This window comes from Polaromonas sp. YR568, assembly GCF_943369675.1.
Lineage (GTDB): Bacteria > Pseudomonadota > Gammaproteobacteria > Burkholderiales > Burkholderiaceae_C > Polaromonas.
This window is the reverse complement of sequence record NZ_CALROB020000028.1, coordinates 1-55942: the sequence shown is the minus strand read 5'-3', so window position 1 is coordinate 55942 and position 55942 is coordinate 1. Positions and strand designations below refer to the sequence as shown.

The window sequence follows — 55942 nt, the reverse complement described above, 5'->3', positions numbered from 1 at the left end:
CGCTGAGCGCGCGCGCACGTCAGGCCGGGAACTCGGCCTGCGCCCGGAGCGCAACCATGGTCGCTGGCAGGACCTGCTGACCGACGAACTGAAGCGGCCGGTGCAGGACCGTATCGACTTCGTCTCCATCGTCACGCCCAACCACGTGCACTTCCCGGTGGCTCTGGCCTTCGCCGAGGCGGGCATCCACGTGGTCTGCGACAAGCCGCTGGTGCACAGCAGCGAAGAGGCCCAGGCGCTGGAGCGCGCCGTGCAGCGCAGCGGCTGCGTCTTCGGGGTGACCTACAACTACACCGGCTATCCCATGGTGCGTGAAGCCCGCGAGCTGGTGGGCAAAGGCGTGATCGGCGAAGTGCGCAAGGTCATCGTCGAATACAACCAGGGCTGGCTTGCCACCAAACTGGAAGCGACGGGGCAGAAGCAGGCCGACTGGCGCACCGACCCCGCGCGCAGCGGCCTGGCCGGCGCCATCGGCGACATCGGCTCGCATGCCGAGAACCTGGTGGCGACCGTCACCGGGCTGGAACTGGACAGCATCTGCGCGGACCTGACCGCCTTTGTGCCCGGGCGCCGGCTGGACGACGACGGCAATGCGCTGCTGCGCTTCAGCAACGGCGCCAGGGGTGTGCTCATCGCCTCGCAGATCGAGGTGGGGTGCGAGAACGATCTGCGCCTTAGGGTGTTCGGCACGCAAGGCACGCTGACCTGGCACCAGGAAGAGCCGAACCGGCTGGTTCACTCGCCCATCGACGCGCCCGCGCGCGTGCTGACCCGCGGCTCGCCCTGGCTGGGCGAGGCCGCGCGCCGCGCCACACGCCTGCCGACCGGTCATCCCGAGGCCTTTCTCGAAGCCTTCGCGAACGTGTACCTCGGCGTGGCCGCGCACATCCGCGCGCTGCAGGCCGGCCTGGCGCCGGATCCGCTGGATGCCGACTATCCCCGCCTGGCCGACGGCGCGCGCGGCGTGCGCTTCATCGAAAAAGTGGTGGAGTCCACCGGCAGCCAGGCCAAGTGGACGCCGATGCGCTGACGCATGTTCCTCGGCATCGATCTCGGGACTTCCAGCGTCAAGGCCGTCGTGCTGGACCGCCGGCACCAGGTGCTGACCGTCGGCACGGCGCCGCTGGCGGTCGACCAGCCGCAGCCGCTGTGGCGCGAGCAGGATCCCGATGCCTGGTGGCGCGCTTGTGATGGCGCCGTCCGGGAAGCGCTGGCCGGCCTGGTGGCGGCGGGGCACAGCCCCGGCGACGTGGCGTGCATCGGCCTGACCGGCCAGATGCACGGCGCCACCCTGCTCGATGCGCAGGACCAGGTCCTGCGGCCCTGCATGCTCTGGAACGACGGGCGGTCCGCCGCGGAATGCGAGTTGCTGGAAAGCCAGGTGCCCCGCTCGCGGCAGATCACCGGCAACATGATGATGCCCGGCTTCACGGCGCCCAAGCTCTTGTGGGTGGCGCGCCATGAGCCAGCGGTGTTCGAGCGCGTGCGCCGCGTGCTCTTGCCCAAAGACTGGCTGCGCTGGCGCATGACCGGCGAATACGCCACCGACATGTCGGATGCGGCGGGCACGCTGTGGCTGGACGTTGCCAGGCGTGACTGGAGCGACGAACTGCTGGCCGCCTGCGGTCTGTCGCGCGCGCACATGTCAACGCTGCACGAAGGCCCCGAGGCCACCGGCATGCTGCGGGCCGATCTCGCGCAGCGCTGGGGCTTGCGTTCCATCCCGGTGGCCGCCGGCGCGAGCGACAACGCCGCCGGCGCGCTCGGCGCCGGTGTGTTCCGCGCCGGCGACGCCATGCTGTCGCTGGGCACCTCGGGCGTTGTCTTCGTCGCCACGCGTGAATTCGTCTCCAATCCCGCGCAAGCCGTGCACAGCTTTTGCCATGCCTTGCCGCAGGCCTGGCACCTGATGTCGGTCATGCTGTCGGCGGCCTCGTGCCTGGATTTCACCGCCTCGTTGGTCGGCGAGCCCGACGTGGAACGGCTGCTGGCCGAGGCCGAGGCGCGCGGCTTGAGACCGTCCACGCCGCTGTTCCTGCCCTACCTGAACGGGGAACGCACGCCGCACAACAACCCGCATGCCCAGGCCGTGTTCTTCGGCCTGAATGCCGGCACCGCGCGCGCCGACCTGGTCAATGCCACCCTGGAAGGCGTGTGCCACGGGCTGGCCCAGGGCATCGCGGCCTTGCAGGCCACCGGCGCCGGGTTCACGCAGGTCAGCCTGATTGGCGGCGGCTCGCGAAGCGCCTACTGGGCCCAGATGCTTGCGGACGCCACGGGGCTGGAAGTAATCCGGCGCGAGGACTCCGCCGCGGGCCCCGCCCTGGGCGCGGCCCGGCTGGCCTGGCTTTGTGTGGACAAGGCCGACGCGTGGGGCGTCCTCAAGGCGCCCGTGACATTGGACAGTTACGTACCCCGGGCCGCCGAGCAGGCGCGATGGCGAGACCGCGGGGCGCGTTTTGCATCGCTATATGCCGGTGTGGCGCCCTTGTACGGTTCGTAGCGGGGCGCCCTAAGCCGCAAGCGCATGACCGTCTCCAATTCAAGGTCCGATCTGGGGTGCGCTAACGACGTTTTCGTGAGCTACAAGCCGGGCGCCTTGATCGACGCCAGCACCCGGTCGACATCACGAGGCGACAGCTGCATCCATCTCTGCCTGGATGATAGCGAACGACTCGGACGGATTTTCTGAGCGAGAGATAGAACGCCCGACGACGAGATGGGTTGCCTCCCAACGTATGGCATCGAAGGGAGTGTTAAGTTGCAATAGGTTGTTCCCGCCAAGTCTGGGGGCTGAAGGCTTGTAGCCGAGAGCCGAGTGGGGCCTTCGGGCGTTGTAGTAACTCAGGAACGCGGGCAGCCAGGCGGTACGCTAGACAAAATACCTACTTGTCACAGCACAAAAGGCGGCTCGCCCGTCAAGATACCGTAGGTTACAGACCGAGCGGACATCAGCGGAACCTATTTGGGGCATTCATGATGGAGATTGCAGCTGCGATGGAACGCCTCTGACGGCTGTTGGCGAGAAACCAAAACGTTTCTTGAATCGGACCGAAAAACGCGAGGCTGATTCGTAGCCGACTTGATAGGCAATTTCTGAAATCGGACGGTCGGTGACTTGCAAGAGCGTCAGTGCCGTCGTCATGCGCACATCGATCAGGATGTCGTTGAAAGACTGTCCCTGATCCGCGAGCCGACGTCTGAAGGTCGCTTCGCTCAATGCGAGAGATTGCGCCAGATCTTTTGAGATCCAAGTTTTTTCCGGTGCGGCCCCGATCATGAGGCGCACTTTCCGTTGCAGATCGGAAGGCGTTTCTGGATCGAAGATCAGCCCTGAATGCGCCAGCCAAGCCAGCAGTTCCAGCATCCGGTGCTCGGCAACCACGCCTGGAATGCGGCCGGGCGTGGCAATGGCTTGGGCGGCACGTTCGAACGATTGCACGAATTCACTGCCCAAGCCTCTTAGCCCAGCGACATCCTTCAGCTTTTTGTAATTCGGAAGAGTTCGCTCTAGCTTGGAGAGGATTGAGTTTTCGCAGACGATCCAAGTGGATTCAAACTGCCCTCGTTCTGTTTCGTTTTGAACATCGCAACTCGCACCTGGCGCAACCGCCACAGCATCGCCGGGTGACAGAACGATCCTCTTACCGCCGATCTTGATGGTCTTCCTGCCACGCCTCAGCAAGATGAGCGAGGGGTGATCGGTTGTGAAGGTGTGAACGAGCAAATCGTTCCGCTGAAGAACCGATGCGGTCAGACCGACGTCTTGCCTCGACCAGACCATTCGTTGGATTTGGAGTTCGCCCTTCACGTTCTGCCTCGGCATGAATCAATTTGATCGGATCGGCACAGCGATTGATGGTATCAGCACATCCGGTGAAGGAGCCTGCATCTATTCTGAGTACGAACTTTAAACGATGAAGAAGGAGAAGATACGATGATTCTGTATGCCTCACCGCTTGCCTGCTCGGGCGCGGCCCACATGATCCTGCTTGAGCTTGGCCTACCTCATGAAATCGAATTCGTCGATATCTACGTGCAACCCCATGTCTTGATCGACGATGGATCACTATTCACTGACGTGAATCCAAAAAATTCCGTTCCGGCGCTTAGACTGGATTCCGGCGAACTGCTGACCGAGGTCGGCGTCATCCTGCAATACATTGCCGACCTGAAGCCCGACTCCAGTCTGCTCCCGAAAGCGGGCAGCCTGGCGCGCTATCGCGTGATGGAGTGGTTGAGCTACGTGGGTTCCGATGTACATAAAACCATCGGACCGTTGTTCCATCCGCATATGCCAGAGGCAGCGAAAGAGATACACAGGCAGAACCTGCACCGCAGGCTGACCTGCATTGAGCAACTGCTGGTGCATCAACCCTACGTGACAGGCGATGCTTTCACGGTAGCTGATGCCTATCTGTTCGTGATGATCGGATGGGAGCCTTATTTCAAATTCGATCTGACGCCATATCCGAACCTCGCAAAGTTCCACGGACGGGTTGCATCGAGACCGTCATATATGCGCTTTCGTCAGATCATTGCACCGGTGTTTGAGCGAGTGAAGCTTCCAATCTTTCCCAATGTGGGATTGGAGGCAATGAGAAGATAGTGCGCTTCGGGCCGATCTTGGCGGTACTGCAATCTTTTGCCTAGCCACCAAAATACCGGGGAACATACCGGGGAACAAAAAACTGAAAAAGTTTTACAGCGCAGTATTTACGGGGTTTGGCGGGGATCTTCAGCAAGCGGCCTTTTTCTTTTGGCGCATGGCTGTTTCACGCATCGACAGCTTGCCGGGATCGCATTCCATGCCCGAACGTAGCCGCATGTGAGCGAATGCTCATCCGGTTTCATCCAGCCTTCGCAGGACCACTCGCAAGGCTTTGGCAAAGCGCGGATCCGCGACGGCCCCCACGTTGAAGCGTGACCACTTCGAGCGTTGTGACGAGTCCACGCAGAACACCTTGCCCGGCGCCGAAACAATTTTTTCGCTGAGCATCTCCTGCGCCAGCTTCAATGAGTCCGGCACGCCGGGCAGCGCCGCCCACAAATAAAGCGTTTGCGGCGGTTTGGCGAAAATCTCACCGCCCACACCCTCGAACAGGCGGACCGCCTTGGCGGTGGCTTCGGTGATGCGGTCGCGCAAGCGCGCCAGGTGGCGCTGGTAATGGCCTTCGCTCAGGATGACGTCCACCGTGCGCTCGCAATATTCTGAACTGCTGACGTGGATCAATGCCTTCAGGTCGGCCAGGTCGCTGGCCAGGTCAGCGCCGCAGGCGATGAAACCCACCCGCAGCGCGGCGGAGAAGGACTTGGAGAAACTGCCGCTGTAAATCGTACGGTTGAGCTGGTCGAGCGCCGACAGGCGCGGCATGGACATGGGCTTGAAGTCGGCCAGCGGGTCGTTTTCAACCAGCAGTAAGTCATATTTTTCGGCCAATTGCAGGACACGGAACGCCTTGGCCGCGCTGATGTCCGAGCCCGTGGGGTTGTGGCCCACCGACTGCGTGAAGAACAAGCGCGGCCGGTGTGTGATGAGCAATTGCTCCAGCGCCTCGAGGTCGGGCCCGTCGGCCAGCCGGGGTACGCCGACGATGCGGGCGCTCGCCAGCTTGAGCTTGCCGAACAGCGGGTAATAGCCCGGGTCATCGGCCAGCACCGTGCCGCCGGGCGGCACAAAGTAGCGGATGACGATGTCCATGGCCTCGTTGGCGCCGTGCGTCAGCACGATTTGCCGCGCTTCGGCGCCTATGCCCAGGTCGGCCAGCTTGCGCACCAGGTGGTGGCGCAGCGGCTCATAGCCGAAGCGGCTGCCGTAGCGGAAGAGGGCGCCCAGCCCGGTGCGCACGACCTTGTGGTGAAACTTGTCCAGGCGCGCGCCGGCCAGCCACTCCACCGGCGGAAAGCCGTCACCCACGCTGAGCTGGTCGGCCTCCCACTTGAGCTGCTCGCGCATCAGCCAGACGATGTCCATCGCCCGGCCCAATGATCCGGCTTCTTCTTCCGCCGGCTTGGGCGCCGCGGCGCCCAGCACGTAATAGCCCGAACCGCGCCGCGGCTCGACGATGCCGCGCGCCACCAGCAATTCAAAGGCCGCCACCACGGTATTTTTCGCGTAACCGTGCAGCTCGGCCAGTTCGCGCAGCGACGGCAGCTTTTCGCCGGCCTTGAAGGCGCCCTCCGCGATTTGCCTTTCCAGTGATGCGGCCAGCGTGGCGGCGATGGTGGTGGGCTGCGCTGGTGATTTGGTTCTGGGCATGGAAGCTGTGATCAATCGTGTTGGATCGTGATATGGGACCGGACGCCGCTATCGCCGCCGGCGGCTGTCCGGCGCCGTTCGAGCCCGCTGTCCCGCCAAACTGTACCTTTATCTGATGGTACAGATTACCTACAGTGTCCTGACCGTACTGCTTCCCCGAGCCCGATCTTTTGCGGGCAATGCCGTGACACCAGGAAAAAAGAGACATGACTGTTGATTCCCGCCTTCCCAACTTCCGCGCCCTGAGCCCAGCCGGGCGGCTTGCGCATCTCGTGCGCGCCGCCGGCCTGACGCAAGCCGATGCGGCCCTGCTGGCCCAGCCCGGCGCGCTCGGCGTGGACCGCGCCAACGGCATGATTGAAAACGTCATCGGCACCTTCGAGTTGCCCTTTGGCGTGGCCGGGAATTTCACCGTCAACGGCAAAGACGTGCTGGTTCCCATGGTGGTGGAAGAGCCCTCTGTGGTCGCTGCGGCCTCCTTCATGGCCAAGCTGGTGCGGGAATGCGGCGGCTTTGAAACGTCGAGCAGCGAACCGCTCATGCGCGCGCAGGTTCAGGTGCTGGGCTGCACCGACCCCTATGGCGCGCGCCAGGGCTTGCTCAGGCGCCGGGCTGAAATCCTTGAAGTTGCCAACAGCCGCGACAAGGTGCTGATCGGCCTGGGCGGCGGCTGCAAGGACATCGAGGTGCATGTCTTTCCCGACACCGCGCGCGGGCCCATGGTGGTGATGCACCTGATCGTGGACGTGCGCGATGCGATGGGCGCCAACACCGTCAACACCATGGCCGAATCGGTCTCGCCGCTGGTGGAAAAAATCACCGGCGGCACGGTGCGCCTGCGCATCCTCTCCAACCTGGCCGACTTGCGCCTGGCCCGCGCCCGCCTGCGCGTCACGCCTGAGGCATTGACGACGCCGGAGCGCCCCGGCGCCGAGGTGATTGAAGGCATCCTCGATGCCTACACCTTCGCCGCCGTCGATCCCTACCGCGCCGCCACCCACAACAAGGGCATCATGAACGGCATAGACCCCGTCATCGTCGCCACCGGCAACGACTGGCGCGCGGTGGAAGCCGGCGCCCATGCCTGGGCCTGCCGCAGTGGCCAATACACCTCGCTCACCACCTGGGAAAAAGACCGCAGCGGTGCGTTGGTCGGCACGATTGAAATGCCGATGCCGGTGGGCCTGGTCGGCGGCGCGACCAAGACGCATCCGCTGGCGCAGTTGTCGCTCAAGATCATGAAGGTCGAGTCGGCGCAGGAACTTGCCGAGATCGCCGTGGCCGTGGGCCTGGCCCAGAACATGGGCGCGCTGCGCGCATTGGCCACTGAAGGCATACAGCGCGGCCACATGGCGCTGCACGCCCGCAACATCGCCCTGGTGGCCGGGGCCACGGGCGACGAGATCGACAAAATCGCCAGCCGCATGGCCGGCGAAAAAGATGTCCGTACCGACCGCGCCCTGCAACTGCTCGCAGAGATCAGGGCTTAGCCCGCGGGTCTTGTTTTTTGCTTTTTTGTTTTCCGTCCCGCTTCCCCTTGCATCAATAATCAAATCAGGAGACAAGCATCATGTTCAAACAGTGGATTCAGTCCAGAACCCTTTCCGCGCTGGCTTCGGCCCTCACGGCCGCATTTGCGCTGGCCGCCCCGGCGCACGCGCAGGACATCAAGGTCGGCTTCAACGCCGACCAGTCCGGCACGGCCGTGGCCGAACTCGGCATTGCCGCGCGCCACGGCTTTGACCTGGCGATCGAAGACATCAACAAGGCCGGCGGCGTGCTGGGCCGCAAGCTGGTGGGCGTGATCCGCGACGACACCGGCGCCCCGCCCAAGTCCATCCAGAATATGACCGAGCTCATTGACAGCGAAAAAGTGGTTGCCGTCCTCGGCCCCGCCAACTCGGGCAACGCGCTGGCCTGGCTGCACCTGCCGCAGCAAAAGAAAATCCCGGTGATCGTTCCCGTGGCCACCGCCACCGACATCACCCGCCGCTATGCCAATGAATCGCAGAACTACATCTACCGCATCTCGATGGTGGACCGCGAGCAGGTGGCGCTGCTGCTGGCCTACGCCGTCAAAGCCACCAAAAATAAAAAGATCGCCTTCATCGCCGACTCCACCGGTTTCGGCCAGCAGGGCGTGAAGGACCTGACCGAGGTGCTCGCCATGCACGGCCAGCAACCCGTGGCGGTGGAGAAGTTCGGCCCCAAGGACACCGACATGACGTCGCAGCTCGCCAAGATCCGCGACTCCGGCGCCGACACCGTCATCGTCTACGGCCTGGCCGACGCCAATGCCCAGCTGCTGCGCAGCATGGAGAAGATCAATTACTTCCCGACCACGCTGGGCACCTGGGGCAATATGAGCACGCCGCTGCTCAATATCGCGGGCAAGAAACTTTCCGAGCACATCATCTTCGCAACTTCCACCGCCGAAGACAGCAACCCGCGCGCCGTGGCCCTGGCCGCGCGTGTACGGGAGCGTTATCCGCAAATGCCGACCTTCGTGGCCGCCGCCCAGTCTTACGACTCGATGATGCTTCTGGCCGCCGCCATCAAGCAGGCCGGCACGACGGACGGCGCCAAAGTCGCCGCCACGCTGGACGCCGGTGTGCCCGACACGCAAGGCATCATCAAGCTCTACAAAAAGCCCTTCAGCAAGACCGAACACGACGCGCTGTCGGTGTCCGACTTCAACCTGGCGCGCTGGAAAGACGGCAAGGTCACGGCATACAGTGACGCCATCACCAAGGCCATGACGCCCGCGGACCTGAAGAAGTAAGCGGGTTTTCCAGCCGTCAAGCCACGGCAGCCACAATTGCCGCGGCGGCACAATCAAGGCAACTTCGCCAGGCCGGCGGCGTTGCCACAGGAGACATACCGGATGATCAACTTGCTGCAGGCACTGCTCAGCGGACTGGCGCTTGGCGGCATTTATGCCCTTGTCGCGCTGGGCTTCAGCATCACGCACACGACCACCAAAACGCTGAATTTCGGCCAGGGCGAATTCCTGGTGGCCGGTTCACTGGTCGCGGTCGGCACGCTGCTTTTGATTTCCGGCAAGAGCCAGACCGGCGTGCTGACCAGTGCCGACGTCAGCCTGCTGAATTACGGCATGGCGCTGGTGGTGTCCCTGGCCGTGCTCGGGGTGCTGGGCGTCATTCTTTATTTCACGGCGGTGCGGCCTTTCTTCGGGTCGGCCGGCATGTCGTGGGTGATGAGCACCATAGGCTTCGGCATCATCCTGCAGAACACCGCACTGGCGATCTGGGGACCGGGGTCCATGAGCATGCCTTCGCCGCTGGGCGAGTCGGTGATCCGCATCGGCGGCGCGGGGATCAGGCCGCAGGAAATATTGGTGCTGGTGGTCACTGCCGTCGTCATGCTCGCGCTGGACCACGTGCTGCGCCGCACCCGCATCGGCAAGGCGGTGCGCGCTGTGGCCGCCAACCGGCAGGCGGCGGCATTGATGGGCATCAACGTGGCGGCCATCGTGGTGCTGGCCTTTGTGGTGTCTTCGGGCCTTGCCGGGCTGGCGGGCCTGCTGATTGCGCCCATCACCACGGCCTCGGTGTTCATGGGCCTGTCGATCGCACTCAAGGCCTTTTCAGCAGCCATCGTCGGGGGGCTGACCAGCCCGCGCGGCTGCATCGCGGGCGGCTTTCTGCTCGGCTGCGTCGAAGCGCTGGTGGGCCTGTGGCGTGCCGAGATGCGCGAGATCACGATCTTTGCGCTCATCATCCTGGTGCTGGTGATCAAGCCTGAGGGCCTGTTCGGCCAAAAACCGTTCGAGAAGGTCTGACGTGAAACCGCACACCATTGGACTGGTGATCGCCGCAGTGCTGGCCGCGGCGGTGCCGGCTTTGCTCACCAACGAGTTCTACCTCAAGATCATTTTCACGGCCGGCCTGTATTACCTGGCCGCCTGCGGCCTCAACGTGCTGGTCGGCTGGAGCGGGCAAAAATCGCTGGGCCATGCCGGGCTGTTCGCGGCCGGTGCTTATACCGTTGCGCTGCTGACCACCAAGGGTGGCTGGAACCCCTGGCTGGCGCTGGCGGCCTCCGGGGTGGTTGCCGGCTTGTTCGGTGTATTGATCGCCTTGCCCTCGCTGCGCGTCAAGGGGCCGTCGCTGGCCATGGTGACCATAGGCTTCGGCATCGTGGTCGAAAAAATCGTCACCGAATGGCAGGACGTCTTCGGCGGCCAGCAGGGCATTTACGGCGTGGTGCCGCCCAGTTTTGCCGGGCACATGCTGGGGACGCGCGAATGGGCCTGGCTGGTGCTGGCCTTTGCTTTTGCCGCCCACCTGCTGCTGCGCACGCTGCTGTCGGGCAAATACGGCCGCGCGTTCCAGGCCGTGCAGGCCGCCGAAGTCGCGGCTGAAAGCGTGGGCATCAATGTCTACCGCATGAAGGTGCTGGCCTTCGTCATCAGCGCCGTCACCTGCGGGCTGGCCGGCGCCTTGCTGGCGCAGCAAAACCAGTACATCAACTCCGACTTCATCACCTTCAACCTGTCGATCTTCCTGCTGCTCATCGTGTTGTTCGGCGGGCCGTCCTGGTACGGCCCGGTGCTGGGCGCCGTGGTGTTGACCCTGCTGGACGCCTTCCTCGCGCGTTGGCCGCACCTGCAGCATTTCACTTACGGCGCCTTGCTGCTGTTTGCGCTGTACGCCATGCCGCAGGGGCTGGCGGGGGCGCTGTCGAAAGCGGTGCGCAAGCTCCGGCCCCGGAAATCCGCGGCCTCACCGCCGGCGCCCCCGCAGGGCGAATGGCAGCCGAAGTTCGCGTCCGCGCGTGACGAAGCCGGTGCCATGTTGCGTGCCCAGGGTTTGTGCAAGGCCTATGGCGGGGTGATTCCCACCAGCGATGTCAGCTTCGAGCTGCGGCCGGGCCACGTGCATGCGTTGATAGGCCCCAACGGCGCTGGCAAGACCACGCTGCTCAACATCCTGTCGGGTGTGATTCCGGCGGACAGCGGGCGCATCGAATTTTGCGGCGCAGACATCACCCGCACCGGCGCCAGCGCCGTCTGCGCGCTCGGCATAGGGCGCACCTTCCAGAACCTCAAGCTCTTCCCGCACATGAGTGTGCTCGACAACGTGCTGTCGGGGCTGCACCCGCACCTCAAGGTGGGATTCTTTGCCAGCCTGCTGGGCCTGCCCGCGGCGCGACGCGAGGAGGCCTGGGCGCGCGGCGAAGCGGTTCGCCTGCTGGAATTTGTCGGCTTGCTGCCTCGCGCCGGCGACCAAGCGGGCAGCCTGCCGTATGGCCTGCAGCGCCGGCTTGAGTTGGCGCGCGCATTGGCCACCCATCCGCGCCTCTTGCTGCTGGATGAGCCGGCGGCCGGCCTGAACCCGCAGGAAACACAGGACCTGACCCGCCTCATAGGCCGCATCCGGGACAAAGGCATGACGGTGCTGCTGATCGAGCACCACATGGACCTGGTGATGGAGGTGTCCGACCACGTTCTGGTGCTGGACTACGGCGCCAAAATCGCCGAGGGAACTCCCGCCGCCGTGCAAGGCAATCCACGCGTGATTGCCGCCTACCTTGGCGTGGAGGACGATGATGATGGCGACCTTATGCCATCCACCGCCAACCTGTAGCCTGCCTGAGCCCACCATGCTGAAGATCAATAACCTGGCCGTTCGTTACGGCGCGATTGAAGCCCTCAAAGGCGTGAGCCTGGAAGTGAAGGCCGGCGAAGTCGTCACCATCATAGGCGGCAACGGCGCCGGTAAAAGCACGCTGATGAAAGCCATCTCGGGCCTGGAGCCCGCCTTTGCGGGCGGCATCGAATTTGAAGGGCATGACATCACGCGCATGCCGGCGCATCACCGCGTGGCACTCGGCATTTCGCAGTCGCCCGAAGGCCGGCAGGTGTTCGCCGACCAGAGCGTGCGCGACAACCTGCTGCTGGGCGCTTACCTGCGCAAGGCCTCCGACCCGTCGATTGCCCTTGACGTCGAGACGCAATTCACCACCTTCCCGCGCCTGCGTGAGCGGCAGCATCAGCTGGCCGGCACGCTGAGCGGCGGCGAGCAGCAGATGCTGGCGATTGCCCGTGCCTTGATGGCGCGGCCGCGCCTGTTGCTGCTTGATGAACCCTCCCTGGGCCTGGCGCCGCTCATCGTCAAAGAGATATTCGCCGTGATCCGCGCGCTCAAGCAAAGCGGCGTGACGATACTGCTGGTGGAGCAGATGGCCAACCAGGCGCTTAAAGTGGCCGATCGTGCCTATGTGCTCAAGACCGGCGAGATCACCTCATCGGGCGGCGCCCGCGCCATGCTGGACGATCCCGCAGTCCGGGAAGCCTATCTGGGAAAACACTGAGCCGGTTATCCCGGGATACTGTGGGCTACGTTGTGGATAAGTTTGTGAACAGGACGCCAAAGCCGCGCCGCTGCTGGCTTTCGGCGTGCTGCCTGTTTTTGTCGCATCCGCAGCAAGCCGGCCATGCTATGCCGGCAGGCCGCCCGCCCATTCGACCAGCAGTTTGGTGAACTCCGCCACGGCCGGCGCGACATGGTCGGTGCGCCAGAGCACGTAGACGTCACCGTTGATGTCCGGCGCCTTGGCCGCACGGGTCCGCGCTCCTTTGGCGTCAGGCTGCGGGGTTGGCCCGAGCCGGCAAATGCCCACGGCGTCGGACCTCAGTTGCGCCATCGATGCCGGCACCAGCGCCACCCCCAGGCCGGCGGCCACGAGGTTCAGCGCCGCAGGCACTTCGACCACGTGCTGCGCAATCCGCGGCGCAAAACCCGCCCACAGGCAGGCTTCAAACAGGCGCGCGGCAAAAGGCGAGGAGTCCAGCCGCAAAAACACAAAATCTTCATCGCGCAAATCGGCCAGGCTGAGCCGGCGGCGGCTGGCCAGCCTGTGGCCGGGCGGCAGGGCCACCACCACCGGGTCGCGCCACAGCAGCGCGGCGCTGACCTGCATGTCATTGAGCGGGTTGCGCGAGACGCACAGGTCCAGCCGTCCGTCGCGCAAGGCTTGCAAGTGGTCGGACGGTTTCATTTCGTGCAGCACGACCTCCACCGCGGGCCGCTGCAAACGGAATTGCTGGATGAACTTGGGCAAGGGCCCCAGAAAATGCGAGCCTGCCAGCCCGAGTTGCACCCGCCCCTGCAGGCCGCTGGCCACGCGCGTCACGTGGCTGCGGGCTTCCTCCAGCCGTGCCAGCACCGCCTGTGCATGGGGCAAAAAAGCTTTGCCGGCTTCGCTGAGCACCACGCTGCGGCTGGTGCGGTCAAACAGCCGCGCGCCCAGCTCGGCTTCCAGGCTGGCGATCTGGAAACTCAAAGGCGGTTGCGATACATGCAAACGCTTTGCCGCGCGGGTAAAGCTGAGCTCGTCCGCGAGCACGGTGAAGTAACGGATCTGACGCAGTTCCACGTGTGGCCTTCAGGAGGGTATCTATCTGGTTTCGGTATGGGTCTATCCTGATTATGTATTTGTTTGTATGGATCAAGCGGCAAAGAATCGGGGGCTTGAACCCGCCACCAGGAGACATGCATGCAAGCCGCTGAAGGCCAGACGCCAAAAAATTACCGGATCGGGCTGATCGTGCCCAGCTCCAACACCACCATGGAAACGGAGATCCCGGCCATGCTGCGCGCGCGCGAGCAGGTGCTGCCCGAGCGCTTCACCTTCCACTCCAGCCGCATGCGCATGAAGTCGGTCACCAAAGAGGAGTTGGCGGCGATGGACCGCGATTCCGACCGATGCGCGCTCGAGCTGTCGGATGCGCGCATGGACGTCATGGGTTACGCCTGCCTGGTCGCCATCATGAGCATGGGCAAGGGCTATCACCGCGAGTCGCAGCGCCGCCTGCATGAAGTCACCGTGGCCAACGGCCTGCCCGCGCCTGTCATCACCAGCGCCGGCGCCCTGGTCGAAGGCCTGCAGGCCCTGGGCGCCAAGCGTGTTGCCATCATCGCGCCCTACATGAAGCCGCTGACGCGCATGGTGATCGACTACATCGAGAACGAAGGCATTGAAGTGATCGACAGCATTTCGCTGGAGATCCACGACAACCTCGCCGTGGGCGCGCGCGACCCCAAGGCCCCGGCCGAATTGTGGAAGCAACTCAACGTCAAGGGCGCCGACGCCATCGTCGCCTCGGCCTGCGTGCAGATGCCCTCGCTGGCCTCGGTGCCGTTGATCGAGGCGGCCAGCGGCCTGCCCGTGGTGTCCAGCGCGGTCTGCACAACCTACGCGCTGCTCAAAAGCCTGGGGCTGGAGCGGCGCGTGCCGGGCGCAGGTACGCTGCTGTCGGGCCGCTATTAATCATTTGCGGGTTTCCTGCCGTTAGTCATTCACCATTCATCACCATTCATCGATATCAATCGATACCACTCATCACAACAAGGAGGCTGAACCATGAACGCTTTTCCCCCGACATCCTTTCGCCGGCTGCTTGCCGTCACCAGTGCCGCGCTGCTCGCGGGCCTTGTGAGCGGCGCCGCGATGGCCCAGGCCTATCCCAGCAAGCCGATCACGCTGGTGGTGCCCAACCCGCCGGGCGGCTTTGTCGACGCCTCGGCCCGCATCCTGTCGGACTCGCTGGCCAAGGTCACCAGCCAGCCCGTCGTGGTGGACAACCGCGGCGGCGGCAGCGGCAATGTGGCCTACCAGTACGTCGCACGTGCCAACCCTGACGGCTACACGCTGCTCAACTCCTACTCGGCCTACCACGTCGGCAACCCCAACCTCACCCCCAAGCTGCCATGGGCGCAAAAGGACTTTGTGCCGGTCGCGCTGATCACGGTGGCCACCAACGTGATTGCCGTGCATCCGTCTATCCCGGTGAACAACCTGGGCGAGTTCATCAAATACCTCAAGGCCAACCCCGGCAAGCTCAGCTACGCCAGCCAGGGCAACGGCTCGCTGTCGCACATCGGCACCGAGATGTTCAAGCTGCAGACCCAGACCAGCATGGTGCACATTCCCTACCGCGGCTCCGGCCCGGCGCTGCAAGACGTGCTCTCGGGCCAGGTGCAGGTGTTCATCACCACGCCGCCGTCGGTCATGGGCCAGGTGCAGACGGGCAAACTCAAAGGCCTGGCAGTGGCCGGCAAAGCCCGTCATCCCGGCCTGCCCGGGGTGCCCACCACCGCTGAAGCCGGCCTCAAAGGCTTTGAACTTGAAGCATGGGTCGGCATCTTCGCCCCCGCCGGGACGCCCGCCGACGTTGTGAGCAAACTCAGCAGCCAGATCAAGGCCGCGCTGGAATTGCCGGAAACCAAAACCCGCGCCGACGGCGCCGGCGTTGAACTGCGCTACCAGCCGCCCGCGGTGCTGGACGCCCTGGTGAAAAAAGACACCGACTTTTGGGCCAAGACCATCAAGACCGCCGGCATCAAGCCTGAATAAATTGTTGAGCGCGGCCGGGCCTTCGCCGCCTGCTTTTGAAAACCGGCCTGGCGCCGGGACGTAGCACTAAAGTGTCGGCATCATAAAAAATGCCCCCCTTGAGACTTCAAGGGGGGCATTTTTTTTGGGCGTTCCAACAACGGCAAGGCGCAAAACATTCTTGACACCGTTCTGAAAGAAACCTATAAACGGCATCAGAATGAAAATTCTAATGAATGTGAAAAACAGAATAAATATTCTAACACGTTTCATTCGGTGATTCGGTAGCCGCCAGAAAACAGGGCAGCGGGGGACACGGCCCCGCTACGACCCACGCCCGCAATAACTAATGCCGTGTCCATAACGGAGACATTCATGAGAAGTGCACGCACATCGCCCCTGGCGATGATTCTCCTCGCCCTGTCCTTCCTGCTGCCGTCGGCGGCGTATTCCGCCGGGCCGGGACTTGGGAATCTGAGCTACACCACGGACCAGATCTTCAAGCCCCTTTCCATCCTCAAAAGCAATTGCACCATCTCGGGCGGCGTGCAGCAGTGCCCCAACCAGCGGGGCGAGGGCACCGTCATGATGTATGACGGCTACCTCTTTGTTCCCTTCGGCAAGGATTCGGGGGTGTCCGGTGGCGGCTTCGCCTTCTGGGACATCTCCAACCCGCGCGCGCCGGTCGAAGTCAAGAAAATGGACGTTCCCGCCCTGCGCGAGCCGCACGGCTTCGGCTTCACCGGGCGCCTCGCGGCGATGCAGGCCATCAACGGCGTGCAGTTCTGGGACTTCACCAATCCACTCGCGCCCGTGCTGCTGAAATACATGACGCTTCCGGGCATCGCGGAATCCGACTACGCGCTGGGCAACTGGTGGGTGTTCTGGCAGGCGCCGTACATGTACATCGGCGGTTCCGGCAACGGCCTCTACATCATCAATGCGGCGGATCCGGTCAACCCGGTCCACGTGAAGACCATACCGACCAGCACCTGGGGCGGCTTCCGCGTGGGCCCGACCTTCGCCGTCGGCAACCTGCTGGTGATGACCAGCATGGACCAGTCTGGCATAGCGACCATGGACATCAGCGACCCGCTCAACCCCAAGCTGCTGGCCTCCACCAGTTCGACCGCCGGCCAGTACAGCGGCATCGTCAACGGCGAGCGCCTCATCACGGCCGGCACCGACAACCGCCTGCACGTCTACAACATCAGCAACCCCGCCGTCATCACCCAGACGGCGCAATCCCCCGACAACGGCGGCAAGGGCGGTTATGTTTCCATCCAGGATGGTTACGCGCATGCGGGCTTTTCCACCAAATACGCCAAAGTCGACCTGAGCACAGGCGCGATCGCCGGCACCGGCACCTCGGGGCTTGCGAGCCGCGACGAGGACTTCGGCACCGTGTTCGGCAACCTGGTGCTGATCGGCAACGACCACGGCAACGGCAGCGCCATCGTGGCGCACCAGACCGGGCAGGACCTGACCGGGCCGTCCGTCAACATGGTCTCCCCAAAGAACGGGTCGACCAACCAGGCGCTGACCAGCCGTATCGGCATCACCCTCACGGACAACGTCGACCTGCGCACCGTCAGCAACACCACCTTCATCGTGCGGCCCCGCGGCGGCTCGGCGCTGGCGGGCAAGTACAGCGCGCAGTCCGGCATCGTCAATTTTTCGCCGAACTCGCCGCTCGTCGCGGGCACCACCTATGACGTCGTGATTTCGGCCGGCGGCATGAAAGACGACGCCGGCAACGGCGTGCCCACCACCTTCACGTCCAGCTTCACCACGGCCGGCTCGGCCGTTGCCAGCTGCACCCTGAACACACGCACGGCCGCGCCGGTGAGCACCAGCGCCACCTTCAATCCCGGCACCACCTCAGGCAGCAGCCTGGAGTATTCCTGGAATTTCGGCGACGGCGGGACCACGGCATTTTCGTCAACCTCGACCGCCACCCACACCTACGCGAACCCGGGGCACTACCCGGTGATCCTGAGCGTGCGCAGCGGTACGGTCACCAGCACCTGCTCGGCCAACCAGACCATCCACACGGTGGCCACAGCCGCCGCGCCCACGTCGTCCTCCACCATTGCCTTTGATTCCGCGCGCAGCCGGGTCTGGGTGGTCAACTCGGACAACAACACCGTCACCGCGATCAGCTCGACCGCCAACACCAAGTCGCTGGAAGTGCCGGTCGGCGAGAACCCGCAGACCCTGGCGCAGGCGCCCGACGGACGCATCTGGGTGGCCAATGCCAACTCCGGCACCATCAGCATCCTGAATCCGGACACCGGCGCGGTGGCGCAGACCATCGCACTGGCCGCCGGCTCGCGTCCCTTCGGCGTTGCCTTCAGCCGCAACAGCAGCGCCGCTTATGTGACGCTGCAGGGAACCGGCAACCTGGTGAAGCTCAACCCAAGCACTGGGGCGCTGCTCGGCACGGTGTCGGTGGGCCCCACGCCGCGCGGCATCGCGATCACCGGCGACTCCTCGCGCATCTTCGTCACCCGCTTCATCTCGCCGGCGACCCAGGGCCAGGTGACGGAGGTCAGCGCTTCGGCCTTCACGGTAACCCGCACCATCGCGCTGGCCACCGACCCGGGGCCGGACACCGAGGCCTCGGGCCGGGGCGTTCCGAACTACCTGAACTCGGTGGCCATCCAGCCCGACGGCAAGCGCGCCTGGATTCCTTCCAAGAAGGACAACACCCTGCGCGGCACTTTCCGTGACGGCAATCCGCTGACCTTCGAGAGCACCGTGCGGACCATCGTGTCGCAGATCGACCTCACGACCAACCTCGAAGTGCTGGGTTCACGCCTGGACCTGAACGACCGGGAAATGGCCAACCTCGTGCTGTTCAGCCCGCTCGGCGACTACGCCTTCGTCTCGACACAGGGCACCAACCAGATCGAGGTCCTGGACGCCTACACCCGGCAGATCAGCACCGGCATCATCAACGTCGGCCGCGCGCCGCGCGGCATGCTGATCACGCCCAGCGGGCGCCTGTTCGTGCAGAACTTCATGTCGCGCTCGGTGGCGGTCTACGACGTCAGCGGCATCCTGAACTCGACCTCCAACGGCGCGCCCAAGCTGGCCGACGTCGCCACGGTGTCGAGCGAACTGCTGCCCGCCAACGTGCTGCAGGGCAAGCAGATCTTCTACAACGCCGACGACCGCCGCATGAACCGCGACAAGTACATCAGCTGCGCCAGCTGCCACCAGGACGGCAGCCACGACGGGCGCGTCATGGACTTCACCGACCGCGGCGAAGGCCTGCGCAAGACGATTGCCCTGAACGGCCGGCGCGGCGTTGGCCAGGGCCGCGTGCACTGGACCGGCAACTTCAACGAGATCCAGGACTTCGAGCACGACATCCGCAACAGCTTCCTGGGCACAGGCTTCATGAGCGACACGGCCTTCAACACCGGAACGCGCAACACGCCGCTGGGCGACAACAAGGCCGGCGCCAGCGCCGAGCTGGACGCGCTCGCGGCCTATGTCACCTCGCTGTCCACCGTCGGGCGCAGCCCCTTCCGCAACCCGGATGGAACGCTCACCACCGACGGCGTCGCGGGCAAGGCGATCTTCACGGGAACGGCCCAGTGCATCAGCTGCCACTCGGGGGCGGACTTCACCAACAGCGCGGGCGGCACCCTGTTCGACGTCGGCACCATCAAGCCCTCATCCGGCAAACGCATGGGCGCGACGCTCACCGGCTTCGACACCCCCACGCTCAGGGGCATCTGGAGCACGGCGCCTTACCTGCACGACGGCTCGGCCGCGACGCTGCTGGACGTGCTGAACAACGCCAAGACCACCGGCAAGCACGGCACCGTGGCCGCGCTCACCGCCACCGAGATGAACCAGCTGGTGTCCTACCTGCAGCAGATCGACGACAGCGACGTCCCGGCGGAAACCGTGATCAGCAACTTCTCGGTGAAGGACACGGGCAATGCCGTGGACTGGTCGGTGCGCACCAACCTGCAGGTGGGCAACGCGCAGTACGGCGACCGCACCTTCGCGTTCACCGCGGTGCCCGCCCTGGTGGCCGGGGCGCAATGGATACGCACGGCCAACGACTCCAAGGCCTTCACGGCCAATCCCACGGTGACCTTCACCATCAACCGCGCCGCCGACGTGTATCTCGCCCTCGACGACCGCGTCGGCCTGCAGTCCTGGATGACCGGCTGGACCAACACGGCCGTCAAGCTGGTGAACAACGAAGGCACGCCGATCAGCTTCACGCTGTACCGCAAGAACTTCGCGGCAGGCACGGTCAGCCTCGGCCCCTCGGGAACGGGCGGCGGCATGTACACCATCGTCGTCAAGTAGGGGAGCGGCAATGGAAAGAGATTTCGCACCCCACGGAAAGTCGCAAAGCCCATAGCGGTGGAATACCGGCCTACGCACGGGCGTGGGCCAGGAAGTCAGGCTCCCCTTCATGCCGTCATCGAAGGCGGCGGGGGAGTTGTTTGCAGAAAGAAGAGGAACGGCTGCGGCTGCATTGTTGTCGCCGCAGCAACGAGATCGATTTCTTCACGGCAAGACAACGAAACAACGAAACAACGAACAGGAGATTTTCATGTCAGCAAATCCCAAACACACAAAGCCGGACTCCGGCGCTGCGCCCACCAGCTGGAAGGCGGTATTGGCCGCCGCCGTTTTTGCCGCTTTTGCGGTGAACGCACCGGTGCAGGCGGCCGGCGTTCCCTCGGGCTTCACCGACACCCAGGTGGCCAGCGGCCTCACCAGCCCGACCTCGATGACGGTCATGCCGGACGGCAGGGTGCTGGTCGTGCAGCAGAACGGCGTGATCCGCATCCTCAAGAACGACGTGATGCTGGCGACCCCGTTTACCACCGTAGCCAACGTGGATTCGACCAATGAACGCGGCTGCCTGGGCATCATCACCGACCCGGCCTTCGCCACCAACCACCACGTCTACATCTACTGCTCGATCACCAACGGCACCAACAGCTTCAACCGCATCATGCGCGTCACCGAAGGCAGCGACACCGTGGTGGCCGGCAGCCTGACGACCATCCTGGACCTGCCGACGATACCGGCCGCGACCAAGTGGCACATGGGCGGCGCGCTGCGCTTTGGCGCGGACGGAAAGCTGTATGTCGCCGTGGGCAACCATGAAGACAACGTCCAGACCTTTGAAAACTCGAATGCGCAAAAGCTGTCTGTTCCTTTCGGCAAGATACTGCGCATCAACAAAGACGGCACCATCCCGACCGACAACCCCTACTACACGACGGCGGGCGCCTACACCGCCAACTGGAACCTCGGCTTTCGCAACCCCTTCACCTTCGACATCCAGCCCGGCACCGGCCTGATGTACGTCAACGACGTGGGGCAGGGCACCTGGGAAGAAATCAACCGCGGCCTGGCCGGCGCCAACTACGGCTGGCCCTCCGCAGAGGGTAACTCGACCGACGCGCGTTTCACCAACCCGGTCTACGCCTATTCGCACAGCGGCGGCTGCTCCATCAGCGGCGGCGCCTTTTACAACCCGTTGACCAATCAGTTCCCCGCCTCCTACACCGGCAAGTACCTGTTCGCGGATTTCTGCAACGGCACCATCAAGGTGCTGGACCCGGCCAACCCGGCCACACCGGCCGGCTTCGCCACCGGCATAGGCAACCCGGTCAACATCGGCCTTGCGCCCGACGGCAGCCTTTACTACCTGGCCCGCAACCAGCAGACCGGCAACCCCACCGTGGGCGCGGGCACAGTCAGCAAGATCAGGTACACCGGCAGCCTGGCGCCGCAGATCACCACCAACCCGCAAAGCCAGACGATTTACGTCGGCAACCCGGTGACCTTCAGTGTGGTCGCCAGCGGCGCCACCAGCTACCAGTGGCGGCGCAACGGCGCCAACATTTCCGGCGCCACCGCGGCCAGCTACACCATTCCCGCCGTGGGCACGGCGGACAACGGCGTGTCCTTCACCGCGGCCGTGACCAATGCGTCCGGCACCACGGTGTCGACCGCGGCCGTGTTGACCGTAACCACCAACCAGTTCCCGGTGGGGCGCATAGACAACCCGACCACCGGCAGCGGTTATGCCACCGGCGACAAGATCATCTATTCGGCCACCGGCAATGACGCCGAAGACGGCTCGCTGCCGGCGACCGGCTTCACCTGGAAGGTCGACTTCCACCACGACACGCACAGCCACCCCTTCATTGCCGCCACCACGGGCGCCAAGAGCGGTTCCTTCGTGCTGCCTGATTTTGAGGCGGACGCCGGCAACACCTGGCTCAGGTTCACGCTGACGGTCAAGGACTCGGGCGGCCTCACGCACACCGTGATCCGCGACATCTACCCGCGCAAGATGCTCAGCGACATGACGCCGACCGGAACGCCGGTCAACGGCTGGGGAACCTTCGAGAAGGACAAGAGCAACGGTGAAGCCGGCGCTGCGGACGGCATCACCATGTCGCTGGCCGGCATCACCTATGCCAAGGGCCTGGGCGTGCATGCGCCTTCGGAAATCCGCTACAACCTGGGCGGCGCCTGCAGCGGCAAGTTCATTGCCGACGTCGGCATCGATGACGAGGCCGGCGACGTCGGCTCGGTCATCTTCCAGGTCTTCCTGGACGGCGTGAAGGCTTACGACAGCGGCATTGTGCGCGGCAGCGACCTTCGCGCGCTGGCCAACGTCAGCGTTGCGGGCAAGAACGAGCTGAGGCTGGTGGTGACGGACGCCGGCGACGGAACCACCAAAGACCATGCCGATTGGGCCGGCGCCCGGGTGACCGGCTGCAATGCGGTCACTTCGATGTCGGTGCTGGACACTGCCAACGCCGCCGACTGGTCGGTGCAGACCAACCTGCAGGCGGCCAACATCGCCTACGGTGACCGTGCCTTCACCTTCGATGCCGTTCCGGCTGTTGTCGCGGGCGGGACATGGATACAGGCCGCCAATGACTCCAAGACCTACACCGGCAGCCCGCTGGTCAGCTTCAACCTGACGGCCGCGTCCACGGTGTACGTGGGCCTTGATGACCGCGTCGCGCGCCCGGCCTGGCTGGATGCGACGTGGGTGGACGCCGGCGTCGACCTGGTCGTGCGTGAAAGCGCCACCGTCACGCGCCCGGTGAGCCTGTACAGAAAATCGCTGCCCATAGGCACCGTATCGCTGGGCGCCCTGAACAACTCGAACAGCAATATGTATGTGGTGATCGTCAAGTAATTACCGCCCTTACCCCGGCCAGGCGACCGCCTTTAGCGGTCGCCTGGCTTGGCTATTGATGGGTGCGAACAGCATGGCCGGCGATGCGGCGGCGCAGCATTGGAAGGCTGCGAATCCGGCGTATGGATTAAACATGCCGAACGAAAAATGAATTCAGAAATGGTGATTGGAAAAAATGAAACACAAGGATGAAAACGCTAGTGTGCAGAGTGAAAAACAACGCTGCTTCGCCTGAAGCCGGAGGTATATTGAATTGCATAGACCTCAGTCATCCGCGCGGCGGAATTTCACTGAGCCATCGGCCGGCCGAAGGGACAATAATCCGCGGCCCGATGAATGTACGTTCCCCGCCTTGAGGATTTTCTCCATGCATCGCACAGTGTCCGGAAAATCGGAAGCAGGGTTCACCTTGCTGGAGTTGCTGGTCGTGATGGTCATCATCGGCCTGCTCGCAGGTTACGTCGGCCCGCGCTACTTCGCCCAGATCGGCAAATCGGAAATCAAGACCACGCGCGCGCAGATCGATGCGTTTGAAAAAGCGCTGGACCAGTACCGCCTGGACACCGGCCACTACCCGACCAGCGAGCAGGGACTGGGCGCCTTGATGGCCAGCCCTTCGGGCGAGACGAAGTGGGGCGGGCCCTACCTGAAAAAAGCCGTGCCCATGGATCCCTGGGGCAAGCCCTATGTCTACCGTCGGCCCGGCCAGAAAGGCGAGTTCGACCTGCTGTCTTACGGAAAAGACGGCCAGCCCGGCGGCAGCGGCGACGGCGCGGATATCGGCAACTGGTGATGCTCACGCACAAGCGCTACCCGGGCGGACGTCTCCAACAGGCGAAGGGGCAGCCGTGCTCTACCAGGTAAAGGCCTACCGCGACCCGGAAGGCGTGGTGATGCTGAGTTTCGACGCCAGCGGCCCGGACGAGATCGTGCGCAAGGCCGAAAGCCAGGGCTACAAGGTCATCTCGTCGAGGGCCAAGGCTTCGTGGGGCATGCGCGGCAGCCGCTACCGTTTTCCGCTGGCGCTGTTCAGCCAGGAGCTGCTGTCGCTGCTGGGCGCGGGACTCAGCCTGCTCGAGAGCCTGGAGACCCTCGCCGAAAAGGAAAAGCACGACCTTCCGCGCAAGGTGTATGCCCAGCTCATCCGCCTGCTGCAGGAAGGGCAGCCGCTGTCGCATGCGATGAAGCAGTTCCCCGACGTCTTTCCGTCCCTGTATGTGGCCACCGTGCAGGCCAGCGAAAAGACCGGCGACCTCAGCGAAGCGCTGGTGCGCTACCTCGCTTACCAGCAGCAGATCGACCTCGTGCGCAAGCGCATCGTGAGCGCCGCGATCTACCCGGTGCTGCTGCTGGCCGTCGGCAGCCTGGTCATCGTTTTCCTGATGGCCTACGTCGTCCCCAAGTTCAGCCGCGTCTATGAAGACATGGGCGACAAGCTCCCGTGGATGTCCCGCATGCTGATGCAGTGGGGGCGCCTGATTGAAGGCCACGGCGCGGCCATAGGCCTGGCGCTTGTACTCGCGGTGGGCGCCGCGGTGTTCTGGGCGACGCGCCCCGCCACACGCAGGCGGGCCGTGCAAGCCATGTGGAAAATTCCCGCGATCGGCGAGCGCATGCGGGTGTACCAGCTGGCCAGGTTTTACCGCACGCTGGGCATGCTGCTGCGCGGCGGCATTCCGCTGGTGACAGCGCTGGACATGGTGGCCGGCCTGTTGCAGCCCGGGCTGCGCAGCAACTTGCAGGGCGCCTGCCGCATGGTGCGAGAAGGGCAGCCGGTGTCCGAGTCCATGCACAGCCAGGGCCTGGCCACCGAAGTCGCGCTGCGCATGCTGCGCGTGGGCGAGCGCACCGGAAAGCTCGGCGAGATGACCGAGCGCATCGCCAGTTTTTATGACGACGACATGGCGCGCTGGGTCGACTGGTTCACACGCCTGTTCGAGCCCTTGCTGATGGCCTTCATCGGGCTGGTCATCGGCCTCATCGTGCTGCTGATGTACCTCCCCATCTTCGAACTGGCGGGCAACATCCAATGAACATGTCGCAACCCGATTTCAGCGCGGACGGGATTCCGGTGTCCCTCATTGAAGAGGTGCGCGCCGAGGTCAAAGGCACTTCGCTGCGCCTGGTCAGGCTGCTGGAGGAACGCCTGGGCGCCGACGCGGAGACCTTCATGCGCCGGCTCGGAATCACCGTGGGCTACCCGGTGCTCGACATGCAAAGTCTGCATCGCCTGCAGCCCGCGTTCGACGTCGTGCCTTTCAACGACGCCATCGCGCGCGAGTGCCTGGCTTTTCGTGAGGCGGACGGCGCCTTGCTGCTGGTGTTCGCCGACCCGTTCAATGCCGCCCTGGCGCCGTGGGCGGAGGAATTCATCCGCCGGCCTTTCGAGCACTGCCTGGTCCATGCCACGCACATTGCCGCCTACCTGACGCAGCACGAGGAGACCGCCCGCGCCATCGACGGCGTGCTGGAGCGCGGCGCGGAATCCGTCGTGCTGGACGCCTCGCTGGAAAGGCTGTCGCTGAAGTCGATAGGCGAAGACACCAGCCCCGTCGTCAAGCTCGTGAACTCCACGCTGTACGACGCGCTGAAGTCGCAGGCCAGCGACATCCACCTGGAGACGGCGCCGTCGGGTATGACCATCAAATACCGCATCGACGGCGTGCTGTCCAAGGTCGGGTCCACGCCCGGACTGGAAGTCGCCGAGCAGGTAATCTCCCGCATCAAGGTCATGGCCGAACTCGACATCGCCGAAAAGCGCGTGCCGCAGGACGGCCGCTTCAAGGTGTCCATCAAGGACCGCGAGGTCGACTTCCGCGTCTCCATCATGCCCAGCATTTTTGGTGAAGACGCCGTGCTGCGCATACTGGACAAGCAGCAGCTGGCCGACCAGGTCCAGGGCCTGCGCCTGGACTACCTGGGTTTCGACGCCGGCTCCATGGCGGTGATGCGCAAGCTGTCGAACGAGCCCTACGGCATGGTGCTGGTCACCGGCCCGACCGGCAGCGGCAAGACCACCACGCTGTATGCGGCCATCACCGAGATCAACCACGGCCACGACAAGATCATCACCATCGAGGACCCGGTCGAGTACCAGCTACCGGGCGTGTTGCAAATCCCGGTCAATGAGAAAAAAGGCCTGACCTTCGCGAAGGGGCTGCGCTCCATCTTGCGGCACGACCCCGACAAAATCCTGGTGGGCGAGATCCGCGATGCCGAAACCGCGCAGATCGCGGTGCAGTCCGCCCTGACCGGCCACCTCGTGTTCACCACCGTGCATGCCAACAATGTGTTCGACGTCATCGGACGCTTCATGCACATGGGCGTGGACCCCTACAGCTTCGTGTCGGCGCTGAACGGCATCGTCGCGCAGCGGCTGCTGCGTGTGATCTGCACGCACTGCAGCGCCGACTACGAACCGGAGCCGCAGCTGCTGCTGGACTCCGGCATAGACCCGGCCGAGGCGGGGAGCTTCGTTTTCAAACATGGCCTGGGCTGCGGCGCCTGCCGGGGCAGCGGCTTCAAGGGCCGCAAGGCGATCGCCGAAATCCTGCACCTGAACGACGAGATCCGTGAACTCATCGTCGCCAGGGAGCCGATACGGAAAATCAAGGACGCGGCCCGCCGCAACGGCACCCGCTACCTTCGCGACGCGGCGGTAGATTTGGTGCGTTCCGGCGAAACCTCACTGCAGGAGATCAACCGTGTCACCTTTGTGGCGTAAGCGCGTGCGCATCGCATTCGCGCCCGACAGCGTGGCCGCGGTGCTGATGGCGTGCGGCCGCAAGCCGGCGGTGGAGAAAAAACTCGCCTGGCCCTGCCAGCCCGGCCCGTCGGACACGCATCCCTGGCAAGCCGCCATCCGCGCGCTCGCCGGGGGGATAGGCGAGTTGCAGGCGAAAGGCGCCGACGCAACCGTCGTGCTGTCCAACCATTTTGTGCGCTATGCGCTGCTGCCGTGGTCGGACCAGGTCACCGGCGCCGAAGAGAGACAGGCCATGGCGCGCATCAGTTTTGAACGGCATTTCGGCGGCGCGGCCAAGGGCTGGTCCGTGCGCCTCAGTGACGATGCCTACGGCAAGCCATCGCTGGCCAGCGCGGTGGACATGCCGCTGCCCGAGGCCATCGTGCAGGCCTGCAATGGCGCGGGCCTGAGGCCGGTTTCCGTCCAGCCTTACCTGATGTCGGTGTTCAACCAGTACCGGCGGCAACTCGCGGCGCCCAACACCTGCCTGGTGGTGGCCGAGCCGCGAAAGATTGGCATGCTGATGGCCGGCGCGGATGAGTGGTTCGCCGTGCGGACGCTGCCGCTGCGCGATGGGCTTTCGCAGGAGCTGCTGCCGCTGGTCCGGCGCGAACTCTTGCTGGCCGGCCTGCCGGCGCCCGCGCGGGTTTACCTGCATGCGCCCGGCGAGGTGGCCGCGCCGATGGCGGACGGCCAGCCCTTGGACCTGCTTGAACTGCCGCCGCACGCGGGTTTTTCGCCCCGCGACGATGTTGCGTATTCAATGGCCATGAGCGGAGCCGCCTGATGCGACGCCTCGACCTTGACTACATCCCCCGGCCCGCGTGGGCCAACCGCGCCGGCCTGGCGATCCTGCTGCTTGCGTTGCTGGTTGCGTGCGGCATGCCTGTGCTCTATGTCTATCACGCTGACGAGAAGCAGGCGTTGCAGGCGCGGCACAGGCAGCTGGAGCGTTCACGGCAGTACCTCACCGGCCACACCGCCTTGAGCGGTGCCGCCATGCAGGAAGCGCAATCGGAGATCAAACGTGCCAACGAAGTCATTCTCCAGCTCGACCTGCCCTGGGGTCCCTTGTTCGAGGCGGTGGAGGGATCCAGCCACGAGACGGTGGCGCTGCTGGGCATACAGCCCGATGCGCAGAAGCGCGCGCTCACGCTGGCGGCCGAGGCCAAGGACATGCCCAGCGCGGTGGCCTATGTGAAACGTCTGGGGCACGAGGCCATCCTGTCCGAGACCCACATCATCAACCACCAGGTGCAGGACCAGGACCCGGACAAGCCCCTGCGGTTTTCCGTGCAGGCCGTGTGGCGCGAGAAAGCGCGGGGGGCCGCGAGATGAGCGTGGACGAAAAATCGATGCTGCCGCGGTTGGTCTGGAACGCCCGCGAAGTGCGCCGCATCATCGGCCTGCCCGGCGCCGTCGGCGCTGCCATGCTGGCCGCCGCGCTGCTGTTTTATGCGGTCGCCGTGCTGCCGGTGGCGGCTGAGTCCGCCGCGCTGGCGCGCGAAATCACCGCACTCGAAGCCGCGCGGCAGGCAGCCCCCGCAGACGGCACCCGCGAAAAGCCCTCCGACCCGGTGCGGCAGCTGGCGGAGTTTTACCGCTTCTTCCCGAAGAGCAGCCAGGCCCCGGACGACCTGGCGAAGCTGCATGAACTGGCCGCCGTCCACCAGGTCCAGCTGGATCAAGGCACGTACCGTTTGGTGCGCGACCGGGTCGGAAAACTGTTGATGTATGAGATCGCGCTGCCGGTCAAGGGCGACTATCCGCAGCTGCGCAAGTTCATGTCGCAGGCGCTCACCGAAATTCCTTACCTGTCGCTGGACAGCGTGTCTTTCCAGCGCCAGAAGGCCAGCGACACCACGCTGGAATCCCAGATCAAGTTCACGCTGTTCCTGGTGGAGGCGCCGTGAGCATGGCCTTCACCCGCCGCCGTCTTGTCCTTGCCGTGATGCTGTGCCTGACCCTGGCGGCGACCTTGTGGGTCAGCCAGGGCGAGGAGGCCGAATCCGCACCCGATTCCGCCGCCGCTACAAGGTCTGACTCTGCACACCAGCCGTCGCGCCGCGACGCCTCGGTGGACAGCTCCCCCTTGCTGCTGGACAGGCTGGCCCGCCGGGCGCCGGCCGGCCCGAACCAGGACGCCTTTGCCGGCCGCAGCTGGGTCGCGCCCCCGCCGCCGGTTGTGGAGGCGCCGCCGGCCGCGCCCAGCGCGCCGCCTTTGCCCTTCACCTACATCGGAAAAATGCAGGAGGGCGAGACCGGCCCGCTCACCATTTACCTGGTGCAGGGAGAGCAGGCCTACAGCGTCAAAAAAGGCGACGTCATCGACAAGACCTACCGGGTTGAAAGCATGGACACCACGCACATCGTGTTGACGTATTTGCCGCTGGCCGTCAAGCAAACCCTAACCTTCGGAAACAGCTGACCATGAATCCCCGCCTGAAATCCCTGTACAGCACGGCCGGCCTGTTGTTTTTTCGGGGGCTTTTCCTCGTGGCGTTGAGCGCCTGCGCCACCGAACCCCCGTCGCGTGAACCTGCCGACCTGTTTGCCGCCGGGCGTTATGAAGAGGCGATCGCCAAACTCGAACAGCTGGCGCGGGACGACCCCGCCAACCTCTCCTACCGGGCCCGCATCATCAGCCGGCGGGAAGAGGCGGTGAATCGCCTGCTCAACGACGCGGCCGTGGAACTGGATGCGTCGCGCCCCGACAGCGCCGACGCGATTTACCGGCGCATCCTGCGCCTTGAGCCGGCCAATGAGCGCGCCCAGCAGGGCGTGGCCGCCGCGGCGCGCCTGGGCCGCAACAGCGAACTGCTGGCCCAGGCCAGGGAAGCGGTGCGCCGGGGCGAGGGGGAAAAGGCGCAGATGCTGCTGCAGGCCGTATCCCCCGAGTACGCGAACAACCGCGAACTGGCCGACCTCAAGCGCAGCGTGAGCGAACTGCAGTCCAGGGAAGCCCTGGTGAGCCCGACGCTGAAGGCGGCGTTCAAGGAGCCGGTGAGCCTGGAGTTCCGCGACGCCAACCTCAAGATGGTGTTCGAGGCGCTGTCGCGCACCACCGAGATCAATTTCATCCTGGACCGTGAAATCAAGGCCGACCAGAAGACCACCCTGTTCCTGAAGAAGTCCACGCTCGAAGACGCGGTCGACATGCTGCTGATCACCAACCAGCTCGAAAAGAAAGTGCTGAACGCCAACAGCGTGCTGATTTACCCCAGCACGCCGGCCAAGATCAAGGAGTACCAGGACCTGATCGTCAAAAGTTTTTACCTTGAGAACGCCGACGTCAAGCAGACGCTGAACATGGTCAAGACTATGCTCAAGACCAAGGACGTCTACGTCGACGAGCGGCTGAACCTGATGGTGATGCGCGACACGCCGGAAGTCATACGCCTGGCCGAAAAACTCATCGCCATGCACGACATGTCCGAGCCCGAGGTCATGCTCGAAGTCGAGGTGCTGGAAATCAAGCGCTCGCGGCTGCTGGACCTGGGCATCAACTACCCGAACCAGCTGACCCTGTCGCCGCTGCCCTCGTCCACCACCAACTCCACCATCGTCGGCCCCGGTGGCACCACGCTGACCAACCCGACGACGGGGCCGCTGACGCTGGCGGACCTGCGCAACCTCAACTCCAGCCGCCTGGGCGCGGCGATTTCGCCGCTGGTGATCAACCTCAAGAAGGAAGACGGCACCGTCAACCTGCTGGCCAACCCGCGCATACGCGCGCGCAACCGCGAAAAGGCCAAGATCCTGATCGGCGACAAGGTGCCGGTCATCACCACCACATCGACCGCGACGGGGTTTGTGTCGGAGAGCGTTCAGTACGTCGACGTCGGGCTGAAGCTCGAGGTCGAGCCCAACATCTACCTGCTGGACGACGTGGCGATCAAGGTCTCGCTGGAGGTCAGCTCCATCGTGCGTGAGTTGCGCAGCAGCAGCGGTTCGCTGTCTTACCAGATCGGCACCCGCAACGTCAGCACGGTGCTGCGCCTGAAGGACGGTGAAACACAGGTGCTGGCGGGCCTGATCAGCGACGAGGCGCGCGCCTCGGCCAGCAAGATCCCGGGGCTGGGCGACCTGCCCGTGCTGGGCCGCCTCTTTTCCAACCACAGCGATGAGAGCCAGAAGACGGAAATCGTGCTGTCGATCACGCCGCGCCTGGTGCGCAACCTCAAGCGCCCGGCCGCCGAGGAATTCTGGTCCGGCACCGACGCGGCATTCCGCACGCGTCCGCTGGCGCTGGTGCCGATGGCGGAAAGCAGCACCGGCAGGTCCGGCGCGGTGCCTGTCGTCAGCGTTAGCGGCGAGGGCGCGGCCGCGGCGATGGCGCCTTCCGCCGCTCCCGGCACTGCGGGTGGGGCTGCGGTTGGAGGTGCGGGCGCGAGGGCCGGCACGGGCGCATCGGGTGCCCGCTTCTCCTGGGACAGCCCGGCACAGGTCAAGGCCGGGCAGTTGTTCCGCGCGTCGCTGCGCGTGAAGGCCGAGGGCAGCGTCGGCTCCCTGCCGTTCCAGCTCGGCTACGACCCGCGCAGCCTGGAAGTGGTCGACGTGCGCGAGGGCGACTTCTTCAAGCAGGGCGGCGCCAACGGCAACTTCACCAGCAGCGTGGACCCGCTGACGGGCAAGGTGACGGTCGATACCTCCTCGCCGGATGCGGATGGCGCCAAAGGGGAGGGCACGCTGGTCAACATCACCTTCAAGGCGCTGGCGCCTTTGCCCAAGGCGGAGATCAAGCTGCTGTCGGCATCGGGAAGTTCTGGTGCACTGCCCGAGCCGCATGTGTTTTCGATCTCGAGGAACTGAGCGGGTGATGGCGGCGGAGCGTCAGGTGCGGGCCGGAACACAGCGCGGTTTTACGCTGGTGGAACTGGTCGTCACCGTGGCCATCGTGGCCCTGCTGGCGTCAGTCGCCCTGCCGCTGGCCGAAGTTGCGGTGCAGCGCGGCAAGGAGCAGGACCTGCGCCGTTCGCTGCGCCAGATTCGCGATGCGATCGATGCCTACAAGCTGGCCGGGGACGAGGGCAGGATCGCGCGCAACGTCGGCGAGTCCGGCTACCCGAAGACGCTGGCCGTGCTGGTCGAAGGCGTGGAAGACGTCAAGAATCCCAAACGCACGAAGATTTATTTCCTGCGCCGGCTGCCGCGCGAGCCCCTGGCGCGCGACGCCTCGCTCAAGCCGGAGGAAACCTGGGGGCTGCGCAGTTATGCCTCCAGCGCCGACAACCCCGTGGAGGGCGACGACGTGTACGACGTCTACGCCAAAAGTGCCGGCTCGGGGCTCAACGGCGTGCCCTACAGGCAATGGTGAGGGCATGGCGATGACCCGACACGACCGCCGCCGCATCGGCGGTTTCACGCTGATAGAGCTGCTTGTGGTGATGGCCATCATCGCGGTGCTGCTGAGCATTGCCGTTCCGCGCTACATGGGCAATGTGGCCAAGGCCAACGAAGCGGTCTTGCGGGAAAACCTGTTCAGCGTGCGCGACGTTCTGGACAAGTTCCATGCGGACACGGGGCGTTACCCGGAAACCCTGGACGACCTCGTCACAAAAAAATACCTGCGCAAGCTGCCCATGGACCCGGTGACGGGCAGCACCGACACCTGGATCATCGTGCCGCCCGAGAACCGGCAGAACGGCGGCGTCTACAACATCCACAGCGGCGCCCCGGGAAAGGCGCGCGATGGTTCGCTCTATGGTGAATGGTGAGGTAGTCATGGGGAGGCGGCATACCCAATCCGGCTTCACCTACCTGGGGGCCTTGCTGCTGATCGCCGTGATGGGCGCCATGCTGGCGTCGGTGGGCTCCGTGTGGCACACCGCCAGCCAGCGGGAAAAAGAATACGAGCTGTTGTATGCCGGCGAGCAGTTCCGCAACGCCATCCAGAGCTATTACGAGAAAACCCCGGGCGCGGCCAAGCAATACCCTAAAACCCTGGACGACCTTTTGCAGGACAGGCGGCACTCCGTCGTGCAGCGCCACTTGCGGAAAATTTTTATCGACCCCATGACAGGCACCACGAAGTGGGGCTTGCTGATGTCGGAGCAGGGCGGCGTCCGGGGCGTGCATTCCCTGTCCGGCGCCGAAGCCATCAAGACCGGCAATTTTTCGCGCCAGAACCGTGACTTCGAAGGCAAGGTCCTGGTCGGGGAGTGGCATTTCGCCCACGGCGCTGCCGCACCCGTCCCGGAAGAAGCCAGGGCCTTGCGTGCCGGGAATGCGGCGGCAACGCAGGCCAAGCCGTCGGCCGCAATCCCGCCATAGCACGGTCGCGCGGGAATCGGCCTCAATCCCGGCCGGGCGACAATACGCCCATGGCAAGCATGCAACTTCAAGAAATTCTCTTCTCCCAGGGCTTTGGCACGCGGCGCGTGTGCGCGGGGCTGGTTCAACAAGGCCACGTGGCGGTGGACGGCGCGCCTTGCGACGACCCGGCCGCCGAATTCGAGGCCCTTGAAGGCCTGCGCTTCACGGTGCAGGGCGTGGCCTGGGAATACCATGAAAAAGCCTATCTGATGCTGCACAAGCCGGCGGGGTATGAGTGTTCGCAAAAACCCAGCACCTACCCGAGCATTTACACGCTGCTGCCGGCGCCTATACGGCAGCGCGGCGGCGGCGCGGCGGCCGGGGTGCAGGCGGTGGGGCGGCTGGACCAGGACACGACGGGCCTCTTGCTGCTGTCGGACGACGGCAAGTTCATCCACCGCATGAGTTCGCCCAAGCACCATGTGGCCAAGGTCTACGAGGTGCTGGCCAAGCACCCGGTGGACGACAAGCAGGTGGCCAAGCTGCTGGCGGGCGTGGTGCTGGACGACGACCCCAAGCCCGTGCGAGCCGCGGCCTGTGAAAAAACCGGCGAGAACCAGTTGAGCCTCACGTTGACCGAAGGCAAATACCACCAGGTCAAGCGCATGATCGCCGCCGTGGGCAACCGGGTGGAAGACGTGGGCGGCCTGCACCGTTCGCGCATCGGCTCGCTGGGCTTGCCGGCTGATTTGAAGCCCGGCGAATGGCGCTGGCTGACCCTGGAAGACATGGCCAGCATTTCAGCGAAAACCTGAAACTCGGGGAAGACCTGAGCCACCGCCGGCAAGAGGCGGTTACGCTGGCGGCCTGGGAATACACACCACACTGAGGAGCTGATTCATGATGAACAAACGCCGTCAATTCCTGGGCGCCGCCGCATGGGGGGCCGTGGCCCTGCCGTCGCTGGCACCGGCCCAGAACGCGCCCAAGGCGCAAAAAGGCCCCACCTTGCTGACCATCAGCGGCCTGATAGGCGCCGGCAACCGCGGCGCGCTGGACCCGGCGCTGGACCAGATGATGGCCAAGCAGAAGATCAAGTTCGACAAGGCCCAGGCCTTTGACTTCGCCGCGCTGGCCGCGCTGCCGGCCGTCACCATCAAGCCGACGCTGGAATACGACAGCAAGCCGCACACGCTCAAGGGCCCCTTGCTGGCCGACGTGCTGAAGGCCAGCGGCGTGAAGGTCAACGACAAGACCACGGTCTTCCTGCGCGCAGTGGACGGTTATGCGGCCCAGGTGACTGCCGCTGAAATCGCCAAATACCGCTTCGTCATCGCCACCCACATGGACGGCCAGCCGCTGTCGCTGGGCGGGCTGGGCCCGCTCTGGGCGGTGTATGACGCGGACCGCTTCCCCGACATGGCGGCCAAACCGCTGCCCGCGCGCTTTGCCTGGTGCCCGTGGGCGACGTATCACATCGAGGTCAAGGAAGCCTGAGGCTTCAAGCCGCAGCCTTCAGGAAATCGGCGATCGCCTCCACCGTCTTTGCGGGTTGGTCGCGCTGCGGTGAATGCCCGCAGGCCGCCAGGCGCAGTTGCCGGGCATGGGGCGCGGCCAGCGCGATCTCGTCGAGCTGCCGCATGGTGCCGTATTCGTCATCCAGGCCCTGGATCAGCAGCAGCGGCGCCGTGATGCGGCGGCATTCCCCGCGGATGTCGAAGTGGCGAAAGGCCTCGGACAGCCAGACATCGTTCCATTGCCGGAAGGCCACGTCCACGTCGGCGTGGTAACGCGCCAGCCTTTCGCGCAGGGCGCCTGACTCATAGGCGGCCCGGGCTTCGGTGATGGCCTGCACGGCGATGTCTTCCACCAGCACGTGCGGCGCCATCGCGATGCAGGCAGCCACGGGATGGCGGCTGGCATGGAGCAGGGCGATGGTGGCCCCGTCGGAATGGCCCACCAATACCGGTTGGCTGATCTCCAGGGCCTGCAGCAGGGCGGGCAACACTTCCCAGGCCTCGCCGTGCATGTAATCAGGCGGTAGCCGGCCGCTGCCGCGCACGTCGGGCACGGGCGCCGACTGGCCGTAACCGCGCCGCGAATACACCACGCCGGCCCGGCCCGTCGCGGCGCACACGGCCTGCGGCCAGTCCAGGCCGCGCTGGGTCCACAAGGCGACCGAACCCAGGCCTTCATGCAGGAAAACGATGGGAGCCGGGGCCTGCGGCCCGGCGATGCGCCTGATTTCCAGTGCCACCCCGCCGATCTCCATCGTTTTTGCCGTCTCCGTTGAATTCATCGTCAGATCGTAAGGGATGTAAACGAATCGGGCATTCCGCGCATTAGGAGGCTAAGGGGTGGTATTTGCCTGCCCTTAGTGGTTTGCGGCAACTTCGCACCGCTACACTAGTCAATTGCCCGTAGAAAGACCGTTTTTGTGAATGTTTTCGCCCGCTTTGCAGCCGCCTGGCTGTGTGCCTTTGCCGCCTTGATGAGTTTTCCGGCTTCCGCCCAGACTGCGGCGGCGCCGGCGGCTTCCGGAATCACCACGCCCGTCTTCGTGCTCAATTCGCTGGAAGACAGCGTCAGCGTGATCAACCCGGCCACCTGGACCGAAACCAAACGCATCGCCACCGGCAAGCAGCCGCACCACCTCTACCTCACGCCCGATGAAAAATCGGTGATCGTGGCCAACGCGCTGTCGGATTCGCTGACCTTCATCGACCCACGAACCGCCGAAGTGCAGCGCACCATACGCGGCATCATCGACCCTTACCAGCTGCGCTTTTCGCCCGACATGAAATGGTTCGTCACGGCCGCCAACCGCCTGAACCACATCGACATTTATAAATGGGACGGCAAGGACATCACGCTGGCCAAACGCGTGGCCACCGGCAAGACACCCAGCCATTTGTGGATAGACAGCAAAAGCACGACGATCTACTCCACCATGCAGGACAGCGACGAACTTATCGCCATCGACCTGGGCACCCAGTCCATCAAATGGCGCACCAAGACCGGCTCCATCCCGGCCGACGTCTACGGCACGGCCGACGACAAATTCATGCTGGTGGGCCTGACGGGCGGCGACGCCGTCGAGGTCTATGACGTGAGCGGCGCACAACCGCAGCGCACCAAGGTCATCAAGACCGGCGCCGGCGCCCACGCCTTCCGCGCCTTTGGCGACAAGCGCCATGTGCTGGTCAGCAACCGCGTGGCCAACACCATCAGCCGCATAGACCTGCAAACCCTGGAGGTGGTCGACCACTATCCCGCGCCGGGCGGCCCCGACTGCATCGACGTGAGCCGCGACGGCAAGCAGATCCTGGTGACCTCTCGCTGGGCGCGCAAGCTCACGGTGATCGACGTCGCCAGCCGCAAGGTGGTGCGCCAGGTCAATGTTGGAAAGAGCCCCCATGGCGTCTGGACGCTTGACCATTCACCACGGTAACAAGCCCCCAAGGTCGCTCACTTCGTGTAGCTTCCTGCCCCCCGGGGGGGCCGCTGCGCCTGCGGTCTGGCAAAGCCAGTCCCGCGGCCCCGGCTTGGTTTTGGGTTTGCCGCAATTGCTCATTGCCGTTGCTCTTGTCGCCGCTTATTTGCCCTCTGCTGGGGCTGCAGGCCCAGCCAAAGCGGTGGCCGAAGCCGCGCCCTGCAAACCCGTCTACCTGACGCTGGACACCGGCCACATGGCTGTTGCGCCCTTGATGGCCGAGGTGCTGAACAAATACCAGGTCAAGGTCACGTTTTTCGCCGCCAACGAGCGCACGCAGGCCGGCGACGGCAGCCTGGGCACGCACTGGGCGCCCTGGTGGAAGGCGCGGGCGGCCGAGGGCCATGAGTTTGCCTCGCACACCTGGGACCATGTGTACTGGCGCGGCGACGTGCCCGCTGTGCCGGGTGCGCAGCCGCAATTCAGGATGCGGCCCTCGGCGGGACCGCTGGAGGGCAAGGACTTCACCTGGACGGCCGCGCAGTATTGCGAAGAAATCAGCAAGTCCAGCAAGCGCCTGGAAGCCATCACCGGCAAAAAGACGCTGCCGCTGTTCAGGGCGCCGGGCGGCAAGACCTCGCCCGCGCTGCTGGCCGCCGCCAAGGCCTGCGGCTACGAACACGTGGGCTGGTCGCCCGCGGGTTTTCTGGGCGACGAGCTGGCCAGCGAAAAATACCCCAACGACTTTTTGCTCAAGAAAGCGCTGCGCGACGTGCGCTCCGGCGACATCCTGCTGGCGCACCTGGGCATCTGGTCGCGCAAGGACCCGTGGGCGCCCAAGGTGCTGGAGCCGCTGATCACCGGCCTGCAGTCGCGCGGTTTTTGCTTCAAGACCCTGCGCGAGCATCCCCAGTACAAGGACTGGATTGAGGCGCAGCCCGGCCCGGCGCCGGCCAAGCCTGCAAAATAAGCGGCATGGACTGGTTCAGCGATCTTTTTTCAACGGCGCAGCAGTGGCTGTTCGAGGCGGCCGTGCAACCGGCCATGTTCGCGCTGGGCATGGGCAACCTGCTGGAAGACGCCTATGACGCCACCGCCTGGTTCATGGCGGGCGTGATCCAGGTGGCGATTTTGCTGGCCGTCATCGGCCCGCTGCAGCGCTGGCGGCCTGTGGAGGCTGTGACCGACCGCGCCACCATACGCACCGACGTGCTGTACACCTTGATCCACCGGCTGGGCCTGTTCCGCATCGCGCTTTTCTTCACGCTGGACCCGTGGTTCGACGAGGCCTTCGGCGCGCTGCGCACGGCAGGTTACGGCACTTTTCACCTCGACCAGCTCTGGCCCGGCGTGACCGACAACGCGCTGGCCAGCCTGCTGATTTACCTGGTGGTGTTCGACTTTGTCGCCTACTGGACGCACCGCGGCCAGCACCAGATCGAATGGTGGTGGCGCCTGCATTCGCTGCACCACGCGCAGCGCCAGATGACGATGTGGAGCGACAACCGCAACCACCTGCTCGACGACATCCTGGTCGACACCATCGTGGTGCTGGTGGCCCAGCTCATCGGCGTGCCGCCCGGCCAGTTCATCGCCATCGTGGCCTTCACCCAGCTCAGCGAAAGTTTCCAGCACGCCAATGTGCGCCTGTGGTTCGGCCGCATCGGCGAGCGCTTGTGGGTCAGTCCGCGCTTTCACCGGCTGCACCATAGCATCGGTATTGGGCATGAGACGGTGAAGGCCGAGCGCACGGTGCTGGGTGGGCATAACTTTGGGGTGTTGTTGCCCTGGTGGGACGTGCTCTTCGGCACGGCGAATTTTGAGCAGCGCTACGACCCCACTGGCATTCGTGACCAGGTCGAAGCTAACCGTGACTATGGCAAGGGTTTCTGGTCGCAGCAATGGGTTGGCCTCAAGCGCCTGTTCGGCAAAGCCTGAAAATCTACCTCCCCCGTCCAGGCTCACTGCGTGTAGCCTGTTCCCCCCTCAAAGGGGCGGCGCCTGCGGTCTGGCAAAGCCAGTCCCGCGGCCCCCACTGGTAGTGCCCACTGAAGTCTTAAACCCAGCATGAGCCGCGGAACCGGCTTTGCCGGGCCGCAGGCGGGCGGCCCCCTAGGGGGGCAGGGAGCTACACGCAGTGAGCGACCGTGGGGGCTGCGTTATGCTTGCTTTTATGAGCAAACTTTTAGACGCCTTCTGGCGCGCCGCGATGTACTGCCTGCACCCGCGGGTCATTGCGCTGTCGGTGCTGCCGCTGGTCATCATGGTGGCGATCTCGCTCGGGCTGGGCTATTTTTTCTGGAGCGACGCGGTAGAGGCCATCCGCTCGCAGCTCGGCAATTTCGAACTCGTCAACACCATGGTCCGCTGGCTGGAAGCGCTGGGCCTGGGCGGCCTGCGCCTGGTGCTGGCGCCCGCGCTACTGCTCTTCCTGGCCATTCCCGTGATCGTGATCGTCTCGCTGCTGTTTGTGGCAATACTGATGACACCGGCCATGGTGTCGCTGGTGGCCGAGCGGCGCTTTCCGCAACTCGAACGCAAGCTGGGCGGCTCGATGATGGCCAGCCTGTTCTGGTCGCTGGGCTCGACCCTGCTGGCGGTGGTCGCGCTGGTCGTGTCGATCCCGCTGTGGCTGATTCCGCCGCTGATCCTGGTGCTGCCGCCGCTGATCTGGGGCTGGCTCACCTACCGCGTGATGTCTTACGACGCGCTGGTTGACCACGCGAGCAGCGAAGAGCGGCGGCAGATTTTCAAGGAGCACCGCGCGCCGCTGCTGGCCATAGGCGTGCTCAGCGGCTATCTGGGCGCCGCGCCCAGCCTGATCTGGGCCTCCGGCGCGATGTTCGTGGCCATGGCGCCCATCCTGGTACCGGTGGCCATCTGGATCTACACCCTGGTGTTCGCTTTCTCCTCGCTCTGGTTCGCTCACTACACCCTGGCCGCGCTGGAGCAGCTTCGCAAGAAGAACAACGCGCTGGCCCCTGATCCGCTGGCACAGGCCGCCATCACGTCGATGGCGGCCGAAGTGGCCCCGGAGGCCCTGCCGGGGCCGGCGCCCAGCTTCGGTTCACTGGGCGGCAAGCCCGATATACCCCTGCCTTGAATCCTGAAAAAACATGACCCCTCACTTCGGCCTCATCATCGTCGGCGATGAAATCCTCTCGGGCAAACGCGCCGACAAGCACCTGCCCAAAACCATTCAACTGCTGGGCGCGCGCGGCCTGCCGCTGGCGTATGCCGACTACGTGGGCGACGACCCGGCGCGCATCACCGCGACCTTGGCGCGCGCCTTCGCGGCGGCGCGTGAAAGCGGCGACGTGGTGTTTTCGTGCGGCGGCATAGGCGCCACGCCCGATGACCACACCCGCCAGTGCGCGGCCAGGGCACTGGGCGTTGAGCTGGCTTTGCATGCGACGGCCAAAACCCTGATCCTGGAGCGCATGGCCGACATGGCCAAGGAGCAGGGCATCCCTTATGAGCCCGACCGCGGCGACAACATCCACCGCCTGAACATGGGCGTGTTCCCGGTCGGCGCGGAGATCATTCCGAATCCGTACAACAAGATCCCTGGCTTCACCTGCCGCGCGGGGCAGGGCGCGGTTCATTTCGTGCCTGGTTTCCCGGTGATGGCCTGGCCGATGATCGAATGGGTGCTGGACACGTACTACGCCCACCTGCACCAAAAATCGCCCAAGGTCGAAAAGTCGGTGATCATTTTTGGGTCCATGGAGGCCATGCTCACGCCGCTGATGCTCGCCATTGAAGCGGCGCATGCCGGCGTCAAGGTCTTCAGCCTGCCCAGCGTGGACCATCCGGAATACGGCCGCCATATTGAATTGGGCGTCAAAGGCGCGCCGGAAGCGGTCAACCTGGCCTACCCGGCCATGCTGGCGGGACTGCACAAATTCGATCTCAAATTCGGCCCCGAATTGGTGCGCTGATGTTTTGCACCGATTCGGTGCGATAAAGGTGATGCGCCAGAATGGTGCAATCGTTGCCAGCCGGTGTTTTTTCTCTTTTCAGCCTGCCCAGGGCCTGAAGTGGGGCCAGATAACGGCACAATCCGAGGCTTGGCAGGAAACAGAGCGGCCAACGCCTTTGGCACAAAAAGTGCATTCAACAGGCCTGAAGACAATTTTTCAACCACCCATCCAGCACACAGGAGATTTTGATGGCAAAGACCGTCGCAGACGTCATGAAAATGGTCAAGGAAAACGAGGTCAAGTTCGTTGACTTCCGTTTCACCGACACCCGGGGCAAAGAACAGCACGTGACCGTGCCGGTGTCCCACTTTGACGAAGACAAATTCACGTCGGGCCATGCGTTCGACGGCTCCTCGGTTGCCGGCTGGAAGGGCATTGAAGCCTCCGACATGCAGCTGATGCCTGACCCCAAGACGGCCAACATCGATCCTTTCTTCGAAGAAACGACGCTGTTCATGAGCTGCGACGTGCTCGAGCCTGCCGACGGCAAGGCCTATGACCGCGACCCGCGCTCCATCGCGCAGCGCGCCGAAGCCTACCTCAAGGCCTCCGGCCTGGGCGACACCGCTTATTTCGGCCCCGAACCCGAATTCTTCATCTTTGACGACGTGCGCTGGAACACCGACATGTCGGGCACCTTCTTCAAGATCGAAGAGTACGAAGCCCCCTGGAATTCGGGCGCCAAGCTCGAAGGCGGCAACCGCGGCCACCGCCCGACCGTCAAGGGCGGCTACTTCCCCGTTCCTCCCGTCGACAGCACGCAGGACATGCGCGCCGAAATGTCCCTGATCCTCGAATCGCTGGGCATCCCGGTCGAAGTGTTCCACCATGAAGTCGCCGGCGCCGGCCAGAATGAAATCGGCACCAAGTTCAGCACGCTGGTTCAGCGCGCCGACTGGACGCAGATCCTGAAATACGTGGTGCAAAACGTGGCCAACGCCTACGGCAAGACCGCCACCTTCATGCCCAAGCCCATCGTCGGCGACAACGGCTCCGGCATGCACGTTCACCAGTCCATCTGGAAAGACGGCAAGAACCTGTTCGCCGGCGACGGCTACGCAGGCCTGTCCGATTTCGCGCTGTACTACATCGGCGGCATCATCAAGCACGCACGTGCCCTGAACGCCATCACCAACCCCGGCACCAACAGCTACAAGCGCCTGGTTCCCGGCTACGAAGCACCTGTCAAGCTGGCTTACTCGGCCAAAAACCGCTCGGCTTCGATCCGCATTCCTTACGTCGCCAACCCCAAGGGCCGCCGTATCGAAGCGCGTTTCCCCGATCCACTGATGAACCCTTACCTGGGCTTCTCGGCCCTGATGATGGCCGGCCTGGACGGCGTGGAGAACAAGATCCACCCCGGCGAAGCCGCCACCAAGGACCTGTACCATCTGCCGCCCGAGGAAGACGCGAAAGTCCCAACCGTGTGCCACAGCCTGGACCAGGCGCTGGACTGCCTCGACGTGGGCCGCAGCTTCCTGACCAAGGGCGGTGTGTTCACCGACAGCATGATCGACGCCTACATTGAACTGAAGATGGGTGAAGTGACCCGCCTGCGCCAGGCGACCCACCCCATCGAATTCGATATGTACTACTCGCTGTAATCAGCGGACCAGGCTCAGCCGCTACTGTTGTTCTTTACAGTTTGTGGCCAAAAAAGGACGGCGGATGCCGTCCTTTTTTATTGTCCCGGCAGGTTGTGGGTGTGCTGGCTTTGTGTTTTGGCCCCTTTGCCGCATACTGATAGACCCTCCCAGCCCTTACCGGCACCGGAAGTTTCCTATGAAAAACACCTTTTTGCTTTCTGCCTTTTCCCTGCTGCTGGCCGGCGCGGGGAATGCCGCATGGGCGCAGCAGGTTTTCCGCTGCGCCGGCACCGGCGGCGCCACGCCCGAATACATCAACAACGCCAAAGAGGCGCAGACCCGCAACTGCAAGCTGGTTTCGGGCGGCAACGTGACAGTGGTGCAGAGCACCCCCGTCGCCAAAGCCCCGGTCCGCGTGGCGGCGGCGGCCGGCTCGGGCGGGCCGCGCACCGACGGCAGCCCGGAGCAGCGTGCCCGCGACAGCGATTCGCGCGCCATCCTGGAAGCCGAACTGAAAAAGGCCGAAGCCAAACTGGCCGAGCAGCAAAAAGAATTCAACAACGGCGAGCCCGACAAGCAGGGCATCGAAGGCCGCAATTACCAGCGTTACCTTGACCGCGTGGCTGAACTCAAGGACAACATCACGCGCAACCAGAGCGACATCGCCGGCCTCAAGCGCGAGATTTCCCGGCTTCCTTCGGCGCCCGCCGCCAATTAAGCGCCGCGGCATGCCGGCTTCTGGGTGAAAATGGACGGCTTGAACAAGCCCTCCTTACGCACCCTGTCCTCCGCCCCGGTTTCGGGGCTCCCCCGCTTCCAGGCCTTCGATTTGCTGGCCACGCTGGTGGCGGTCGTCCGCACCAACGGCACCGTGGTGTTCGCCAATGCCGCGCTTGAAGACGCGCTGGGCACCTCCCGGCGAACCATCGAAGGCTCACAGCTCCCCGACTGTTTCACCGAACCGCTGATCCTGCAAAACGCGCTGGAAGGCGCGGGCAGCAACGAGTTCGCGGCCCTGCGCTACGACGCCTGGCTCAGGCGCCTGAACCACGAACCCATGCCGGTCCACGTGGTGGTGGCGCAGACCGATACTCCGGGCGAGGCCATCGTGGAACTGTTGCCGCTGGAACAACAGGCCAAGCAGGAGCGGGAAGAGCGCCTGATCGACCAGGCGCAGGCCAACAAGGAACTGATCCGCAACCTGGCCCACGAAATCAAGAACCCGCTGGGCGGGATTCGCGGTGCGGCCCAGTTGCTGCAAATGGAAATCGGCAAGGACCTGACCGAGTACACCCAGGTCATCATCCATGAGGCGGACCGGCTGCAGACCCTGGTGGACCGCCTGCTGGCGCCGCACCGCCGGCCGCACCTTGTGGGCGATGTGAACATCCACGAGGTTTGTGAGCGCGTACGCTCCCTGATCCTGGCGGAGTTCCCCAAAGGCCTGAAGGTCACGCGGGATTACGACATTTCGATTCCCGATTTCCGCGGCGACCGCGAGCAACTGATCCAGGCGGTGCTGAACATCGCCCACAACGCCGCGCAGGCGCTGGCCGAGCGCATCGCGGCGGGTGATGCGCACATCACTTTCAGGACCAGAATCGCCAGGCAAGTAACTTTTGGCAAGCAGCGCTATCGCTTGGCACTGGAATTGCATGTTATCGACAATGGACCGGGCGTGCCGGACTCCATCAAAGACCGCATCTTCTATCCCCTGGTCTCAGGGCGTGAGGGCGGGTCGGGGCTGGGGCTGACATTGGCGCAAACTTTTGTCCAGCAACACCACGGTTTGATCGAGTGCGACAGTGTGCCGGGCCGTACAGATTTCAAGCTGCTCATACCGCTTCCTTGAAATGTGTCTCCTCCAAGATTGATACATAACGCGACCGGCGCGAGGGCTTCAAAAGAGCCCTGCGCTGAAAGCACGAAAAAAGGGACTGCATACATGAAACCGATCTGGATCGTTGATGATGACCAGTCCATCCGGTTTGTTCTGGAAAAGGCCCTGCTCCGCGAGGACCTTCCTACGCGCAGTTTCACCAATCCCCGCGAAGTCCTTGCCGCACTGGAAACCGCGACGGAAGAAGACGGCCCGCAAATACTGGTGAGCGACATCCGCATGCCGGGCGGCTCGGGCCTGGACCTGCTCGAAAAGGTCAAGGAAAAACTGCCCGGCCTGCCGGTCATCATCATGACGGCCTTCTCCGACCTGGACAGCGCGGTCTCGGCCTTCCAGGGTGGGGCTTTTGAGTACCTGCCCAAACCGTTTGATTTGCCCAAGGCGGTGGAACTGATTCGCCGCGCGGTGGAAGAAAGCCAGCGCGAAGAGGTGGCCGAAGAACGCATGGCCGCCGCACCCGAAATGCTCGGCCAGGCGCCGGCCATGCAGGACGTGTTCCGTGCCATCGGGCGCCTGAGCCAAAGCATGGTGACGGTGATGATCACCGGTGAATCGGGCTCGGGCAAGGAGCTGGTGGCGCGCGCGCTGCACAAACATTCGCCGCGCGCCAACGGGCCTTTTGTCGCCATCAACACCGCCGCCATTCCCAAGGATTTGCTCGAAAGCGAACTCTTCGGCCATGAGCGCGGCGCCTTCACCGGCGCGCAGACCATGCGGCGCGGCCGCTTCGAGCAGGCCGAGGGCGGCACGCTTTTCCTCGACGAAATCGGCGACATGCCATTTGACCTGCAGACGCGTCTTCTGCGCGTGCTCAGCGACGGCCATTTCTACCGCGTCGGCGGGCACAACGCCGTCAAGGCCAATGTGCGCGTGATTGCCGCCACCCACCAGGATCTGGAGCAGCGCGTCAAGGAAGGCGGTTTCCGCGAGGACTTGTTCCACCGCCTCAACGTGATCCGCCTGCGCCTGCCCGCGCTGCGCGAACGCCGCGAAGACGTCTTCATGCTGACGCGGCACTTCCTGCAGCAAAGCGCCAAGCAGCTGGGCGTGGAGCCCAAGCGGATTTCCGACACCGCCTTGCAGCAGCTGAGCAACTTCGGCTTTCCCGGCAACGTGCGCCAGCTTGAGAACATCTGCCACTGGCTGACCGTCATGGCGCCGGCCCAGGTGATTGAGCCCAAGGACCTGCCGCCCGAAGTGCTGGGCATGATCCCGGAACCCGCCGGCAAAGCTGCGGCCATGGTTGAACGGACCGAAGCCCCCCGCGTCGAGTGGACCGCAGGCGCCGACAAGGCGCCCATGGCGCACACGGCTGAAGCGGGTGTGCCTGTGGCGGCCGGCCTGGACCACAGCTGGGAAAGTGGCCTCGAAGCCGAGGCCCTGGCCTTGCTGGCCACCGGGCGCAGCGACGTCTGGGACGTGCTGACGCGGCGCTTTGAATCCAAGCTGATCCAGACCGCGCTGGCCAATACGCGAGGGCGCCGCATCGAGGCGGCCCAGAAGCTGGGCATAGGGCGCAACACCATCACGCGGAAAATTCAGGAACTCCATCTGGAGTGATGTGGCCCCCACGGTCGTTCACTTCGTGTAACTCCCTGCCCCCCGAGGGGGCCGCTGCGCCTGCGGTCTGGCAAAGCCAGTCCCGCGGCCCCTGCTGGGTTTAAGAGTCCATTGGGCGCAACCTGGTGGGGGATTTCACCAGTGGGGGCCGAGGGTCCGGCTTCGCCGGCCCCAGGCGCCGCCCCCTTGAGGGGGGAACGGGCTACACGAAGTGAGCCCGGACGGGGGTCAGCCTAGCTCCACCGTCACCGGCGCATGGTCGCTGGGCTTTTCCCATTTGCGCGGCACGCGGTCTATGGTGCAGCCTTTTACCTGCGGCTTCAGCGCCCCGCTGACCAGGATGTGGTCGATGCGCAGGCCGCGGTTCTTCTGGTAGCCCAGCATGCGGTAGTCCCACCATGAATAGCTTTTGGGCAACTGCTCGAACATGCGGAAGCTGTCCGTCAGGCCCAGCGCCAGCAACTGGCGGAAGTGCTCACGCTCTTCCTTGGTGTGGTGGATGGTGTCGCGCAGGCCTTCCGGGTCGAAGGAATCCTGGTCTTCCGGCGTGATGTTGAAGTCGCCCAGCAGCACGAGTTGCGGGTGCGCCGCCATCTCGGCGCGCACATAGGCCTGCAGGCCGTTCAGCCAGCGCATCTTGTAGGCGAATTTTTCGCTGCCGGGCTCCTGCCCGTTGACGAAGTAGCCGTTCATCACGCGTAGGGGCCCCGCCGGGCCGTCCACCGTGGCGGCGATCACGCGCGAATGTTCGTCTTCAAAACCGACGATGTTTTTTACCACCTCGCGCAGGGGCGCGCGCGACAGGATGGCCACGCCGTTGTAGGTTTTCTGTCCGAAGGCGGCGGCTTCATAACCGGCGGCCTTGAGTGCCTCCAGCGGAAACTTGTCGTCCGTCATCTTCAGTTCCTGCAGGCACAGCACATCGACGGGATTGGCCGCCAGCCAGTCCAGCACATGCGCCAGCCGCGCGGTCAGCGAGTTGACGTTCCAGGTCGTGATCTTCATGGTTTCATGCTCCAGCCCGCAAGAGGGCTTCAATGGCGATCAGATATGCAGCGCGGCCAGCGCGCCCACCACCAGCCCGATGGCCGCCATGGCGAACATGCCGTATTCCAGCCACTTCTTGCGCGTCAGCAGCGCAATTGCCGCCAGGGCAATCGACACCTGCAATACCGTCGTCGCCTGGGCCCAGCGGTGGTGCTGGTGCATCTGCTCGTCCGAGGATGTGTCCCAGGTGGCGGCTTCGGCTTCGAGCTTCTCGGCGCCCACCTTGATCTCGTTCTTTTCTTTTTCGTAGCGATCAATCTTGCCCTGGTAGCCGGCTTTTTTGTCCTCGGGCGCCAGGTCGCGGGCGAGCTCAGCCAGCGATTGTTTGGTGCTTTTGGCCTGAAAAAAATTCCACTGGTTGGAGGCTTCCGTCTTCTTGATGGCCGCGTTGTTTTTATACAGGCCCGCATTGGCCTGCGTGGCGCCGCCCATGTAGGAAAAGATGGCGCCCACGGTCGCGATGATGGCGGTGATGACCGCGATCTGCGCGATCATGCCGCCGCTTGCGTGCCCGTCATGGCCGCCGTGACTACCTTGAGCCGCATGCTCGAGTTCATGGTCGTGGGGCCCATGCACGTGAAATCCGCCTCCTGACATATCGTTTCCCTTTGTGTGTTGTTATGGGTTGTGGATGGATTATTTTTCGTAGGTGACGAAGCTGAACTTCAGCCCGTTCGTCGACACGTGGTCTTCGCGTGCGACCTCCCGCCATTCGGGGCCCAGCTGCGGCGCATACGCGTCGCCCTCAAAGTCCTGGGCAATCTCGGTGACTTCAATGCGGTCGGCCAGCGGGACGGCCTGCGCGTAAATTTGCGCGCCGCCCATGATCCACACCTCTTCGGCAGCGGCGCATTGCGCCAGCGCGTCGGCCAGACTGGCGGCGGTTTCGGCGCCGGCTTCTTTCCAGTCTTGTTGCCGCGTGATGACGACATTGGTGCGGCCCGGCAAGGGCCGGAATTTCGGCGACAGCGAATCCCAGGTCTTGCGGCCCATGATGACCGGCCGACCAGTCGTCAGGCGCTTGAAGCGCGCCATGTCTTCCGGCAGGTGCCACGGCATGGCGTTGTTGTGGCCGATCACGCCATTGGCGGCGCGGGCAAAGATCATGTGGATGCGTGTCATACCGGCACCTGTTGGCTAAACAGCCACGGGAGCTTTAATCGCCTCGTGGTGCTGGTAGTCCAGGAACTCAAAATCTTCAAACTGGTAGTCGAAGATCGATTCGGGCTTGCGCTTGATCTGCAGCGTGGGGTAGGGGAAGGGCTGGCGGCTCAGTTGCAGCGCGACCTGTTCGTGGTGGTTGCTGTAGATGTGGCAGTCGCCGCCGGTCCAGATGAAGTCGCCCACACCCAGGCCGCACTGCTGCGCCACCATGTGGGTCAGCAGCGCGTAGCTGGCGATGTTGAAGGGCACACCGAGGAAGATATCGGCGCTGCGCTGGTAGAGCTGGCAGCTCAGCTTGCCGGGTTGGCCCTGCACTTCGGACGGCGCCACGTAGAACTGGAAAAACGCGTGGCAGGGCATAAGGGCCATCTTGGAGAGGTCGGCCACGTTCCAGGCGCTCACGATGATGCGGCGCGAATCGGGGTTGGTCTTGAGCGTCTTGATGACTTCGCTGATCTGGTCGATGTGGCCGCCGTCGGGCGTGGGCCAGCTGCGCCACTGCACGCCGTATACCGGGCCCAGGTCGCCGTCTTCACGCGCCCATTCGTCCCAGATGCTGACGCCGCGTTCCTTGAGCCAGTTGTTGTCACTCGACCCCTGCAGAAACCACAGCAGCTCGTGGACGATGGACTTCAGGTGCACTTTTTTGGTGGTGACCAGCGGAAATCCCTCGTTCAGGTCGAAGCGCATCTGGTGGCCGAACACGCTTTTGGTGCCGGTGCCGGTGCGGTCGGCCTTGAAGACGCCGTGGGCGTCCACATGGCGCATGAAATCTTCGTATTGGGAACGGATAGGCCGTGAGCCAGCTTGTGTCATTAATAAGCTCCAAAAAGCGTGTCAAGCGCATTCTGAATAGTGAGTTGGTGGGGTGTCAGATTGGCGACCACTTTACGTAAAGCGACTTTCGGCACCGCGCCCAAGGCAGGTGTGTCCATCACCAGCAGCCGACCGTCAAACTCAAATTCGGGATGAAGGTCTTCGGCCTTTCCTTCGAAGTGCTCCGCATCCCAAAGTGGAACCACGACCCGCGTTTCCAATCCCTGCATATGGTCGCTTTGCACATCCAGATAGAAGGGAATCCACGTGTTTTCCGGTTTGTCCGGATTGCTGTAAACATCAAAGCGAGCCACGCTTATTCCTCTTGCTTTCCATCACCCAGACTCTTTGCAAAACTACGGTATTTGGCCAGGGGAAGACCGTGTTTCGCAATGCGGGCGTTGTAAGACGCAATCGCCCCTTTGTTCCGCTCATTCCATTGCTCCCAGTAGCGCCGTTTGACTTCATCTGCCAAAAGCGCATCGACGGTTTGCGAGATATTCATGCCCATCTCGCGCGCAACTTCCAACACCTTGGAGTTGAGTGACAGATTGGTAGCTTTTTTGGGGGCATGGTCAAATTTGAGCATGATCATCCTTCATGAGTCATGCGCATATTATATGCGCAGAACTCGCCCCGGGTTCATCAGGTTCAGGGGGTCCAGGCCCTGCTTGATGGCGCGCATCATGTCCAGCGCCACAGGCGATTTGTGCTTGGGCAGCGAGTCCACCTTGAGGCTGCCGACACCGTGTTCGGCCGAGATGGATCCCCTGTAGCGGTCTACCGCTTCGTAGACAAGGGCATTCATGGGCGCCTCCTGCTCGTTGAGGAAACGTGCCTGGTCCTGGTTTTCCGGCGCCTGCACGTTGTAGTGCAGGTTGCCGTCGCCCAAGTGGCCGTAGACGACCATGCGCGCGCCGGGAAAACGCGCGAGCAGCAGGGCGTTGGTCTCTTGCACGAACTCGGGGATGCGCGACACGTTGATGGAGATGTCGTGCTTGATGTTCAGGCCCTCTTCGGCCTGCGCCATCGGGATGCTCTCGCGGATGTGCCACAGCGCGTGGGCCTGCGCCATGCTTTCGGCGACAACCGCATCGGCCACGCAGCCGGCCTCCATGGCGGCCTCCAGCAGGCGTTCGAAACATTCGCGCGCATGGGCTTCGGATTCGTTGTCCGAGTTCTCCAGCACCACGCACCAGGGGTGCTCCTGCCAGAAGGGCACGCGCTGCTGCGGGAAATGTTTGGCCACCAGGCCCAGTGCGAACTGGCCCATGACCTCAAAACCGGTCAGGCCCGAGCCCAGGTGCTCATGCGCCAGGCCCAGCAACTGCACGGCCGCCTCAAGCGTGGGCACGGCGGCAAAGGCGGTGAGCTGGGACTTGGGCATGGGATACAGCTTCATGGTGGCGCCGGTGATCACGCCCAGCGTGCCTTCGCTGCCGATGAACAGGTGGCGCAGGTCGTAGCCGGTGTTGTCCTTGCGCAGGCCCGTGAGGCCGTCCCAGATTTCGCCCTGCGCGTTGACGACTTCCAGCCCCAGGCAGAGGTCGCGCGTGTTGCCGTAGCGCACGACCTGGGTGCCGCCGGCATTCGTGCCGAGGTTGCCGCCTATGGTGCAGCTGCCCTCCGAGGCCAGGCTCAGGGGGAACAGGAAACCGGCTTTTTCGCAGGCTTCCTGCAGGTTTTGCAGCACGCAACCGGCGTCGACGGTAATCGTCAGGTTGCCGGCGTCCAGCGTGCGCACCTTGTTCATGCGCGTCAGGCTCAGCACCACCTGGGTGCCGCTGGCGTCCGGTGTCGAGCCCACCACCATGCCGGTGTTGCCGCCCTGCGGGACGATGCTCACGCGCGCCGCGGCGCAGGCTTTCACCACGGCCGCGACTTCCTGCGTGGAGCCGGGGCGCACCACGGCCAGGGCCTTGCCGGTTTCGCGCTTGCGCCAGTCCTGCACCCAGGTGGTCAGGTCGCCCTCGGTCAGGACGTTGGGGGCACCCACGATCTGGCGCAGGGATTCAATCAGCGGGTTATGCGTGCTCACGGTGTTCGGGCTCGGGTTAGGGGGTTGATGGGGTGGGGGCGTTTTTCAGGCGCACGCGCACATGCAGCGCGCAGGCGGCGAACAGCGTGAGGCACAGGAACACCTCGATGAGGCCCAGGTAGTTGCCCGGCGCGCGGTCGCTCCAGGCCCGCACCACGCCTTCGGTGAAGTACAGCCACACCAGCAGGCTGACCCAGCGGTAGGTGTACATGCGGTTTTTCAGGATGCCGGCCAGGGGGATGCACAGCGGCAGCACCTTGAGCGCCAGCAGCGAGCCGCCGGGGCGGATCGGTGCCAGCCACATTTCCCAGGCCAGGCCCAGCACGATGAGGCCCAGCAGGCTCGCCAGCGCCAGGCGGCGGGTGAAGTCGATTTGCTCTGTTTTGTTCATGGTCGATGGCATGATACCGGGGATGAAATTCCAGCAATACCTGCAGGACCTCCTGGCCGACCTGTCGCGCTTCCCGTGGCGCGGCACGGCGCTCACCCTGCGCGACCGTTTCCGCGAAGACCACATGGGCCTGACGGCCAGCAGCCTGACCTTCACCACTTCGATTGCCCTGGTGCCTTTTTTCACCGTGGCGCTGGCGGTTTTCACGGCCTTTCCGATGTTCTCCAAGCTGCAGGGCGCGCTGCAGGCCTGGCTGATCCAGAGCCTCATCCCCGACAACATCGCGCGCCAGGTGCTGGGTTACCTCACGCAGTTCAGCCGCCAGGCCAACAAGCTGGGCATCGCCGGCCTGGCGGTGCTGCTGGTCACCGCCATCGCGCTGATCCTCACCATAGACCGCACGCTCAACGGCATCTGGCGCGTCAAGAAGGCGCGGCCGCTCACGCAGCGCGTGCTGATCTACTGGGCCGCCATCACCCTGGGGCCGCTGCTGCTGGCGGCCAGCCTGGCGGTCACCTCTTATGTGCTGTCGGCGTCCGGTGGCCTGGTGGGCGCCTTGCCGGCCAGCCTGCGCTTTTTGCTCAACATCCTGCAGTTCTTCCTGGTGGCCGGCGGCATGGCGGCGATGTACCGCTATGTGCCCAACACCTTTGTGAAATGGACGCATGCCTGGGCAGGCGGCCTGTTCGTCGCCGCCGGCATCGAGGTGGCCAAGCGGGTGCTGAGCCTGTACCTCAGCGCGGTGCCGACCTATTCGCTGGTCTACGGCGCCTTTGCGACCCTGCCGATCTTGCTGGTGTGGATTTACGTTTCCTGGGTCATCGTGCTGATGGGTGCGGTGATCGCCGCCTACCTGCCCAGCCTGCTTGCGGGTGTGGCGCGCCGCGGCAGCGCTCACGGCTGGTATTTCCAGCTGGCCATTGAGGTGCTGCAACAGCTGCACAAGGCGCTTGCCACGCCGCGAAAGGGCGTGAGCGCCTCGCAGCTGGCCGAAGTGCTGCAGGTGGACGGCCTGCAGCTGGAGCCGGTGCTGGAAACCCTGGTCGCGCTGGACTGGGTGGGCCAGCTCAACGAGGCTGAAGGCGAGACCGAAGCCCGTTACCTGCTGCTGGCCGATCCTGACGCCACGGCGCTGGAGCCGCTGATACAGCGTTTCCTGCTCGACAAGGCCGACGCGGTGCAGAACCTGTGGGAAAAGGCCCGCTGGCCGGATTTGCGGCTGCGCGACGCGCTGTAAAAGATCCGCTCCATCGGGGAAAAACCGATAAACCGGCAGGGGAATTCTTGTGGGCGATCTGGCGCCGTCACAAAATAAAAGCCCTTTGTTTTTCAACGCACAAAACGATGCCAGCAAAAGCCCATGCCCGGGAAAAGCTTGACGGCGCCATTGCCCAGGAGCGGCAGGCGCAGCGCGACGCCAGGCAAGTGTATGAAGAACTCACGGCCAGGATGTGGGCCTACCAGACCGGCAACGGCCCGGCGCCGACCAATGAAGACTTCGAGCGATGGAGCCACGCCGTGGAGCAGCGCGTCAAGATGAAGCAACTCGGCATCCGCGTGGACGGTGAGCCCGAGGCCTGAGTCGCCGCGCGTGCCGCTTTAAGCGTTACCCGGTAAGACACGCCGCACAGCCATTTGCGGCGCAGGCGCACTTTTATGCCGCGGAAAAATTCCTACGATGTGAACCTGGCCTGCCAAAGGCGGGCCTTCACCCACCTTCACCCTCAAGGAGATTTTTCATGCTGAAAAAATTGCTGGTATTTGCGATCACCTCCGGCCTGGCGGCCAAGCTCTACAAAAGCTATACCGAAAAACAGGCCGCCTCCCGGTCGCCGTCTTCCACCGGCGGCAAGCCCGTGGCGCGCAAATCTGCGGCGCCAAAACAGGCTTGAGTTGGCGCCCGGCGCGAGTTGATCGAAGACGGTTCTTGCCGCCCCTATCATCCGGAAGCTCATAAGCTGAGGTTGTAAGGGCGTCAAGCTTTTGTCAAGGTTGTTAATCGCCTGTGACCTCCGCCACGTTTCGTTGCTTGTTTTTCGTGGGACTTCACACAGGCGGGCGGGATTCTTACAAGGATGCCGCGATGCCTGAGTCAAGATGCCATCCATCCCATCAACCTAGCTGGAGAAAACCGTGACATCACCCGCCTACGCCTCTGCTGATACGTCCAACAAAGCCATCGACATCACCCAGGAAGACTCTTTGAATTACTGGGTTGCCGCGCTGGACTGCAGTGAACTGGAGTTGCGCGTGGCTGTGGCCGAAGTCGGCCCCGCCGCCAAAGACGTCAGCAACGAATTGGGGAAGATGCTGTGAGCGCCATGCCCCCTTCGTTCCCATTGCCACCGGGGCCGCTCGCCGTTCGCGTCAAGGAACCTTCCGCCGGCCTTTTTTACTGGGTGGTCACCCAGCTCTCCGCTGATGAACGCATGGCCGACCTTCGCATTGAAGGCTCAGACCATCCTTATCCGACACATGAAGCGGCCCTGCTTGCCGGTGCCGCTTGCCTGAAGGCGCTCAAAGCCACGGTGTTCCAGCCGCAAGGCCCGCACTAGGCTTTCTTCGGGGGCGGGGCCGCTACGCGCCCTTGAGGCGCTTGAAGCCCTGCACCCACATATCGCGGTACATCACCCAGTCGCCCATGAAGCTGTAGAGCGGCCGCTTGAACGAAGCCGGCCTGTTCTTTTCAAACCCGAAGTGCCCGATCCAGGCAAAGCCGTAACCGCAGAGCAGGCCGGCCAGCAGCCACCATGGATTTCGCGTGACGGCCAGTGCCACCAGGCACAGCAGCGTGAGGCTGGAGCCCACAAAATGCAGGCGGCGGCAGGTGGGGTTGCGGTGTTCGTTCAAATAGAACGGATAAAAGCTTGCGAAGGAATCGAAGCTGCGTGGGTCTATGGGGGCTGCGGATGGCGCGTTTTGCGCCGCCTCGCTGTGCGTGGCATTCATGGTGCTTGTCTCCTGTGCCGGGGTTTGCCCCCGTGTCGCTCACCATTTTGCGGCGCTGGCCATAATAGTCAATCCTCGATTTCTCTCCCGCAATGCATATCTTCCCAACGCCGCAATCGGCATCCCCCGGCCCGCCGGATCTTCCGGTTCACTGGGTCGTCTGCCTGTGCGCGGACTGGTGCGGCCTGTGCCGGGACTATGGCGAGCTGTTTGCGCAAATGGCGGCCCGTTATCCGGGCAGCCGCTTTGCCTGGCTGGACATCGAGGACCATGCCGAGGTGGTCGGCGACATCGAAGTGGAAACTTTTCCCACGCTGCTGATCGCCGATGCGAACGGCACGCGTTTTCTGGGCCCGCTGACGCCGCATGCGCAAACCCTCTCGCGCCTGCTCGATTCGCTGGCCCAGCCAGGCCAGCCTGCCACGCCCCATTTGCCCTCCACGCGGGCGCTGCTGCGGGCCTTGCAGGCCGCGCCGCAGCACTGGATAACTGCCAGCTAGGCGACGGAAAACGGCGCTTTCAGGAATCCCCTGAATCGCGCGCGGCCGCCGCGCGTGGGCTTGGCCGTCAAACGGTAAGCCGGAAAGCGCTGAAGAAACCGGCCAATCGCGATGCGGCCTTCCAGCCGTGCCAGGCTGAGGCCCGCGCACTGGTGGATGCCGAAACCGAAAGCCAGGTGGCGGTTGTTTTGCCGCGCCAGGTCCAGCGTGTCGGGGTCGGCAAACTGCGCCGGGTCGCGGTTGGCCGCGCCTATGCACAAGGTCAGCAGGCTGCCGGCGGGCATGTCCACACCGCCAATGTTCGCGTCCACCAGCGCGCGCCGGTTGCTGAGCTGGTTGGACGATTCGAAACGCAGGAACTCATCAACGGCCGGCGTCAACAGCGCTTCCATGCCCTGCGGATCGTGCGCCACACCTTGCATGCCGGACAGCAAACCCGCCAGCGCCGCCGGCCGCTCCTGCAGCGCCACCAGTGCGTTGCCGATCAGGTTGGTCGTGGTCTCGTGGCCCGCGTTGAGGATGAACACGCAGTTCTGCAGCAGCTCGGTTTCGCTGAGCTGCTCACCCGCGCCTTCGCCGCCGATCAGGCGCGTCAGCACGTCGTGCTCCGGGTCGCCGGGATGACGGCGCCGGTCGGCCACCAAGCTCTTCAGATAAGCCGTGAACTCGCGCACGCTGTGGTTGCCCAGGGTTTCCTGCTTCGGCGTCAGCTTTGGCTCCAGCGCGCCCAGGATGGCCAGCGACCAGCCGCGCAGCGGCGCACGGTCCGCATGCGGCACGCCCAGCAGGTTGCCGATGATCTCCACCGGGATGGCCGAGGCGAAGTCCTCCACCAGGTCGCCGCCGCCCCTGGCTTCAATCGCATCGAGCAGGCCGTCGACCAGCGTGACCAGGCCGGGCTCCATGTCGGCGATCGCGCGCCGCGTCAGCGCGCCCATGATGAGCTTGCGCACGCGCGTGTGCAGCGGCGGGTCGTTGAAGACCAGGCTGGTGGTGTGGTGCTCGAACAGCGCGGAGGCCGCGCCGTACTTGGGCTCGAACTCCACCTTCTTGTCGGAACTGAAAGTTTGCGCATCGCGGTAGACCGCCACCAGGTCGGCGTGGCGCGTCAGGAAAAAAGGGCCGTCGGGCATGCGCCTGACCGGTTCGGCCTCGCGCAGCGCGGCATACACCGGATAGGGGTTGGCGTAAAAGTCAGCGGGCAGGGCGCGCAGGTCCAGGCTTGCTGCGATCTCGCGCGCGCGGGCCTCGGCCATGGGCGGCGTGGCGGTGAAAGGCGGCAGGGCGGTCACGTGGGTCCCCTCAGAGGTTGCCGGCAAACAGCTTGCGTAAAAACATTTTTTTGAAACTGGTGGCGTCGTCCAGGCCCAAGCGCTGCAGGTAGGCGGGCGGCGCCTCGCGCGTGCCGGCCAGGCTTTTGAGCACCATGGCAACCAGCTCGACCGGATGCCGCGTGGCTTCCTGCATTTTCCGCAGCGCGGTCACCATCTCGATCTCGCCCGCCGTCAGGTCGGTGCCGAAAGGAAAGTCGGGCAACTGGCCGGATTGGCGCCAGGGCTGCAGGCGCTCACGCAGCACCTCGGGCAGGTTCCGGCGGTGCTGCTCGGGCACGGCATAGTTCGCGTCCAGCTTGCCGGCGGCCTTGGCTTGCGCGACCAGCGCGTCCTGAAAGCGCGAGTCGGCGATGGCGATCAGGCGGTGCACCACTTCGCCGTCGGGCTGGGCCCGCAGGTCGGCCACGCCGTATTC

Annotated in this window: 55 protein-coding genes and 1 pseudogene (1 of these 56 cut by a window edge); 40 read left to right on the top strand and 16 right to left on the bottom strand. The window is 64.3% G+C overall.

The features are described from left to right. Both ACLV8F_RS16060 and xylB read left to right on the top strand, forming a co-directional pair. A protein-coding gene (locus ACLV8F_RS16060) for a Gfo/Idh/MocA family protein (RefSeq protein ID WP_411885203.1) crosses the window boundary here: on the top strand, nucleotides 1-1030 show its 3' portion. It extends 122 nt beyond the left edge of the window; the window shows 1030 of its 1152 coding nt (coding positions 123-1152); its start codon lies off the left edge, out of view; its stop codon occupies nucleotides 1028-1030. A gap of 3 nt (nucleotides 1031-1033) precedes the next feature. Next, a complete protein-coding gene (gene xylB / locus ACLV8F_RS16055; RefSeq protein WP_411885202.1) occupies nucleotides 1034-2503 on the top strand; it encodes a xylulokinase in 1470 nt (489 codons plus the stop codon). Between the two features lie 249 nt (nucleotides 2504-2752). On the opposite strand, the pseudogene ACLV8F_RS16050 reads toward xylB, so the two are convergent. Further along, nucleotides 2753-2872, bottom strand: a pseudogene (locus ACLV8F_RS16050) (IS481 family transposase); the annotation flags it as partial. Nucleotides 2873-2974: 102 nt separating this feature from the next. After that, nucleotides 2975-3826: an AraC family transcriptional regulator gene (locus tag ACLV8F_RS16045; protein ID WP_411885201.1), complete on the bottom strand. Its 852-nt coding sequence runs from the start codon at nucleotides 3824-3826 to the stop codon at nucleotides 2975-2977. A 111-nt stretch (nucleotides 3827-3937) separates the two neighbouring features. Here ACLV8F_RS16045 and ACLV8F_RS16040 point away from each other — a divergent pair, with 111 nt between their 5' ends. Then, nucleotides 3938-4609, top strand: a complete 672-nt coding sequence (locus ACLV8F_RS16040; protein WP_411885200.1) for a glutathione binding-like protein — start codon at nucleotides 3938-3940, stop codon at nucleotides 4607-4609. A 231-nt stretch (nucleotides 4610-4840) separates the two neighbouring features. On the opposite strand, the gene ACLV8F_RS16035 is transcribed toward ACLV8F_RS16040, so the two are convergent. Then, entirely contained in the window at nucleotides 4841-6259 is a 1419-nt protein-coding gene (locus tag ACLV8F_RS16035; RefSeq protein WP_411885199.1) for a PLP-dependent aminotransferase family protein, read from the bottom strand. A gap of 206 nt (nucleotides 6260-6465) precedes the next feature. Between ACLV8F_RS16035 and ACLV8F_RS16030 the strand changes: the two genes are divergently transcribed. The 5 genes from ACLV8F_RS16030 to ACLV8F_RS16010 all read left to right on the top strand — a co-directional run bounded on the left by ACLV8F_RS16030 (nucleotide 6466) and on the right by ACLV8F_RS16010 (nucleotide 12595). Next, a complete protein-coding gene (locus ACLV8F_RS16030) occupies nucleotides 6466-7749 on the top strand; it encodes a hydroxymethylglutaryl-CoA reductase, degradative (RefSeq protein WP_411885198.1) in 1284 nt (427 codons plus the stop codon). Nucleotides 7750-7829: 80 nt separating this feature from the next. Next, nucleotides 7830-9041 (top strand): ABC transporter substrate-binding protein, encoded by a 1212-nt coding sequence (locus ACLV8F_RS16025; protein ID WP_411885197.1) that lies wholly within the window; start codon nucleotides 7830-7832, stop codon nucleotides 9039-9041. A 102-nt stretch (nucleotides 9042-9143) separates the two neighbouring features. After that, nucleotides 9144-10061 (top strand): branched-chain amino acid ABC transporter permease, encoded by a 918-nt coding sequence (locus ACLV8F_RS16020; protein WP_411885196.1) that lies wholly within the window; start codon nucleotides 9144-9146, stop codon nucleotides 10059-10061. Nucleotide 10062: 1 nt separating this feature from the next. After that, complete coding sequence (locus ACLV8F_RS16015) at nucleotides 10063-11868, top strand: ABC transporter permease subunit (RefSeq protein ID WP_411885195.1); 1806 nt, start codon at nucleotides 10063-10065, stop codon at nucleotides 11866-11868. A gap of 16 nt (nucleotides 11869-11884) precedes the next feature. Continuing rightward, entirely contained in the window at nucleotides 11885-12595 is a 711-nt protein-coding gene (locus ACLV8F_RS16010; protein WP_411885194.1) for an ABC transporter ATP-binding protein, read from the top strand. 126 nt (nucleotides 12596-12721) lie between these two features. Here the strand turns inward: ACLV8F_RS16010 and ACLV8F_RS16005 are convergent, their stop codons facing one another. Further along, nucleotides 12722-13660: a LysR substrate-binding domain-containing protein gene (locus ACLV8F_RS16005; RefSeq protein ID WP_411885193.1), complete on the bottom strand. Its 939-nt coding sequence runs from the start codon at nucleotides 13658-13660 to the stop codon at nucleotides 12722-12724. 120 nt (nucleotides 13661-13780) lie between these two features. Here ACLV8F_RS16005 and ACLV8F_RS16000 point away from each other — a divergent pair, with 120 nt between their 5' ends. From ACLV8F_RS16000 to ACLV8F_RS15920, 17 genes are all read left to right on the top strand, one after another. After that, the gene (locus ACLV8F_RS16000; protein ID WP_411885192.1) at nucleotides 13781-14554 is read left to right on the top strand and encodes an Asp/Glu racemase; all 774 of its coding nucleotides are present in this window, start codon (nucleotides 13781-13783) and stop codon (nucleotides 14552-14554) included. Nucleotides 14555-14647: 93 nt separating this feature from the next. Further along, nucleotides 14648-15640 carry a Bug family tripartite tricarboxylate transporter substrate binding protein gene (locus ACLV8F_RS15995; RefSeq protein WP_411885191.1) on the top strand — a complete coding sequence of 331 codons (993 nt, stop codon included), beginning with the start codon at nucleotides 14648-14650 and terminating at the stop codon, nucleotides 15638-15640. Between the two features lie 354 nt (nucleotides 15641-15994). Next, complete coding sequence (locus ACLV8F_RS15990; protein ID WP_411885190.1) at nucleotides 15995-19954, top strand: Ig-like domain-containing protein; 3960 nt, start codon at nucleotides 15995-15997, stop codon at nucleotides 19952-19954. Nucleotides 19955-20204: 250 nt separating this feature from the next. Continuing rightward, nucleotides 20205-22826, top strand: coding sequence for a PQQ-dependent sugar dehydrogenase (locus ACLV8F_RS15985; protein ID WP_411885189.1), 2622 nt, complete (start codon nucleotides 20205-20207; stop codon nucleotides 22824-22826). Nucleotides 22827-23193: 367 nt separating this feature from the next. Continuing rightward, on the top strand, nucleotides 23194-23619 hold the full coding sequence (gene gspG, locus ACLV8F_RS15980) for a type II secretion system major pseudopilin GspG (RefSeq protein ID WP_411885188.1): 426 nt from the start codon (nucleotides 23194-23196) through the stop codon (nucleotides 23617-23619). 55 nt (nucleotides 23620-23674) lie between these two features. Continuing rightward, nucleotides 23675-24859, top strand: coding sequence for a type II secretion system F family protein (locus ACLV8F_RS15975; RefSeq protein WP_411885187.1), 1185 nt, complete (start codon nucleotides 23675-23677; stop codon nucleotides 24857-24859). Between the two features lie 2 nt (nucleotides 24860-24861). After that, on the top strand, nucleotides 24862-26550 hold the full coding sequence (locus ACLV8F_RS15970; protein WP_411885186.1) for a GspE/PulE family protein: 1689 nt from the start codon (nucleotides 24862-24864) through the stop codon (nucleotides 26548-26550). Further along, nucleotides 26531-27358, top strand: a complete 828-nt coding sequence (locus ACLV8F_RS15965) for a hypothetical protein (protein WP_411885185.1) — start codon at nucleotides 26531-26533, stop codon at nucleotides 27356-27358. Before ACLV8F_RS15970 ends, ACLV8F_RS15965 begins: the two co-directional genes overlap by 20 nt. After that, complete coding sequence (locus ACLV8F_RS15960) at nucleotides 27358-27909, top strand: hypothetical protein (RefSeq protein ID WP_411885184.1); 552 nt, start codon at nucleotides 27358-27360, stop codon at nucleotides 27907-27909. Before ACLV8F_RS15965 ends, ACLV8F_RS15960 begins: the two co-directional genes overlap by 1 nt. A 2-nt stretch (nucleotides 27910-27911) precedes the next feature. Next, the gene (locus tag ACLV8F_RS15955; RefSeq protein WP_411885183.1) at nucleotides 27912-28484 is read left to right on the top strand and encodes a hypothetical protein; all 573 of its coding nucleotides are present in this window, start codon (nucleotides 27912-27914) and stop codon (nucleotides 28482-28484) included. Continuing rightward, complete coding sequence (locus ACLV8F_RS15950) at nucleotides 28481-28999, top strand: hypothetical protein (protein WP_411885182.1); 519 nt, start codon at nucleotides 28481-28483, stop codon at nucleotides 28997-28999. Before ACLV8F_RS15955 ends, ACLV8F_RS15950 begins: the two co-directional genes overlap by 4 nt. Before the next feature lie 2 nt (nucleotides 29000-29001). After that, the gene (locus tag ACLV8F_RS15945) at nucleotides 29002-31383 is read left to right on the top strand and encodes a cohesin domain-containing protein (RefSeq protein ID WP_411885181.1); all 2382 of its coding nucleotides are present in this window, start codon (nucleotides 29002-29004) and stop codon (nucleotides 31381-31383) included. 7 nt (nucleotides 31384-31390) lie between these two features. Next, the gene (locus ACLV8F_RS15940) at nucleotides 31391-31888 is read left to right on the top strand and encodes a type II secretion system protein (RefSeq protein WP_411885180.1); all 498 of its coding nucleotides are present in this window, start codon (nucleotides 31391-31393) and stop codon (nucleotides 31886-31888) included. A gap of 10 nt (nucleotides 31889-31898) precedes the next feature. After that, entirely contained in the window at nucleotides 31899-32288 is a 390-nt protein-coding gene (locus ACLV8F_RS15935) for a type IV pilin protein (RefSeq protein ID WP_411885221.1), read from the top strand. A 7-nt stretch (nucleotides 32289-32295) separates the two neighbouring features. Further along, nucleotides 32296-32844 (top strand): type II secretion system protein, encoded by a 549-nt coding sequence (locus ACLV8F_RS15930; RefSeq protein WP_411885179.1) that lies wholly within the window; start codon nucleotides 32296-32298, stop codon nucleotides 32842-32844. A gap of 59 nt (nucleotides 32845-32903) precedes the next feature. Further along, a complete protein-coding gene (locus tag ACLV8F_RS15925; RefSeq protein WP_411885178.1) occupies nucleotides 32904-33641 on the top strand; it encodes a pseudouridine synthase in 738 nt (245 codons plus the stop codon). An 88-nt stretch (nucleotides 33642-33729) separates the two neighbouring features. Then, complete coding sequence (locus ACLV8F_RS15920; RefSeq protein ID WP_411885220.1) at nucleotides 33730-34323, top strand: molybdopterin-dependent oxidoreductase; 594 nt, start codon at nucleotides 33730-33732, stop codon at nucleotides 34321-34323. Between the two features lie 4 nt (nucleotides 34324-34327). On the opposite strand, the gene ACLV8F_RS15915 is transcribed toward ACLV8F_RS15920, so the two are convergent. Continuing rightward, a complete protein-coding gene (locus ACLV8F_RS15915; protein WP_411885177.1) occupies nucleotides 34328-35125 on the bottom strand; it encodes an alpha/beta fold hydrolase in 798 nt (265 codons plus the stop codon). A gap of 138 nt (nucleotides 35126-35263) precedes the next feature. On the opposite strand from ACLV8F_RS15915, the gene ACLV8F_RS15910 reads away from it, so the two are divergent. The 9 genes from ACLV8F_RS15910 (at nucleotide 35264) to ntrC (ending at nucleotide 45288) form a co-directional block, all read left to right on the top strand. After that, nucleotides 35264-36277 (top strand): YncE family protein, encoded by a 1014-nt coding sequence (locus tag ACLV8F_RS15910; RefSeq protein ID WP_411885176.1) that lies wholly within the window; start codon nucleotides 35264-35266, stop codon nucleotides 36275-36277. 184 nt (nucleotides 36278-36461) lie between these two features. Continuing rightward, a complete protein-coding gene (locus ACLV8F_RS15905) occupies nucleotides 36462-37229 on the top strand; it encodes a polysaccharide deacetylase family protein (protein WP_411885175.1) in 768 nt (255 codons plus the stop codon). Between the two features lie 5 nt (nucleotides 37230-37234). Continuing rightward, nucleotides 37235-38197, top strand: coding sequence for a sterol desaturase family protein (locus tag ACLV8F_RS15900; protein ID WP_411885174.1), 963 nt, complete (start codon nucleotides 37235-37237; stop codon nucleotides 38195-38197). 235 nt (nucleotides 38198-38432) lie between these two features. Further along, nucleotides 38433-39362 carry an EI24 domain-containing protein gene (locus ACLV8F_RS15895; RefSeq protein ID WP_411885173.1) on the top strand — a complete coding sequence of 310 codons (930 nt, stop codon included), beginning with the start codon at nucleotides 38433-38435 and terminating at the stop codon, nucleotides 39360-39362. A 13-nt stretch (nucleotides 39363-39375) separates the two neighbouring features. Then, complete coding sequence (locus tag ACLV8F_RS15890) at nucleotides 39376-40200, top strand: competence/damage-inducible protein A (protein ID WP_411885172.1); 825 nt, start codon at nucleotides 39376-39378, stop codon at nucleotides 40198-40200. 230 nt (nucleotides 40201-40430) lie between these two features. After that, on the top strand, nucleotides 40431-41846 hold the full coding sequence (gene glnA / locus ACLV8F_RS15885; protein ID WP_305560876.1) for a type I glutamate--ammonia ligase: 1416 nt from the start codon (nucleotides 40431-40433) through the stop codon (nucleotides 41844-41846). Nucleotides 41847-42024: 178 nt separating this feature from the next. Beyond that, a complete protein-coding gene (locus tag ACLV8F_RS15880; RefSeq protein WP_411885171.1) occupies nucleotides 42025-42546 on the top strand; it encodes a hypothetical protein in 522 nt (173 codons plus the stop codon). Between the two features lie 30 nt (nucleotides 42547-42576). Beyond that, nucleotides 42577-43680: a nitrogen regulation protein NR(II) gene (gene glnL, locus ACLV8F_RS15875; RefSeq protein ID WP_411885170.1), complete on the top strand. Its 1104-nt coding sequence runs from the start codon at nucleotides 42577-42579 to the stop codon at nucleotides 43678-43680. Between the two features lie 93 nt (nucleotides 43681-43773). Then, entirely contained in the window at nucleotides 43774-45288 is a 1515-nt protein-coding gene (gene ntrC, locus ACLV8F_RS15870) for a nitrogen regulation protein NR(I) (RefSeq protein ID WP_411885169.1), read from the top strand. Between the two features lie 228 nt (nucleotides 45289-45516). On the opposite strand, the gene xth is transcribed toward ntrC, so the two are convergent. The 8 genes from xth to ACLV8F_RS15830 are packed head-to-tail and all read right to left on the bottom strand — an operon-like array spanning nucleotide 45517 to nucleotide 50744. Beyond that, nucleotides 45517-46293, bottom strand: coding sequence for an exodeoxyribonuclease III (gene xth, locus ACLV8F_RS15865; RefSeq protein WP_411885168.1), 777 nt, complete (start codon nucleotides 46291-46293; stop codon nucleotides 45517-45519). 39 nt (nucleotides 46294-46332) lie between these two features. Further along, complete coding sequence (locus ACLV8F_RS15860; protein ID WP_411885167.1) at nucleotides 46333-46932, bottom strand: DUF4337 domain-containing protein; 600 nt, start codon at nucleotides 46930-46932, stop codon at nucleotides 46333-46335. 39 nt (nucleotides 46933-46971) lie between these two features. Then, nucleotides 46972-47457, bottom strand: coding sequence for a dihydrofolate reductase (locus ACLV8F_RS15855; protein WP_411885166.1), 486 nt, complete (start codon nucleotides 47455-47457; stop codon nucleotides 46972-46974). Nucleotides 47458-47472: 15 nt separating this feature from the next. Next, a complete protein-coding gene (locus ACLV8F_RS15850; RefSeq protein ID WP_411885165.1) occupies nucleotides 47473-48315 on the bottom strand; it encodes a thymidylate synthase in 843 nt (280 codons plus the stop codon). Then, a complete protein-coding gene (locus tag ACLV8F_RS15845) occupies nucleotides 48315-48629 on the bottom strand; it encodes a CcdB family protein (RefSeq protein ID WP_411885164.1) in 315 nt (104 codons plus the stop codon). Before ACLV8F_RS15845 ends, ACLV8F_RS15850 begins: the two co-directional genes overlap by 1 nt. Before the next feature lie 2 nt (nucleotides 48630-48631). Next, nucleotides 48632-48904 carry a type II toxin-antitoxin system CcdA family antitoxin gene (locus ACLV8F_RS15840; protein WP_411885163.1) on the bottom strand — a complete coding sequence of 91 codons (273 nt, stop codon included), beginning with the start codon at nucleotides 48902-48904 and terminating at the stop codon, nucleotides 48632-48634. Between the two features lie 27 nt (nucleotides 48905-48931). Next, nucleotides 48932-50353, bottom strand: coding sequence for an FAD-binding oxidoreductase (locus ACLV8F_RS15835; RefSeq protein ID WP_411885162.1), 1422 nt, complete (start codon nucleotides 50351-50353; stop codon nucleotides 48932-48934). A 16-nt stretch (nucleotides 50354-50369) separates the two neighbouring features. After that, nucleotides 50370-50744, bottom strand: a complete 375-nt coding sequence (locus ACLV8F_RS15830) for a DUF2069 domain-containing protein (protein WP_411885161.1) — start codon at nucleotides 50742-50744, stop codon at nucleotides 50370-50372. Between the two features lie 22 nt (nucleotides 50745-50766). Between ACLV8F_RS15830 and ACLV8F_RS15825 the strand changes: the two genes are divergently transcribed. From ACLV8F_RS15825 to ACLV8F_RS15805, 5 genes are all read left to right on the top strand, one after another. Then, complete coding sequence (locus tag ACLV8F_RS15825) at nucleotides 50767-51981, top strand: YihY family inner membrane protein (protein WP_411885160.1); 1215 nt, start codon at nucleotides 50767-50769, stop codon at nucleotides 51979-51981. 107 nt (nucleotides 51982-52088) lie between these two features. Next, entirely contained in the window at nucleotides 52089-52325 is a 237-nt protein-coding gene (locus tag ACLV8F_RS15820) for a hypothetical protein (RefSeq protein WP_411885159.1), read from the top strand. A gap of 158 nt (nucleotides 52326-52483) precedes the next feature. Further along, nucleotides 52484-52636: a hypothetical protein gene (locus tag ACLV8F_RS15815; RefSeq protein WP_411885158.1), complete on the top strand. Its 153-nt coding sequence runs from the start codon at nucleotides 52484-52486 to the stop codon at nucleotides 52634-52636. 241 nt (nucleotides 52637-52877) lie between these two features. Beyond that, entirely contained in the window at nucleotides 52878-53060 is a 183-nt protein-coding gene (locus ACLV8F_RS15810; protein WP_411885157.1) for a DUF3606 domain-containing protein, read from the top strand. Between the two features lie 5 nt (nucleotides 53061-53065). Beyond that, nucleotides 53066-53299, top strand: coding sequence for a hypothetical protein (locus ACLV8F_RS15805; protein WP_411885156.1), 234 nt, complete (start codon nucleotides 53066-53068; stop codon nucleotides 53297-53299). A gap of 22 nt (nucleotides 53300-53321) precedes the next feature. Here ACLV8F_RS15805 and ACLV8F_RS15800 read toward each other — a convergent pair whose 3' ends face one another. Beyond that, complete coding sequence (locus tag ACLV8F_RS15800) at nucleotides 53322-53693, bottom strand: Mpo1-like protein (RefSeq protein WP_411885155.1); 372 nt, start codon at nucleotides 53691-53693, stop codon at nucleotides 53322-53324. A gap of 92 nt (nucleotides 53694-53785) precedes the next feature. Between ACLV8F_RS15800 and ACLV8F_RS15795 the strand changes: the two genes are divergently transcribed. Further along, complete coding sequence (locus ACLV8F_RS15795; RefSeq protein WP_411885154.1) at nucleotides 53786-54193, top strand: thioredoxin family protein; 408 nt, start codon at nucleotides 53786-53788, stop codon at nucleotides 54191-54193. On the opposite strand, the gene ACLV8F_RS15790 is transcribed toward ACLV8F_RS15795, so the two are convergent. Both ACLV8F_RS15790 and ACLV8F_RS15785 read right to left on the bottom strand, forming a co-directional pair. After that, nucleotides 54190-55449 (bottom strand): cytochrome P450, encoded by a 1260-nt coding sequence (locus ACLV8F_RS15790; protein ID WP_411885219.1) that lies wholly within the window; start codon nucleotides 55447-55449, stop codon nucleotides 54190-54192. The two genes, ACLV8F_RS15795 and ACLV8F_RS15790, sit on opposite strands and share 4 nt — an antisense overlap. A 46-nt stretch (nucleotides 55450-55495) precedes the next feature. Next, a partial coding sequence (locus ACLV8F_RS15785) for an acetyl-CoA hydrolase/transferase C-terminal domain-containing protein (protein ID WP_411885153.1) occupies nucleotides 55496-55942 on the bottom strand: 447 nt, incomplete at its 5' end.

What these genes read in the sequence shown, in the direction of transcription:
- xylB (WP_411885202.1), top strand. Translation starts at nt 1,034, where the DNA reads ATGTTCCTCGGCATCGATCTCGGGACTTCCAGCGTCAAGGCCGTCGTG.
- ACLV8F_RS16045 (WP_411885201.1), bottom strand. Translation starts at nt 3,826, where the DNA reads ATGCCGAGGCAGAACGTGAAGGGCGAACTCCAAATCCAACGAATGGTC.
- ACLV8F_RS16040 (WP_411885200.1), top strand. Translation starts at nt 3,938, where the DNA reads ATGATTCTGTATGCCTCACCGCTTGCCTGCTCGGGCGCGGCCCACATG.
- ACLV8F_RS16035 (WP_411885199.1), bottom strand. Translation starts at nt 6,259, where the DNA reads ATGCCCAGAACCAAATCACCAGCGCAGCCCACCACCATCGCCGCCACG.
- ACLV8F_RS16030 (WP_411885198.1), top strand. Translation starts at nt 6,466, where the DNA reads ATGACTGTTGATTCCCGCCTTCCCAACTTCCGCGCCCTGAGCCCAGCC.
- ACLV8F_RS16025 (WP_411885197.1), top strand. Translation starts at nt 7,830, where the DNA reads ATGTTCAAACAGTGGATTCAGTCCAGAACCCTTTCCGCGCTGGCTTCG.
- ACLV8F_RS16020 (WP_411885196.1), top strand. Translation starts at nt 9,144, where the DNA reads ATGATCAACTTGCTGCAGGCACTGCTCAGCGGACTGGCGCTTGGCGGC.
- ACLV8F_RS16010 (WP_411885194.1), top strand. Translation starts at nt 11,885, where the DNA reads ATGCTGAAGATCAATAACCTGGCCGTTCGTTACGGCGCGATTGAAGCC.
- ACLV8F_RS16000 (WP_411885192.1), top strand. Translation starts at nt 13,781, where the DNA reads ATGCAAGCCGCTGAAGGCCAGACGCCAAAAAATTACCGGATCGGGCTG.
- ACLV8F_RS15995 (WP_411885191.1), top strand. Translation starts at nt 14,648, where the DNA reads ATGAACGCTTTTCCCCCGACATCCTTTCGCCGGCTGCTTGCCGTCACC.
- ACLV8F_RS15990 (WP_411885190.1), top strand. Translation starts at nt 15,995, where the DNA reads ATGAGAAGTGCACGCACATCGCCCCTGGCGATGATTCTCCTCGCCCTG.
- ACLV8F_RS15985 (WP_411885189.1), top strand. Translation starts at nt 20,205, where the DNA reads ATGTCAGCAAATCCCAAACACACAAAGCCGGACTCCGGCGCTGCGCCC.
- gspG (WP_411885188.1), top strand. Translation starts at nt 23,194, where the DNA reads ATGCATCGCACAGTGTCCGGAAAATCGGAAGCAGGGTTCACCTTGCTG.
- ACLV8F_RS15970 (WP_411885186.1), top strand. Translation starts at nt 24,862, where the DNA reads ATGTCGCAACCCGATTTCAGCGCGGACGGGATTCCGGTGTCCCTCATT.
- ACLV8F_RS15960 (WP_411885184.1), top strand. Translation starts at nt 27,358, where the DNA reads ATGCGACGCCTCGACCTTGACTACATCCCCCGGCCCGCGTGGGCCAAC.
- ACLV8F_RS15945 (WP_411885181.1), top strand. Translation starts at nt 29,002, where the DNA reads ATGAATCCCCGCCTGAAATCCCTGTACAGCACGGCCGGCCTGTTGTTT.
- ACLV8F_RS15940 (WP_411885180.1), top strand. Translation starts at nt 31,391, where the DNA reads ATGGCGGCGGAGCGTCAGGTGCGGGCCGGAACACAGCGCGGTTTTACG.
- ACLV8F_RS15935 (WP_411885221.1), top strand. Translation starts at nt 31,899, where the DNA reads ATGACCCGACACGACCGCCGCCGCATCGGCGGTTTCACGCTGATAGAG.
- ACLV8F_RS15930 (WP_411885179.1), top strand. Translation starts at nt 32,296, where the DNA reads ATGGGGAGGCGGCATACCCAATCCGGCTTCACCTACCTGGGGGCCTTG.
- ACLV8F_RS15925 (WP_411885178.1), top strand. Translation starts at nt 32,904, where the DNA reads ATGCAACTTCAAGAAATTCTCTTCTCCCAGGGCTTTGGCACGCGGCGC.
- ACLV8F_RS15920 (WP_411885220.1), top strand. Translation starts at nt 33,730, where the DNA reads ATGAACAAACGCCGTCAATTCCTGGGCGCCGCCGCATGGGGGGCCGTG.
- ACLV8F_RS15915 (WP_411885177.1), bottom strand. Translation starts at nt 35,125, where the DNA reads ATGAATTCAACGGAGACGGCAAAAACGATGGAGATCGGCGGGGTGGCA.
- ACLV8F_RS15900 (WP_411885174.1), top strand. Translation starts at nt 37,235, where the DNA reads ATGGACTGGTTCAGCGATCTTTTTTCAACGGCGCAGCAGTGGCTGTTC.
- ACLV8F_RS15895 (WP_411885173.1), top strand. Translation starts at nt 38,433, where the DNA reads ATGAGCAAACTTTTAGACGCCTTCTGGCGCGCCGCGATGTACTGCCTG.
- ACLV8F_RS15890 (WP_411885172.1), top strand. Translation starts at nt 39,376, where the DNA reads ATGACCCCTCACTTCGGCCTCATCATCGTCGGCGATGAAATCCTCTCG.
- glnA (WP_305560876.1), top strand. Translation starts at nt 40,431, where the DNA reads ATGGCAAAGACCGTCGCAGACGTCATGAAAATGGTCAAGGAAAACGAG.
- ACLV8F_RS15880 (WP_411885171.1), top strand. Translation starts at nt 42,025, where the DNA reads ATGAAAAACACCTTTTTGCTTTCTGCCTTTTCCCTGCTGCTGGCCGGC.
- glnL (WP_411885170.1), top strand. Translation starts at nt 42,577, where the DNA reads ATGGACGGCTTGAACAAGCCCTCCTTACGCACCCTGTCCTCCGCCCCG.
- ntrC (WP_411885169.1), top strand. Translation starts at nt 43,774, where the DNA reads ATGAAACCGATCTGGATCGTTGATGATGACCAGTCCATCCGGTTTGTT.
- xth (WP_411885168.1), bottom strand. Translation starts at nt 46,293, where the DNA reads ATGAAGATCACGACCTGGAACGTCAACTCGCTGACCGCGCGGCTGGCG.
- ACLV8F_RS15860 (WP_411885167.1), bottom strand. Translation starts at nt 46,932, where the DNA reads ATGTCAGGAGGCGGATTTCACGTGCATGGGCCCCACGACCATGAACTC.
- ACLV8F_RS15855 (WP_411885166.1), bottom strand. Translation starts at nt 47,457, where the DNA reads ATGACACGCATCCACATGATCTTTGCCCGCGCCGCCAATGGCGTGATC.
- ACLV8F_RS15850 (WP_411885165.1), bottom strand. Translation starts at nt 48,315, where the DNA reads ATGACACAAGCTGGCTCACGGCCTATCCGTTCCCAATACGAAGATTTC.
- ACLV8F_RS15840 (WP_411885163.1), bottom strand. Translation starts at nt 48,904, where the DNA reads ATGCTCAAATTTGACCATGCCCCCAAAAAAGCTACCAATCTGTCACTC.
- ACLV8F_RS15830 (WP_411885161.1), bottom strand. Translation starts at nt 50,744, where the DNA reads ATGAACAAAACAGAGCAAATCGACTTCACCCGCCGCCTGGCGCTGGCG.
- ACLV8F_RS15825 (WP_411885160.1), top strand. Translation starts at nt 50,767, where the DNA reads ATGAAATTCCAGCAATACCTGCAGGACCTCCTGGCCGACCTGTCGCGC.
- ACLV8F_RS15820 (WP_411885159.1), top strand. Translation starts at nt 52,089, where the DNA reads ATGCCAGCAAAAGCCCATGCCCGGGAAAAGCTTGACGGCGCCATTGCC.
- ACLV8F_RS15815 (WP_411885158.1), top strand. Translation starts at nt 52,484, where the DNA reads ATGCTGAAAAAATTGCTGGTATTTGCGATCACCTCCGGCCTGGCGGCC.
- ACLV8F_RS15805 (WP_411885156.1), top strand. Translation starts at nt 53,066, where the DNA reads ATGCCCCCTTCGTTCCCATTGCCACCGGGGCCGCTCGCCGTTCGCGTC.
- ACLV8F_RS15800 (WP_411885155.1), bottom strand. Translation starts at nt 53,693, where the DNA reads ATGAATGCCACGCACAGCGAGGCGGCGCAAAACGCGCCATCCGCAGCC.
- ACLV8F_RS15795 (WP_411885154.1), top strand. Translation starts at nt 53,786, where the DNA reads ATGCATATCTTCCCAACGCCGCAATCGGCATCCCCCGGCCCGCCGGAT.
- ACLV8F_RS15790 (WP_411885219.1), bottom strand. Translation starts at nt 55,449, where the DNA reads ATGGCCGAGGCCCGCGCGCGCGAGATCGCAGCAAGCCTGGACCTGCGC.